We start from the raw sequence: 57671 nt of genomic DNA on the forward strand, positions 1-57671 counted from the left end.
CGCAATCCAGAATTACCAAAATGGGATATCCTTATTCAACCTGCTAGCGGGTAAATTCATTCCTAGAAATCTCCTAAAGTCTGGTCTCCAGCCAGCAGCGGTTGTTGCTCGGTGTCTACTCGCTCGGCTAGCCCCCGATGCACTTTGCCGACTGTCTTGTAAGGCGGCATCGATGCTTGACCAACGCCGCCGAAAGACTGGACTTTGGGACAAACTGACAAACGAGCTAATGCTGGCACTGACCAACACGGCATCCATCAAATCAAACATGGCGTCTTTGGCTTTGCCTAAAGACTGATACAGGCTCTGGCGAAATTGGCTCAGTGGCTCGAAGATCATAGGGTCAATGATGCTTTGCTTTTTCATTGACTCTACGGCAGTTGGTGCCTTGCGCTAGCTGCCTTCTTTACCTGGTTAGTTCAAAGTCCAGTTTCATTCGAGCGTTTGTTACTTTTGCTTGAGTGTTTGCTGCTTCTGTTCAAGCCGTTGTTACTTTCATTCGAGCGTTTGTTACTTCGGTTGAAGTAGTTGTTAGTAACGGTGAAGCTGTCGTTACTAACGGTAAAGCGTTTGTGAAGTGCGATCGCCCTGAAGCAAGCACCGCTACTCGGCACAAAGCCCTGTCAAATGGCGAAAGCAACCCCGCATAACCGCTATTGGGGCTGTTTTTGTGGACAGGGGTTGCCGTTCGCATCGACGAAATTACACTGTCCTGTGGTAAAAGCATTCGTCACTCTCGGATCGAACACAGGTGGAGCCGACGCACTGGAGACAGTTACAGCAGTCCCATTTGCAGGCATTTCTCCAGACGTTTTGCCACAGACTTGACTCACGTCGATCGTGCTACTGCCCTGAAATTGAATGTAGCAAACAGGCGCATTGGCATCCAACCGCAACGTTGATCCAGATGGAAGGGATGGCAATGGAAGTGCGATCGCGGCGTTTGCCAGAATGGATGTGCAGGCGATCGCGGCACCCATGCAGAAACAAGGCTTCGACATAGCAAGCACCAAATGGTTAGAAGGACAGCTTGAGCAACCCAATTTGCATGATTGCCTGCGTTGAAATGCCTACGCCGAGCAGCGTCATGACTAACGCACTCACTGCTGGCAACAGTCTAACCAGGCGCACTTGAGTCGGCATGCGCTCAAACAAATGACGGGCGCTCACCAGCATTAAGCCAAGTGCTGTCAGAGTTCCTGCTAGTCCCAGGCTAAAGACCAACACCATCAACAAGCCAAACCCAACACGACCCAAGGCGATCGCGCTTAGCAACATCACCAGTGCCGATGGACAGGGCACCATCCCACCTGATACCCCCAACGCCAAAAGGCTTCGCCAGGTCACAGGCGCACCATCGCTGCCTGGTGTCACATGAGAGTGAACATGTCCGTCGCCATGATCATGTGGATGCAACTGGTGATGCTCATGCGGCTGCGAGTGGTCAGTTCGATCGTGTGAATGGTCATGATGATTGTGCCTCTGCTCGGCATGAGTATGAGTGTGTGGCGCTGCCTGTGCATGGACATGAGCCACGGCATGTGTATGCTCTGAAGGCTCATGTGTATGGCTATGCGAGTGGTCGTCATGCTGGTGCGATCGCGCTGCCTTTGCGGCTACGCGATTCTGGCGCAAACGGCTGATGAGTTGACGCAACCCAATATCGACCACAATCAAGCCTGAAATAAAGCTGAGCCAGGGATACAGACGCTCTGGCAGAACGTACTGGGAGAAAAACAGCGTCCCTAACCCTAGCGCAAACACGCCAGCCGTATGGGTGATGGTTGTCGTCAAGCCTAAGAACACGGCATGTTGTGGCGTTGCATGAGCGCCTACCAAGTAAGCGCCAACGATCGTCTTCCCGTGTCCTGGTGACATGGCGTGCATCGCTCCCCATACAAAGCAACCTGCGATCGCCAGGGGAATACCCCCTGCGAAATACCAGAGTGCATGTTGCATCAAAGCAGCCTCTTTGCTGTCTGGGCTAAAGATCACGCTCTGCGTCTGTCCAGGAGCATGAATAGTAGTCAAACAGCGGGCAGTTGCTACTCCTGGCAAGAATAAATCATAGTGCAGCCTTAAGCCTTTTACAGGCCGCAACCAGGTGTACGTCAGGTTGAGCGTACTGTGCGTGCCAGCCGTTACTTGCTGATCCGGCGGCAGAACAGTAGTGTCCGATGATGCAACCGTAAGCGTGCCACGATCGCCCTTGCTATCCGTGAGGCGAATGCGATCGCTCAGGAAAGTGGTCAACTCTGTCTGATGAGTACGCACTTCAGCAGGAGACAGCGTTCCATCTCGATTGTCATCAGCCGATGCGATCAATCCCGTTGGAAACGTCAGCGTGATGTGGGTGGTGATGTCGCCAACCTCCACATTTGCCACTGCCAAATCTGCCCAATGTGCTTGACTCGGCGTTGCCAGCCCGATCGACAGCAGCAACGCACCCAAAAACGAAAAAATGCCTACCCTAATCAAACCCCATCGTCGCTTCATGACTGCTTCCTACAAGTGGTTTTGGCTATCAGCTATCAGCTATCAGCTATCAGCGTTAAATTCCAGGCTGACCGCTGACGGCTGACCGCTAATTCAACCCAAGCAACCCAACACCCAATCCAAGCGCCTTCTGTGCCTGTTCATCAAAGGTGGGATCGGTTTCTTGTGCCGCTTTGAACAATGCGTTTGCTTGAGTCGTGTTGCCGAGTGTCTGCGCGATCGTGCCTGCCCGCTTAAATAGCGCTGCATCTCGAATGCCCCAGCGAAGCGCTTCTTGCGTCGCCTGCTGTGCGTCTTGCCCGCGCCCCATGCGAGACAGTACCCAGGCAAGCGTATCCATCGTCTCGGCATCGCGCCGCACCTGGACTTCTTGCTGCATCAGGCTGAGGGCTTCAGTCAGATCTGGGGGACGCCCACGTTCCAGTAAGAGCCGTGCCAGTTCGCGTCGATGCCCGAAGGCTGTGAGATCCTGTCTCAAGCGCGCTTCTGCCCGATCGCGCCACTCGGTTGCACTCTGCGGATCGCCCTGTAGCTCTTTGACCCGCGCCATGCCTCTGAAAACGATGTGATCGTAGACTGTGGGCGATCGTTGCGAGGTGAGAAAGATCTTCGAATAGAGCTTTTCTGCAGCACGATAGTCCCCACGTCGGACTTCCAGTTCGGCCAGATTCAGGACTGCTGGGGGATATTGAGGCAACACGCGTAGCGCTTCACGGTAAAGCTTTTCTGCCATATCGAGCTGCCCGCGCTTGAAGTAGAGCCGACCCAACACCGTGCGTGCCCAGACAGAACTGCCTGTTTCTTCGGGTTCTTCTGCCACCAGTCCTTGTTGAAACGCTTGCATGGCCGCCTGATCCTTGCCTTGCGAAACATCGACTAACGCTCGTAGCGTTAGTGCTGCCAGATCGGGGTTTCGTGCTACCAGGCGATCGGCCGCTTGACTGGCATCCTTCACCTTGCCTATAGCCAGGTTTGTTGTCACCTGCACGGCTAGTGTATCTTCATTGGGAGTGGCTTTTTGCGACAGACGAAGGGCTTCCCGAAAATCATGTTTGGCGGTGGCAACTCTGGCAAGTGCCATCAGTGCACCATCGTTAGAAAAGGGCAGCTTCACCAATGATTCTTGAGCGGTTTGTTCTCCGAGTAAGTACCAACTGGTTTCCCCCGTTGCCCGTGCCATTTTGATATAGGCTTTGGCAAGCAGGGCACGGTTCATCCCACCCGATGGATCTTGACGGATACGATCCTGATAGAAGGCAATTTCTTGCTCTAGCGTTTGGGTGACGCTTCCAGGTGATGGTCGTTCAAAATTGTAGCGATAGGGTGCGTCAAGCTTGGCGCGATCAAGCTCTGTCCATACTTTTAACCCGATCGGGATGGTTAATAGCAAACCTGCGATCGGCAATATTACTAGCGGCAGCTTACGCAGGCGTTTGAGCGTTGCCTGCCCCACTCTGTTTGGACTGTACTCCATGCTGTTCCTCCCCAGTTTTTGGTCGATAACTTGTAGTGAGTAGGGGCGCAAGGTTTTGCGCCCCCACCGCCTAGAACTGAGTTGTTAGTTCGGCAATGCCAGGTAAGGGAAGGAAGGCACCAGTGGGTTGTGTCCCTGAGACGGATTGCCAGGAGTGCCATCGTAGGAAACGTTATCACTCGCGATCGCGCCGTTTGTCAGCACACTTAACGTAATGTCGATGACATCATCCTTAAATAGACGACCGCGAATGGGGCTGCCTTTGGCATTGAGAGCGTTGGCGTAACCACTTGCTCCTGTTGTATCGATGCGCATGACATCGGGCAAGAAGGCACCCAACAACGCATTCGCACGAGCATCCGTGTTCCCTACTGCCAGTAGAGTTTGTTTAGCCTCTGTGACAATGGGTGCCGCAATGCTGGCGGCTGGTTGTTGACCTGCCAGTGCAGCGGCAACGAAGTCAGGTCCAACGCTGTTATACGCATTAAGCAACGCATTGGTTCGTATCAACCCTTCGTTAATCGCGGGACGCGCGAGTTGTTCGACCTGAATGTATTTACCGTTGGCACCCGGAACCGAGATCGTTTCCCAAACGTCAAACACCTTCGCTTGGCTGCCACCTTGCAAGAACTTGATCGGTACGCGCACTGCGATCGCATTCACGTTATAGCCCTTCGCAAAATCGATCGCGGTATTGATTGGACGAAAGCCAACGGCAGGACCTGTTCCCGCTGCACCAGCCCGCACCCGGAAATACTGCTCAACGTCAAAGAAGAAGGGATCTTCCCGCAGACCCGCAAACACAGAGAGATTGGCATCGCCCAGCGCAACCTGATTGACGATCGGCGCGGTGCTGGGATCAGGGGCAAGCGGCGTTGTTTTGCCAACAACCGCAGTCTGCTTACTACCATCACGAATAGTAGTGAGCTTAATTTCTTGCTGGTTTTTGGCATCGGGAGCGCCAAATTCAAAGCGCAGCAGCACATCGGTCTGACCTGTCGGTGTAGCATCTTTGTCGGTAGCACGAGTCACCTTAAACTCATAGCGAGCGCGTGTGCTGAAGTAATACTGTTGGCGGGCGACCGACCGTGGGTTTGTGTTCATCACAAAGACCAGATCACTATCTGAGGCACCCGGATTCTGGTCTTGCTCACGAAACACGTACAAATCCGTCAGGTTCAAGTTGCGCCCTTTCGTATCCACTTCACCATCATCATGGTCAGACGATCGCACATACTGCGTTGCGACGCCTGCCGTGATAATCACGCCTAGCGCAATTAAACTCAGTCGTAGAGGTGCTGCGGTTAAAAAGCGTTTCCAGAGAGTGCGGTCAGCTTTGGGGGCGTTCTCAGTTTTGTCGTGGGGAGGACGGGGCTTGAGCATCATGGTGGTAGTTTCCTGAAGATAGTTTGTGTGCTGAGTCATCTAGGGGAATGTCTGGTGTAAAAGGGCTTAAGATGCAGCCAGTGAGCGATCGCATAACGCTACTGCCTCATGCCTTCACACCCGTGCAGAGAAATCAAACGATCGATCGTCGTTTCTGCTTAAGCGACTTTCTGACCTGGTAGCCAATGCCCAAAAGACCAGCGGCAATCAGACCCGCCGTTTCGCTTGGCTCTGGAACACCTGCCGCGTTGGTAGCAGTCACACCAGTAAAGCTAATCTGGTAGTCGCCACCTGATGTACCGTCACCCACGAACCCAGTGAGAGGCGACGCTGCCCCCGAACCTGTCGGCGCAAAAATACCGCTGACATCCGCATCACCAAAAATGCTGCCACCCACGCTGACGGGGCTGTAGCCAGAGCTGGCGATCGCGAGGAAATAGGTGCCGGATGCCGTGGGCGCAAAGCCACCCGATGTTAGCGATGCTTGAGCCGTACCAAAGCTGTCATCATTGCCGTACACACCCCGACCAGCCAAGTCAAACAAAAAGAGCTGCGGGTCAGGCAGCAAAGTAGTCGGTGATCCTAGCTGCTGGTCGATCGGCAGCTCAATCAACGTATTCGCGTTAATAGTGGTGGCAGAAAATGTCTGGCCACCCGCCAGCACGATGCGAAACAGGTTGATCACGTTCGGTGCTGAAAGGGTTCCGGTGATTGCCTCCAGGGGTTGTGAGCCACCTGGAATGACTTGAGCGGTGTCTAATGTTTGACCAGTATCACCAACCTGGCTAAACGTCACTGCCTGTGCATAACCAGAAGACAGCCCTACCGCAAAGACGGATACGGCGACTGCCTGCGCCAACTTGTTCATAAAATGCTTTCCCTTAGGCTGAGTGCGGTGAGATCTTGGAAATAAACGATCGATACTGTCAAAACTTGGCATCACAAAATGGCGCAGCATGAACCGGAGTTTGCACTCCGAAAATTCACGATGCCGTTTTTGCTAATGCTCAGGTTTTGACAACTTGGCTGACGCTCTCCCCCCTAAATACGACTCAGGGGAAGCGCTGGATTTAAATTGGATTTATTTGAATGATTTAAATGCCAGCGTTGCTTTTAAGTAGAAGTACGTAGATACATACCTGTGCGGAAACGGTATCAGATTTAACTCACGCCTTCACTCTTCCAAAAGACTTAAGTAAGCAAACGTCCATCAAACTAGACATGCTGATAGTTGACAGCCTGTCATAAGCTTCTGTCATTCTCGGCAGCTCTACGAACGCCCTCTAAAAACTCAGCGTTCAGGGTTCCACAGAAACAATTGTACCCAAGCTGACCTGATCAAACATTGCCGTCACATCTCGGTTTCGCATGCGCAGACAGCCGTGAGAAACGGCTTGACCCAACAGTTCTTCCTGGTTGGTGCCGTGAAAGCCAATCTGCGTTTTGCCATCCGTCCAGATGCCAATCCATCGGACACCCAGTGGGTTGTCTGGCCCCGGTTCAATCAGTTGACCCGTTCTAAAGCTCTTGAAAACAGGGTTTTTCTCCTTTGACAAGACTTGAAAAATGCCCGTTGGCGTTTCCCATCCCTGTTTGCCGATCGCCAGCGTGTACTTGGCTAACAGCCGATCGCCCTGATACAGATAAACACGCCGCTGACTGAGCTTAACAACTAGACGAACGGCGATCGCAGCGTTTTCTGGAGTTATCGCGTGTTCAAATGTAGGCAGCGGTGGCAGTATCGTGAGCATGAATGGCGACGATTGCGACTCTGAGGCAGCTTCTTGCCCCGTTGCTGGCTGGCTGCTGCCCAAGAGTAGCGTTAGAAGGCTCAAACCCAACACGAGTGATCGGATAGCACAATCGGGGAATTGACTAACGATATCTTGACCTGAATCCAATGCTGCCACTGTATTAGAGCTTGGTTGAACCGTAATCGTGCACTGTCAAGCCAGCGTCTTAAAAGTAGAGATCGTAGTTATTGCTACAAAAACCGCTGTGAGCTTCACTAACAATGCAGTCGACAAACATGTATAGGTAACTTCCAGACGTGTGGTTGATGATCTGTAAGGGTGTTGCATGTAACGTCCCTACCGATCTAACTCAACTTCACAAGTTTTTTCACTTCACAAGGATGTGTCATGTCGCTTTCAGAAATTCCTGCTTTGACCGAAAAGCTGCTGGCAGCTAAAAAAGCGAAAAGTCTCAGTTTTGCCGATCTGGAAACCGTCGTCGGACGCGATGAAGTTTGGCTTGCAGCGCTATTCTACCGTCAAGCGAGCGCTTCGGAAGACGAAGCTACCAAATTGCTCAACGCGTTGGGTCTCAGTACCGACCTGGTGCCCGAACTAACGGGCTATCCGTTGAAGGGGCTTGGTCCCATTGTGCCCACCGACCCGCTGATTTATCGCTTCTACGAAATTATTCAGGTCTACGGCTTTCCGATGAAAGAGATCATTCACGAAAAATTTGGCGATGGCATTATGAGCGCGATCGACTTCACCCTCGACATCGAAAAAGTAGAAGACCCGAAGGGCGATCGTGTCAAAGTAACGTTAGATGGCAAGTTCTTGTCGTATAAAAAGTGGTGATTTATTAGCGGTCAGCGATCAGCCATCAGCTATCAACTGTTGGAAGCGTTAGGGTCTAGCAACTGACCGCTGACTGCTGACTGCTTCATCCATGCAGCGACACCGAGTCATCTGGCAGATCCTGGTAATGCTCCCAATCAATATTGGGCATGCGATCGAACGCTTCATTTAAAGAAATTTCCCACTTTTTGCGAATTTGGGCTAAGTAGGGTGCGCCCAGACTTAGCTTCAGTTCGTAGCGCACTTTAAAGGTATCGGTTTCGTACATCACCACATTGATCGGAGGGCCAACCGAAATATTGGATTTCATGGTGGAATCGATCGACAGCAGCGCACACTTCGCAGCCGCTTCTAGGGGCGTGTTGAAATCAAGAATGCGATCGAGAATAGGCTTGCCATACTTTGCCTCACCGATTTGCAGAAACGGTGTTTCCTTAGAGGCTTGAATACAATTGCCCTGGCTATAGACCAGAAAGAGGGCAGGCTCTTCGCCGCAAATCTGCCCACCGACCAGAAACGTACACTTGAAATCGATGCCGTCTTTTTCCAGCCAGGGACGGTCTTGCTCTTGAATCACGCGCGCTTTAGTGCCAACGTAACGAGCAACCTCATACATGGTGGGCAAGGTATGCAGGTTGTTTTCTTCCTTAGCAACTAAGTCTCGCCGCAACAGAGTCAACGCGCCTTGCGTGATCGATAGATTGCCAGCGGTACAGATGAGAATGACCCGCTCTCCTGGGTTGGAGAAATCAAACAGTTTTTGATGCGTGGAGATGTAATCGACGCCAGCATTTGTGCGAGAGTCCGCAGCCATGACTAAGCCAGAGTTGGAAAGGATGCCGAGGCAGTACGTCATGCAATCAATCGAGGTGGGGTTCTTTTAGATTTTAAGGGTTGGTTAAAAATTAACTCATCGTTTTTAGATTAGGGTTAGCAGCCAATCTCTAGCAGTCCGTGTTCAGGCGTCGCTAAGCAGGAGGCAGAAACTTATGCATGGCTGGCAGCCGATCGCTATTTGAGTAACCTTAAACTGCTATTAAACTTCTGCCTCTAAGGGTAGATGCTTTTTTTGTGCCGTGTTAGCTGAGAACTAACGTTGATCCCGTCCTCTCCAAATTGATGCTCCAAAGGCACCTATGGATGGTAGATTTAGCGGAGTATCTGCAAGCAAGATTTAGCAAGATGAAAGTCCTTGTTATTGGTGGTGACGGCTATTGTGGTTGGGCAACGGCGTTGTACCTTTCCAAGCGTGGCTATGAGGTTGGGATTTTAGACAGCTTTGTGCGGCGGCATTGGGATCTGGAGCTGTGTGTCGAAACACTCACTCCGATCGCGCCCATTCAGCAGCGGTTGCAGCGCTGGCACGACCTCACAGGTAAAACCATTGACCTCTTCGTGGGTGACATCACCAATTATGCCTTTTTGGACAAAGTGCTTCACCAGTTTGAGCCAGGGGCGATCGTCCACTTTGGCGAACAGCGATCGGCTCCGTTCTCGATGATCGATCGCGAACATGCGGTGCTCACGCAGGTAAACAACGTTGTTGGTACGCTGAACCTGCTCTACGCCATGAAAGAGAGCTTCCCCGACTGCCATTTGGTGAAGCTGGGGACGATGGGCGAATACGGCACGCCGAATATTGACATCGAAGAAGGCTACATCACGATCGAGCACAACGGTCGTAAAGATACCCTGCCGTATCCCAAACAACCGGGCAGCATGTATCACTTGAGCAAGGTGCATGACTCTCACAACATCCACTTTGCTTGCAAAATCTGGGGTCTTCGGGCAACGGATTTGAATCAGGGTGTCGTCTACGGGGTGCTGACTGACGAGACGGGCATGGACGAATTGCTCATCAACCGTCTCGATTACGACGGGGTGTTTGGTACAGCGCTGAACCGTTTTTGCATCCAGGCGGCGGTGGGACATCCACTGACGGTGTATGGCAAAGGTGGTCAAACGCGAGGCTTTTTGGATATTCGAGACACCGTGCGTTGCGTCGAGTTGGCGATCGCTACACCGGCAAATCCTGGTGAATTCCGCGTCTTCAACCAGTTCACAGAGCTGTTCAGCGTGGGTGATTTGGCAGACATGGTGGCCAAAGCTGGTAGCGCGATCGGTCTCAAGGTCGAAGTCCAGCACACAGAGAATCCACGGATTGAGCGCGAGGAGCACTATTTCAACGCTAAAAATACGAATCTGCTGGATCTAGGGCTACAACCGCATTATCTTTCCAGTTCCTTGCTTGATTCGCTCCTGAATTTCGCCACTAAGTATAAAGACCGCGTGGATGAGTCTCAGATTCTACCAAAGGTGAAATGGCGTCGCTAAGCAGTGGGAATAGGTTATGAGCCGTCGCATTCTCACGCTCTTGGTTTTAGTCGTCCTGCCGGGTGCAGTTTTGACAGCGATCAGTACCTATTACCTGTTTCCTGAATGGGTTGTTTTGGACAAGAGTTACCAAAACTACCAGAAGTTGGCTCAAGTGCCCACGTCATCTGTGCGTGACCTCAATGTGGCGCAAGCTGCCGAAAATCGGCATCGGCTGAACTGCTTCGCCGAAGGTGTCGGTGTTTTATTGGGTGGAGTCATCGTGGCGATCGGCATTCATGGCATCTGCACACTGCCACAGCAGCGTTAGTCAGGTGGCGGCTGTAATCAAGTGGCCTTGTGTCAGATAACGTCTTGTCGGATAGCGTCTTGTCAGAGAGCGATCGTGTCTTCATCAACCTTCACACTCACCCTTTTGGTTTGGCATCCTTATGCGAATTGCCCTCTTTACCGAAACCTTTCTGCCTAAAGTAGACGGCATTGTCACACGGCTGCGCTACACGGTCGAACAACTACAGCGACAGGGCGATCAGGTGCTGGTCATCTCGCCAGATGGTGGGTTAACAGAGTACAAAGGGGCGCAAATTCACGGCGTCTCTGGCTTCCCGCTGCCGCTCTATCCAGAGTTGAAGTTAGCCTTACCGCGTCCGTCGATCGGCTATGCGGTCGAGCGCTTCAAACCCGACTTAATCCATGTGGTTAACCCAGCGGTTTTAGGATTGGCAGGTCTGTTTTACAGCAAGACCTTCAATCTTCCCTTGTTAGCCTCTTATCACACCCATCTGCCAGAGTATCTACAGCACTATGGCTTAGGCATGTTAGAAGGGCTGCTGTGGGAGCTACTGAAGGCTGGGCATAACCAGGCGCGATTGAATCTGTGCACCTCAACCGCTATGAAACAGGCGTTGACAGAGCATGGCATCGAGCGCGTGAATGTCTGGCAACGTGGCGTGGATACCGAGACCTTTCAGCCATATCTGGCGAATGCTGAGATGCGATCGCATCTCAGCCAGGGGCATCCTGAAAGCCCTCTATTACTTTATGTCGGTCGCCTGTCGCCCGAGAAAGAAATCGATCGCATTAAGCCGGTACTGGAATCGATCCCCGGCGCACGTCTGGCATTAGTGGGCGATGGTCCCCATCGGCAGACATTGGAGGAGTATTTTACAGGTACGAACACTCATTTTGTCGGTTACTTACAGGGACGAGAACTAGCGGCTGCGTTCGCCTCGTCCGACGCGTTTGTGTTTCCGTCTCGTACCGAAACGTTGGGCTTAGTGCTATTGGAAGCGATGGCAGCGGGTTGCCCGGTTGTCGCAGCACGCTCTGGTGGTATCCCCGATATTGTGCAAGATGGCGTGAATGGCTACTTATTTGATCCGCTTGATGAGAGGGGCGCGATCGCAGCTACCCAACGCCTGCTGGCAAACTCCGAAGAGCGTGAAATGCTTCGTCGCCATGCTCGCCGCGAAGCCGAACGCTGGAGCTGGGAAGCGGCAACTCGCCAACTGCGTAGCTACTATCAGTCTGTGATGATGGCTTAGGGACTTGCGGATAAAGCTCCCAGCATGGGGGAATGGCACTGCAGTACCCTACCAAAATTCGTGACCTAATGGTACTTTCTTGCTGCTCTTGGCCTTTAGAGGTGAGGAGAACAGCAGCAATGGAGGTTAGAACAACCAATCTCTATTGTTTAAGTGTCGGTCTCACCAATTCCAAGCTGACGCTTGCTTTGCTTGAGTTCTTTCCAAAGCGACTTAATTGCCTGATAAGACTCTGCTGGAGACATCTTCCCGCCGGTTTCGAGGCAGCAAATATAGCTCACTCGTTGTGAAAATTCTTGTAGGTTGGCGTTGAACACCAAGTTTTCTGGTTTGACTGCACCGCGATAGCGCGATCGGGGATACAAAAAATCAGTTTTATCCATCACAATGCTCCTTATTTCAAACCTGCGTTAGCGGCAATGGCGCTAACGCGAACTGCGAATGTTTATGTTAACCCAGCATTAACCTGTTGTTAATCTCTGCTGTCAATCTTTAAAGGATCACTGCAGTTGAGGTCAAGCATGCGGATATAAGGTGCGGGGACGTTGTCTTCGCTAAGAGTGCCCCGTTAGCCTGCGTCCCAATCAGTAAAACTAGCTGCAGATTTGATATAAATCTGCATTAGCCTTTTGTTTGAAGTGGATGAGCACCGTTTAATCAGCACCCTCGATCGGAGCAAAGCCCTGACGCTGAATATTTTCGGTGACCACACGGGGTTCCAGGAATTGGAGCAGGTAATCAGGCCCGCCTGCCTTGGAGCCAACGCCGGAGAGCTTGAAGCCACCAAAGGGTTGACGAGCGACGATCGCGCCTGTAATACCTCGGTTAATGTACAGATTGCCCACTTCAAAGTCGGCGCGTGCTTGCTCAATGTGTGATGGAGTGCGGGAATAGAGCCCACCCGTGAGGGCAAATTGAGTGCCGTTTGCCAGCTCCAAGGCTTCCACAAAACTCTGTGCTCGCATGACTGCCAGGACAGGGCCAAAGATTTCTTCGCGGGCGATCGTTGCGGTCGGTGGCACGTCGTGGAAAATGACGGGGCCCACGAAGTAGCCGCCTTCAAGTGAAGGCATTTCTAACGCGAGTTCACATTCCTGTCGTCCTTTTTCGATGTACTCCAGGATGCGATCGCGAGCAGCAGCATCAATGACCGGACCGACGCGAGTACTGGGGTGATCGGCGCGTCCCAGATTGAGCGATCGGGTTGCCTCTACCAAGCGCTGTAAGAACAGATCGTAGATTGGCTCCAGCACGATGACTCGTGAACAGGCAGAGCATTTCTGACCGCTATAGCCAAAGGCAGACTGCACTACGCCCTGCACGGCCTGATCGAGATCTGCACTTTCATCCACGATGATGGCGTTCTTGCCGCCCATCTCTGCCACAACGCGCTTCAGGTGCTTCTGCCCCGGTTGCAGGATGGCTGCATCCGCATAGATGCGACAGCCTACTTCTTGAGAACCCGTGAAGGTAATCATGTTGGTCTGTGGGTGCTTGACCAGATGTGCTCCTACGGTGGCACCTTTACCGGGAACGTATTGGAACACGCCTTGTGGAATACCAGCTTCGACCAGAATCTCAGTTAACTTAGCGATGATCACGCTCGACGTTTCGGCAGGTTTCAGCAACACACAGTTGCCAGCCACCAGTGCCGCCACTGCCATCCCAGTTGGAATCGCCAATGGGAAGTTCCAGGGGGAAATAACCACTACAATGCCCAGCGCCTGATAGTGATAATGGTTAGTCTCACCAGGGAAATCGTAGGCCACACCCGCATCTAAACGTTCCATTTCGTCAGCGTAGTAGCGGCAGAAGTCGATCGCTTCTGACACCTCACCATTCGCCTCATTCAGTGGCTTGCCCGTCTCAAAGACCATCCAGGCAGCGAGTTCATCCCGTCGCTGGGTCATTAGATTAGCAGCAGTGTGCAGAATGCTTGCCCGTTCGGTTGCGGGTGTTTTCTGCCAACCCAGCGAGGCTGCTTTGGCAGCCTGAATCGCGCGATCGGCTTGCTCAACATTAATCAGTCCAACCTGTCCTACGATTTCACTGAAGTTTGATGGATTCAAGGAATCGATGTGCGCATCAGTCGCTACGTAAACGCCATCAATCAGCGGTTGATAGCGTTTACCCAGTCGTTGACGGACCCATTGGATCGACTGGAGGGCACGATCGCGCTGCTCGGCATCGGCATAGTCCGCATCCGGAGCGTTAATAAAGGTTGCACCGCTGACCGCTGACCGCTGACCGCTGACCGCCAAATCAGAGTTTGCAATGACTGGCGGCGCAAGGAGTTCTTCGATCGGGCGTTCTTCCAGGTTTTGGCGCAGGAAGGAACTGTTGGCGGTGTTCTCCAGCAGACGGCGAATGAGGTAAGACATACCGGGAATGAGTTCACCATAGGGGCAGTAGACTCGTACGCGGTAGCCTTTATCGACGATCGCTTTTGCCAGCTTGTCTGCCATGCCGTAGAGCACCTGAAGCTCGAAGCGACGGGGCGGAATTTGGAGGGTTTCGGCGATCGCGATTGCATATGCCTGAGAGCGCACATTGTGACTGCCGATCGCGCCGTAGAGATGCTCGTGATTCTCTAGCAGCAGGCGCGTCATGGTTTCAAAATTAGCGTCCGTAGAGGCTTTGTCGTTGAAAACAGGCTGCTGCCAGTCTTTTTGAGCGGCTTTGATGGTTTCTTGATCCCAGTAAGCACCTTTCACCAGTCGAACCGTCAGCGGTGTTCCTCGCTGTTTTGCCCAGGCGATTAACTCGGTCAAATCGCGCCCACTGTCGCGCAGGTAAGCTTGCAGCGTGATACCGACGTCGGTACGGGTGCGAAACTCATCTTCCAGCAGCAGATCTTTCAGGATTGCCAGCGTCGAGTCTTTGTAGGCGTACTGCTCCATGTCAAAGTGAACGGCGGCACCGAGTTCCTTGGCGCGACGCAGCAGCAGGCGAATGGAGTGGCTCACCCGTTCTCGACTGCCATCAACATCTAATGGGTCAAACTGGGAATAGAACGCTGTGAGCTTAACGGAAACTTGCGCTTTGGGCAAGGCTTCACCGTCTGCCTGATCAATCAGCGGCACGTTCGACCAGCTTTTGGCAGCATTGGTAAGCTGCGCCATCAGTTCCAGGTAGCGATCGAAATAGGACTGTGCCTCAGCTTCGGTAATGACCGCTTCGCCCAGAAGATCGACGGTGAAGGTCATTTTGTCCTTGCGCAGACGCTCGATCGTCTTCAGTACCTGCTGTATGGTTTCACCGGCGATGTACTTGTGTGCCAGCGTTTCAACCGCTGTAGAAATGGTGGTTGCAGCCAACTGCCCAGGCACAGAATCTGGGTTGGCGAAGTTGAGCATTCCTTTCAGCGCGGAGGGTAGCTCCACCGTTGCGTCGCCCAGATATTCCTGCATGTGGCGGGCAATTTCGGCTTTACTGCGCAATGAGGGCAGGCAGTCGATGAACCGAAACAGCTGTACCCGCAAGCCAGGATTGCCCATCGTCCAGGCCAGTAATTTGTCATCCCAGCGCATCTGGTCGCGCATTTGGGCGAAAAAGGAGCGGTTTTCGCGGGTCGCGCTGAGAAGTTGGCGGGCGATCGCTTGGGTTTGGGTTTCGTAGAGATTGGCAGACACTTGTGCGACCACAGCAGTTTGACTCCTGTCAACGGTAGGCGATCGATCCGTGCGACCGGATGCTGCAAACGGTCTAGCGGCGGGAGGATTCAACCTGTAGGACCTATCTATTCTAACGTCGATCGCCCCTGCTCAAGCGGGATGTGCCCTTGGATTAAGCGGTTGCTGGCATCCTACAACACCCGGAACAACGCTCTGGAGTGATGCGTGTGCAACCATTGGGTGGCTGTTGCCGCTGGCATGGGGTGGCTAAACAGATAGCCCTGCATTTCTTCGCATTGGCACGATCGCAGGTAATCCAATTGCGCGGCCGTTTCAACCCCTTCAGCAATGACGTGCAGGTTCAGCCCACGTCCCAAGGCAAGCACTGCATTGACGATCGCGGCATCATGTGGGTCGCTCGTCACTTCATGTACAAAAGACTGATCGATTTTGATGGTGTTCAGCGGAAAGCGCTTCAGGTAGCCGAGCGACGAATAGCCAGTGCCAAAGTCATCCAGAGAAATATGGACACCCAATGCTTGCAACTCTTTAAGCATTGACGTGGTGGCTGCTACGTTTTGCATCGCGATGGTTTCGGTAATTTCCAATTCCAGGTAGCAAGGGTCGAGTTGAGTCTGCGCTAGCAGTTGAGCCACCGTTTCCACCAGGTGAGGTTGCTGAAATTGTCGCGCCGAAAGATTCACCCCCATCCGCAGTGGTGGGAGCCCAGCCCCTTGCCAAGCTTTGTTTTGTGCGCAAGCTGTACGTAACACCCATTCGCCAATTGGTACAATCAAACCGTTTTCTTCGGCTAAGGGAATGAACGTAGACGGTGCGATCGACCCTAATTCTGGATGCTGCCAGCGAATCAACGCTTCCATCGCCGTCACGGCTCCGGTGTTAACGTTGATCTGGGGCTGGTAGTACAGTACAAACTCATCGCGCTCTAAGGCGTGGTGCAGGCTACTTTCAAGCGCTAGTAACGCCGATGCCTGAGAGTTAATAGCAGGCGTATACATCTGGTAACCGTTCCGACCTTGTTCTTTCACACGGTATAGGGCAGCATCGGCATGTTTTAGTAAGGTCTGAGCGTCTTCGCCATCGTGCGGATACAGAGCAATGCCAATGCTGCAGCTGATATGGAGTTCGTGTGTTTCCAGATCGAAGCCTGGTTTGAGCGCCTCGCCCAGTCGTTGAGCGGCTTTTGCCGCATCTTCAGCACTGCCGATTTGTGGCAGCAGGAGCGTAAATTCATCGCCTCCCCAGCGGGCGATCGTGTCACCTTCTCGAAGACAATGCGCGAGCCGTAGAGCAACTCCTTGCAAAAGCTGGTCGCCGATCGCGTGTCCCAACGTATCGTTAATTGTTTTAAACCGATCCAGGTCAAGGAACATCACCGCCAGAGCGGTATCTGTACGAGACGCATTGGCCAGTGCCAGGGGGAGTCGATCGTTGAACAGCATCCGGTTGGGCAAGCCAGTTAAGAGGTCATGAAACGCTTGATAGCGAATGGTGGTCTCTGCTTGCTGTCGTTTCAGCGCACCGCCAATGCTGGCAGCCATCGCTACTAGAATCGATTCTTCATTGCTGGACCAACTGCGTTGGGTGCGGCAGTCGTCAAAGCCAATGAAGCCCCAGAACTGACCATCAATGAGAATGGGTACCAGCAAAACGGACAGAATCTCATCCAACTGCAGCAGGTCTTGCTGTATCGCCGAGAACTCATCAACGCTGCCACTGATCGACTGCCCCCTTGAGAGCGCCTCATACCAATCAAGCAGGCCAGCCGCACGATAGGATTGGTTCTGCCAGTGCGGTTGCTGAAGGGTTGGCAGAATGGAGTCTCGCACCCATTCGTAGCGAACGCTCATCGCCAACTCACCCGTTTCGGGATGGGGATGATTTTCGAGGATGTAGACGCGATCGACCCCAGCAGCCTCTCCCAAGGTTTGCAGCACGTTGGCGATCGCCACCTCATAGTTGGTGTCAGTCAACAAATAGGTCATGGCAGTGGCAACGCCTTGCAGCAAGCTGTCTCGCTGGTGCAGTTCAGCTTCCGCCTGTTTGCGTTGGGTGATGTCTTCGACGGTGCCCTCATAACCAACCAGTTGACCTGTCTGGTCGCGGATCGCGCGGGCATTTTCTGAAATCCAAATAATGCTGCCATCACGGCGGTACACTTGTGACTCAAAATCTAAAACGGCATCTTGTGCTTGTAGCAACTGGCTAAATTCATCCCGTCGCTGTGCATCGACGTAGAGCTGCTGGCGGATATCGGTGAGGCCAGTGATGAGAGCGTGCGGCGAGTCGTAGCCATAAAGCTTCGCCAGCATTGAGTTAGCAGTCAGGTAATGCCCTTCAGGGGTGGTTTGAAAGATCCCCTCAACCGCATTTTCAAAAATGCTGCGATACTTTTCCTCAGCTTGCTTAAGGGCTGCTTCCGCCTGTTTACGTTCGCTGACATCCCGACAAACACACAGCAAGCCATCCTTCAAGAGCGTCACAGACAGTTCTTCAGCAAAGGTGCTACCGTCTCGCCGTTGGGCAATCGCATCGCCTTGCCAGCGCCCATACTGCTGCAAGGCTGGGACGATTTCAGACTCGTAGCGCTGCACCGCAGTAGAGCCATGCAAAAGCCGCCAGTTTTTGCCAATCAAGGCAGCTGTGTGGTCGTAGCCAAAGAGTTGTGCATGAGCCTGGTTGAGGTACACAAAGGCTCCGCTCACATCCAGCAAAGCAATCCCTTCAGTGGAGGCTTCGATCGCTGCCAGTTGAGTCTGGATCAGGCTTTCTCTTTGACGCTGCTCAGTAATGTCTTCGATCGTGCCCAGCACACCAATGACCATACCATCAGCATCATGAATTGGAATTTTATTGATCTGTGACCAATGCTGCTGTTGATTAGCGAACGTGATTGCTTCAACAAGGCCCAAAAGCGGGGTGCCAGAGGCGACCACTTGACAGTCTTGCTGCTGAAAATGATTGACTAGCGTGCGATCGTAGGGCAATTCATCATCAGTTTTGCCAAGAATGTTGTCAACCGAGCCAATCGCCACGCTGTCGGCAAAGTGTCTGTTGCATCCCAAATAAACCGAGTGGGTATCCTTCCAAAAGATCGCGAGGGGCAAATTATCGAGCAACAGTCTCAGGAAAGCTTCATTTTCACGTAAGGCTTTTTCAGCTTGCTTTAGCTCGGTAATGTCGGTAATAAAGCCTTCAATGCCGAGCACTTCGCCCCTTGCGCCATAAAGTCCGTGCCCTTTCTCCCACAGCCATTTTTCCTGACCCGCTTTCGTGTAAATCCGGTATTCAACCTCATACGGTTCGTGACCGGCGATCGCGCGATCGATCGTACGCAACAGTAACGGCAAATCACAGGGGTGACAGATGTCGTTATACGTGATCTGCCGTTTCCTTCCAGCCAGTTCTTCACTGCTATAGCCAGTGATGGACAGGCAACCATCACTGAGATAAAGCATCGTCCAGGCAGGATCATTGCCGCCTGTAAAGACAATTCCTGGCAGCGAGTTAATTAACGTGGATAACCGTCGCTGGCTCTGTTCACACGCGGCTTCGGCTTGCTGGTACTGCAGCATACGACCGAGCTGTGCCGCTGTACGAGACACAACCCGCACAGCCTCTTCGTCTTCCGGACGCGATGCCGGTAGAAAAAAGACGATGGTAGCGATGAATGTTTCATCAGCGAACACAGGTACCGCCAGCGCTGCCTGTAGTTGGGCCGCCTGGGCAAGCTGAGCCCGCAAAAACTCATGGTCAGGCGATCGCGTCACATCGGGAATCCACTCCGGCTGCTTGTACAGCCACACACGACCTGGGAGCCCCTCTCCAGGCGCAAAGACAGCCTGTTCGCTAGCCGCCCTAAAGGTTTGCAGGTTGGCTGCACTGCTATACCAGGCAGCACTGCATTCCAGCTGAGTTTGCGACGTGTTGGGCACCCAGGCTTCGGCGAAGATCCAGCCCAGGCTCTGGCAAATGTGCTGCAGCGCCACGCTTAGCACCCGATCAATCTCCTGCGTGCCCGCGATCGCCAGCATAATCCCCTGTAAGAGATCCGCTTCTGCCTGCTGCTCAGCGCCAGCCACACTCTGACCGGCAGCAGCGTTAACCGTTGGTTCAAAATTTGATGAAAACGTGGGCATCAGTAGTTTAAAAGCATAGATTCAGCAATGGCTGCGTCGAGACGTGTGGGTAGAAACAACTGGCCGAACCACTTGCTTGGCTAGATTGATTTGACGAGAAATAATACACCCTAATCTGATGGCTGTAAGCATCGCTACACGCTCACCAGAACATTCAATGGTCGAAACCGCCGTATGCTTTATTCGTCACAGTTTAATCCTTAATTTTAACTTTAGGTAAGCTTAAGGTTTAGCAGCACGGGACACAAAGTAGGATTCCCATCATTAACATGGGCTATCAGACGAGTGCTTGAACGTAAGCTTCAAGGACAAAGGAGCCAAAACGGCTAATCCACCACTGCCCGATCGATACTTGCCGCTGCTGCCGCTGGCTTCTCAAGCTTATCTGTTGCCTGTAGTACTCCTGTAAGTAGGCATCGTGCTGTACGATGTCTAGACAAAACCGGGGTCTAAATAAGACCTGATCACGTCAATCGATGCTGTTCTAGACAACGTTCCCACTCAACCCGAAAGGAGTAGTTAGCATGTACATCGAGGAAATCATCGCGAGCGAAGTGCTGGACTCACGCGGTAATCCTACCGTTGAAGCACGCGTTGTGCTGGAGGATGGCACCGAGGGATCGGCGATCGTACCCTCAGGCGCCTCGACGGGTGAGAAAGAAGCGGTAGAACTACGTGATGGCGACCCGAAGCGTTATGGCGGTAAAGGCGTCCTTCAGGCAGTTGAAAATGCCAATCACAAACTAGCGCCTGAACTCGTGGGCATGAATGTCACCGAGCAGCGCGCGATCGACCTTGCCATGATTGAACTAGACGGCACACCCAACAAAGCCGCAATGGGCGCAAATGCCATTCTCGCCATCTCGCTGGCGGTAGCTAGAGCGGCCGCAAACTATCAGCAACTGCCGCTCTACCGTTACCTGGGTGGTATCAATGCGTCGCTGCTGCCCGTGCCCTGTATGAACGTCATCAACGGCGGTAGCCATGCTGATAATACGGTGGACTTTCAGGAGTTTATGATTGCGCCCCATAATGCGCCGTCGTTTACAGAGGCGATTCGGATGGGGATGGAAACGTTTCACGCCCTCAAGTCAATCCTTAACAAGAAGGGCTTGAGTACAGGTGTAGGTGATGAAGGTGGGTTTGCCCCCAACCTGAAGTCAAACGTCGAAGCGGTCGAAGTGATTTTAGAAGCTATTGAGAAAGCCGGCTATAAACCTGGTGATGATATTTCCATCTGTCTTGATCCTGCTACGAGCGAAATGTGGAAAGACGGTAAGTACGTTTTCTTCAAGTCTGACCAATCCACCAAAACATCGGAAGAAATGGTTGATCTGTGGGCATCCTGGGCACGGCAGTACCCGATCGCCTCTCTAGAAGACGGTATGGGCGAAAACGATTGGCAAGGCTGGAAGCTATTAACAGACACGATCGGCGATACGGTTGAACTGGTTGGTGATGACCTGTTCTGCACCAACACCAAAATTCTTGCTGAAGGCATTGAGGCCGGTGTGGCGAACTCGGTGTTAATCAAAGTGAACCAGATTGGTACTTTGACAGAAACGCTGGACACGATCGAACTCGCAGGCAAGAACAACTACAAGTATTTTGTGTCTCATCGCTCCGGCGAGTCAGAAGATACAACGATCGCTGATCTGGCGGTTGCCACCAGTGCCGGACAAATCAAAACAGGTTCCGGTTGCCGGGGTGAACGCGTGGCTAAGTTTAACCAACTGCTGCGTATTGAACGTCAACTGGGTAAATCAGCACGGTTTGCAGGCAAAGCGGCGTTTAAATAAGCTGTGGTTCAAAGCGGTTGTCTTCTCCTGTCGGGACATTATATATAGCGTCCCGACAGAAAAATGCTTTTTATACCATCGCTGAGCGGAGCAGGTTAGAATCCTAGCGAAATTGATCGCTAAGCTCATGCCATTCATCTTTCGTACGATCGCTGCTATCGGTACCGTTATGCTGCTGGGTGAAACCGTTTCGGCGCGATCGGGGACGTTTCGGTTACCAACGCCTTCCGACCTAGTACAGCAGCACCCTGATCGATCGCTCCCTCAGCAGCAGAGGGGAGAGCCACCGTTCTCCCTACCAACTCAACGGCTCAGTCAAGTTGGCAATAGCCCTAACCTTTCGCTTCTGGCCAAAGTCATTGTGGGGTTTCTCAAGGGTGATGACTACCAAACCCAATCTAAAATGCATGTGAATGCTGTCATTGGCACTTCGACAGTGACGGCAGATGCTCAAATTCAGACAACGTCTCAATTCCCTAACAAGTTTCGGACGGAGATCTCGTTTGCCAAACCAGGAGAACCAACTCAAGTTAAAACACTGATTGTTTCGGACGGAACACGTGTGTGGGTGTATCGCGTCGATTTAAAACAGTACGCCGTTTTCACTTACGAAAAATTTGACCAACTAGAAGATAGCTACTGGATTGGTTTTGCCACTACAATGTTTGCGCAAACGCCGCCAGAGGCGAAAGCGGCTGTGGCAAAAAGTACCCTATCTGATCCTGACCTATTGCAAACCATGGGTTTGGAATTGAACGCTTTGAAGGGAGGCCCTCGCACCGTTGAGAGCGAGAATTTCTATGCCTACGAGTACAAAGATACGCAACAAGGCTTCCTTTTAAGTGCGTTTGTCGAGCCGGAGTCCGCCATACTCAAGCGGTTGCAGATTACTGGAAAGTACGAAGACTCGGATATTACAATGGTCGAGCGCCTTTTGAGCCGCACCGCGATCGCGCCAGTCAATATCAAGACGTTTACCTTTACACCTCCAAAGGGCACTAAGAAGGTGAAAACGCTGGCGCTTGGTCCGCTGTAGCTACCCGGTTTTCTGACTGCTGTTGGGTTCAACTTTGTGATGTTCAAGCTTGTCGAACGGGGTTTGCTCATGATCGTCGGTGCAAGAAAACCTCATTTTGATCCCGTTTGGATTTGCCACAGGCTGGCGTAGATACCCTGCTGCTGCAAGAGCCTGTCGTGCTGTCCGCGCTCGGCAATCTTGCCCTGTGCCATCACATAGATACAGTTGGCATTGCGAACGGTAGATAAGCGGTGGGCGATCGCGATCGTCGTGCGCCCGACCGTAATGCGTTCCAGCGATCGCTGAATAGCAGCTTCCGTCTCGTTATCAACCGCAGAGGTTGCTTCGTCCAAAATCAAGATCGGTGGATCTTTGAGAATGGCACGGGCGATCGCCAGGCGCTGCCGTTGTCCACCCGATAGCTTTTGCCCCCGTTCACCCACGATCGTGTCGTAACCCTGGGGTAGCTGTTGGATGAACTCATGCGCCTCGGCAATTTCCGCTGCCGCAATGATCTCGTCTGACGTAGCCTCAAAGCTCCCATAGGCAATGTTTTCTGCCACCGTGCCATGAAACAAGAAGACATCCTGATTGACCCAGCCGATCGCTCGTCGCAAAGCGGGTAAAGCTAAATCCCGCAGATCAACCCCATCCAACGTGATGGTGCCTGATTGCACTTCATAAAGTCGCAGCAGCAGTTTCACAAGGGTACTTTTGCCCGATCCCGTTGCACCCACGATCGCAGTGGTTTCGCCAGCTGGAATATGTAACGAAAGCCGTTCGATCACTGGCTCACGATCGGCATAGGCAAAGGTGACGTCGTGAAGATGGATATCGCCCTGAATAGAGGAGTTTTGAGTGATGAGTGATGAGTTTTGATTTGAAGACGTTGTTTGGTTGTTAGTTGTCCGTAAAGGACCAGTTACTGATGCCTGATCGCTGACCGCTGACCGCTGACCGCTGATCGCTGACCGCTGACCGCTCTCCCCCAACGCCAAATGCCCAGAGTGAATCGCGATCGGTGTATCTAGTAAATCCATCACCCGCTTCGTCGAGGCCATTGCCCGTTGATAGAGGTCAAAGGTTTCGCCCAGCCGCGTCAAGGGCCACAATAGCGATTGGGTCAGGAAGATCAACACGCTATAGCTGCCCACAGAAAGTGAACCCGCGATCGCCAACTTGCCGCCGTAAAGTAGCGTTGCTAAAAAGCCCACCAGCACCAACATGCGGATGAGTGGAATAAAAGCTGCACTGAGAGTGATCGCGCGTCGGTTGCTCTGGCGATAGGCTTCACTGTCACGGGCAATGCGTTCTGTTTCGTACGCTTCAGTGGCAAAGCTTTTGATGGTTGTGATGCCGCTCAGATTGTTCGACAGCCGACCGTTTAGCAAGCCCACTTTCTCGCGCATGTCGGCATAGCGGGGCGCGAGTCGGCGTTGAAAAATGACTGAACCCCAAACGATAAACGGCATGGGGAGCATTGCCATCCATGCCACGCTGGGAGCCAGAATAAAAAAGACGCTACTGATAATAATGGCAGTGGTGCTGACTTGCAGAAGGTCATTTGCCCCACCGTTGAGAAACCGTTCTAGCTGATTAATATCATCATTGAGAATCGACAGTAGTTCACCCGTACTGCGTTCTTCAAAGTAGGCCAGCTCTAATTCCTGTAGATGGGCATAAGCATCTAACCGCAAGTTGTGCTGGATATTTTGCGCCAAATTACGCCACAGACGATCGTACGCATACTGAAAGGCAGACTCCAAACCCCAAATGCTAAACGTCAAGAGCGACAGGATCACCAACTGAGTAAACAGGTTCTGAATACCTAAACGACCAAACACCGATCGCTGCTGCTGCACGACAATGTCGATCGCCGTGCCAATCAGCGCCGAAGGAGTCAGGTCAAACACTTTGTTCAGAATCGAACAGGCGATCGCCCAACGCACTTGCCTGTGATAGTTCTGGCCGTAGTCCAGCAAGCGTTTAAGTGGGTGAGCCTTTGGGGAGTGATCGGCCTGAGTTGGCGGGAGCGATCGCGGACGAGAACTTGATTTTGCTTGCTTTGAAGACAAACGGGAGGTGAACCGAGCCAAAACAGACCTCGCAGCAGAAGGGTGGATGCAGATAAGCTGCCAACCACTCTAGCTAACTTTGCACGTCAGTGAGCGCCACACCAATCGGGACAGGTCGTATCACTCTGCCAACCGTGGGGATGAAACCCACAAATCAGGGTTGTTCTCGCTTCGCGGCTGTAGCCATAGGCCATCCCGTGATAATTTGCACAACCCACACAGGCTTTAGGGCGCGATGGGGTTACCTCATTAAAACCCAACTGCGATCGCAGGATGTGGCGTTTACTCTCCTGACGTTGCCATCTCGCATGCTCGGCCTTCCTGAAGAAGTAGTGCATCTTCCCATAGGGGAAATGGGCAGAGTCCATGAGCGTGCTGATGAATGGATATCCTACAGACTACCCATAATTAAGACAGGATTCCCTCACCCGTCCGCCTGAGATCGAAAAGATCTATCTAGAGCCCCAACTGCCATACCTTCACCTTGCTATCCGAACTGCCGCTCACAAGAACGCGTCCATCATGAGCAAGGGCGACCGCATTCACAGCGCTAATGTGTTCGGTCAAGGTGCCGATCAGATTACCGGTTTCCAGATTCCAGAGTTTGATTGTGGTATCGCTACTGCCGCTTACCAGGAGTTTGCCATCGCTGCTCAGGGCGATCGCGTTCACCGAATCCATATGTCCAGACAGAGTACGCACCACAGTAGCGGTAGCCAGATCCCACACCTTGATGGTTTTGTCCTTGCTACCGCTGACGAGCGTCTTGCCATCGGGTGCAATCACCACTGCGTTGACTGAATTAAAGTGCCCGTTCGGCAAAGTGCGGACTGGCTCATTTGTTTTCAGGCTCCACAGCTTAATCTGGTTATCCAATCCACCGCTGACCAGAAATTGACCGTTGGGGCTGAGAGCCACCGATCGCACCATGCCAGCTAAACCTGAAAAGGAACGCAAGGCCTCACCGGTTGCTAATTTCCACAGCCGCACCGTACGGTCTTCACTGCCGCTAGCCAGCAGTTGCCCATCAGTACTAATGACAACCGAATTCACATCTCTGGTGTGCCCAGTCAGGGTTCGTAGCAGTTTGCCATCGGCTAGTTGCCAGAGGCGGATGGTATCATCATCGCTGCCACTGACCAGGGTTTGCCCATCGGGGCTAATGCTCAGGCAGTTGATGGGTTTGTGATGTCCCGTTAGCGTACGCAATAATATGCCAGTTGAGCGTTCCCAGAGTTTAATACTGTCATCCAAACCACCGCTGGCGATCGTCTGCGCATCAGGGCTAATCGCGACGGCTGTCACCCAGCGGGAATGTCCGGTTAGAGTATGGATGCAGTGCCACTTCTGCGCACCTGAGACGGGCTGCCTGGAAAGCGGTGCCCTGGAGGCTGGTGCACCCGATAGACCGGGCTGATTCGATACACGTGGCTGACTAAGGTTCGGTTGGTTCGCGTTCGGTTGGTTCGCGTTCGGTTGACTGTTTAATTGCTTACCTGTTGGCGGCTGAGAGGGCCACGCTACAGCAGGCGGTTGGGCAGCGGTATTTCTGCTGGCTGCGATCGGGGGGCGTGATAACGCGGTTCGCAAATCTTTCATCACAGCATCCGCAGAGGGGTAACGTTCGCTGACCAAATCTTTCAGCATTTTGTCTAAGATTTGCGCGATCGGTTCGCTCATGGTTCGCCCCTTTTCACCCAGGCGTTCTCGCCAGAGCCAGCGTCCTTCTAGTGGATCGTAGAGGTCCTCTGGTTTGATCTGCGTCATCAGAAAAAGACAGGTCGCCCCCAAACTATAGATATCGCTGGAGGGATACGCTTTGCCGCTGCGCAACTGCTCGATCGGCGCATAACCTTCAGTGCCAATTTTTGTACCCGGTTGAGCAGCCGTTTCTGCCGACAGCAGCTTGGCAACGCCAAAATCAATCAGCACTAGCTTATTGTCAAACTTGCGACGAATAATATTGGATGGGGTAATGTCCCGATGGATGACTTGATGATCGTGGACGAATTTGAGAATGGGCAGGATGCCTGCCAGCACTTCACGGATGCGTTGCTCGATAAACACGCCGTTTTGTGCCATTTCTTGCAGTAGCGTATTGCCTTCAATAAATTGCTGCACCAGGTAAAGGCGTTTATCGTGTTCAAAATACGCTAACAGCGCTGGGATTTGGGGATGTTCGCCCAGTTCATAAAGCCGCACTGCCTCTTGCTCAAAGAGCTGGACTGCTTTTTCAAGCGACTTTGTGCCCTGTAGCTGGGGTGAAAACTGCTTGATGACGCACTTTGCTTTGAGCCGATCGTCGTCTACTGCCAGGTACGTTTTGCCAAACCCCCCTTGCCCGATCGGTCGCATGACGCGGTAACGTCCTCTCAACAGCGGGATTAGCTTAATACCACAGCTAAGGCAGAATTCAGCATCATCGGCGTTTTTGGGATGCTGGCAGTCTGGGTTGAGGCAGCAGGTCATACTTATGCACCAGGAACTTGTACTCTATTCTCTCTGATTAGCGCGTTCTACACTACGGCTATGCCACGATCGCCAGGACTCCATGACACGATCGCCCTAAAAGTTTATCAACTGCTTTTACCACATGAGCCCGATCGTCATGTCATGGCTTTGTGCCACTCTGGTCTACCAAAAGAAACTGACATGCACTGAACGGTTTGAGTCTATCTGCCGTCTAAGCTACGGACGCTAAGCTTTTGGGAGCATCAATGAGCGACAGCTGACTGCAGGCAATCTACCGAGAGGAGGTTCTGAGGGTCTATTCGCCGTTTTAAGCTGGCACTATAACCTTGACGGTTCGTTGGTTTGGCAACTGCAGGTTACTATGCCTGATACTCAACCCGCTGTTGTATGGGTGCGCTGTGTTTGCAGCCAACACAGTCTTTCAGCTATACAGTCTTTCAGCTATACAGTTCAATTACGAACCTGTCACGCCTCATCATGAATTTTCCCTTGCCAAAGCATGTTCTGATTAAGTTGTTTCCTGCAGCGCTTTTACTCGGTTTGGCAGCGGGCTACCACCTGCAACCGGAACCACAAGAGCTGTCCAAAGGAGTCACACCTCAGAGCCTAGCATCGCCATCGGCTCAATCGATGAGTGCGTCTGCCCATCAACCCGCACAGACAGATTTTGTTGGAGCATTGAGCGATCAAGGGCAACGGCGAACGTACTATCTGCATACGCCACCGTCATACCAACCGGGTCAGTCGTTGCCTCTCGTTCTGGCCTTCCATGAGTCAGAAGGGCAGGGTAAAGATATGGCAGCACATACAGGATTGAATCAACTGGCGAATCAGAAGGGTTTTCTGGTGGTCTACCCGGATGGTCTGAACGCTAAATGGAATGTTTCGGAACAGGCCGCAACGAAAGAAGATAATGCGGCCTTTGTGCAAGCGCTGATTGCCCATTTGGGACAGATTCGCGTGATCGATCGCCAACGCATCTACGCAACGGGACTTTCGAATGGTGGCATCCTGGTGCAAAAGCTAGCATGTGAAAATCCCGGTCAAATTGCTGCCTTTGCCACAGTCGCAGCATTATTACCAGAACAGTTTCAAGCAAAATGTCAGTCCCAAACGCCTGTTTCAATGCTGATGATCAACGGCACGGCTGATGCTGTCGTACCCTGGCAAGGTGGCGCACCACCCGCTGTCCATGTCGGTCGCAATCTATCGATCCCGTCGATCCCTGATGTCTTTAGCTTTTGGCAAAAGCACAATGGCTGTTCGGCACCCGTAACGGTACAGCAACGTGCTGATAAACGCGTCACGACTTCTTCGTATACCCACTGTCAGTCTGGCTCAGACGTGACGTTGATGGCGCTGAATGGGGCAAGTCACATCTGGCCTGGTGGTGGTTATGGACAATCATCGTTTTTGGATACCAGTCAAACAATCTGGTCTTTTTTTGAACGCCACACGCTAGCAACCGCAGCGTTACAGCCAAACGCTACAAAGGGTCAAAGCTTGTCTGCGTCGCAGTAGCTGCGCGCTAAGCAGCATTAAACCGCTGACAAACGTTGTTTCGATCGCGATTGAACCTCTTTTCACAGTCGGCAGTCTAACGTTCTACGCCCAAAATGCTTGTTTCCCTTTGCGATCGCAGCTAACGCAAAACTCCCTAGTCCTATTCACTTGAGTAATGTATGACTACGCAGAAATTTTTTGCCCGCACTGTTGCCATGGTGGCTACAACCGTCCTTGTCACAGGCGCTGCCAGCATTTCCAAGAGTTGGGCAGAACCGCAACCTGGCCCGAAACAATTGGTGGATCAAGTCTGGCAGATTCTCGATCGCAACTACGTTGATGGCAGCTTCAACCAGCAGGACTGGAAAGCAGTGCGGCAAGACTATGTCGGTCGTTCTTACAGTTCTAAAAAGCAGGCGTATGTGGCGATTCAGCAAATGGTCGCTAAACTCGGCGATCGCTACACCGAGTTCTTTGAGCCCCAAGCCTACAACGCACTGAATACTGAAATTAGCGGCAATTTGTCAGGGGTTGGTCTTGAACTAGCTGCGAACGGAAAAACCAAAGCTTTGACCGTTGTTGCCCCGATTGAAAAATCACCTGCCGCCTCTGCGGGCATCTTACCTGCCGATGTGATCACCAAAATCAATGGACGATCGACGCAGGGTATGAACATCAACGATGCCGTCAAGCAAATTAAAGGTGTAGCAGGTACTCAGGTGGTGCTAACGATCCTCCGTGGCAAGCAAAATCTGACGTTCAAGCTGACTAGAGCCAACATTACGATTAATCCAGTGTCATCCCGCACAGAGATGACTGAATTTGGCAAGATTGGCTATATCCGTTTACCAGAGTTTACTCAAACGGCTCCGGCTGAGATGAATCGAGCCATCCTTGCCCTAGAAAAGCAACAGGTCAAGGGTTACGTTCTCGATCTGCGCTCTGATCCCGGTGGGCTACTGGATGCGAGTCTGAAAATTGCCAGTATGTGGATGGAGCAAACCCCGATCGTGTCTCTGGTCAATCGGCAAGCCGTCAAAGAACGCTATGAAACAGACGGGCGATCGCTGACAAACAAGCCTCTAGTCGTGTTAGTAGACGGTGGTTCTGCTAGCGCCAGTGAGATTCTGGCAGGTGCTCTTCAGGATAACGGTCGTGCCACCCTGGTTGGAACACGCACGTTTGGGAAAGGGTTAGTGCAGGCTGTACAGCCGTTAGGCGATGGCTCTGCGATTAAACTGACGATCGCCAAATACTACACACCCAAAGGCCGCGATATCAACCACATTGGCATTACGCCTGATATCGTTGTCGGGCTGACCGATGACCAGAAAAAAAACTTAGTGCAAAAGCGCCAGGTTGCAACAGCCGCTGATCCTCAGTACGCCAAAGCGCTGTCCAGCTTGGGGCAATTATTGCGAGCAAAGGCAGCCACACCTCGACAGCCAGGTAAGACGTTGGAAACCCTCGTACGATGAGCGCGGCTGGGATGAAAGAGGTTGAAAAGCCAAGTCGTTGGAGTCTTATTCCTGCCTTTCTAGTCGGTCTCCGTGTTGCGATCGCGCCCTTATTACTATGGGATGCGCTCGATCGCAACACAGGTACCTGGTTCATCGCTGGCTACAGCCTTGCCGTGCTGTCAGATACATTTGATGGCATCATTGCTCGTCGTCTAGGCGTCAGTACGGTGCAGCTACGTCAAGCTGACAGTTGGGCAGACATTTGCCTCTATCTTTGCGTGGCGGTGAGTGCGTGGTTGGTCTATCCCACGATCCTTTCTGACTTTGCCGTACCGTTGTTGCTGGCGATCGTGGCGCAACTAATCTTGTTTGCTATCAGCTTGATTAAATTTGGCAAGTTTCCGAGCTTTCATACCTTGACTGCAAAAGCTTGGGGACTCACTTTATTGATTGCAACCATTGGCTTATTTGGGTTTGGCTACGCACAGACACTTTGGCTTGCCATTGCTTTTTGCCTCATAAACAGTGTGGAAGAGATGGCTATGACGATCATTCTGCCGATATGGCAGCACGATGTCTTGAGCCTTATTCACGCCCTAAAACTGCGCGACAAGCTGCGTCAAGACGTTACATAGCCCCATACTTCTACGTTAGTGACGGTTAAAACGACAACGGTGTGTCACGAAGGCAAGGGTGCTGGTGAAGTCGCTTTTAACTCTATTTCTGCAACACTACGACGAGTGGCCTCCACAAAACGACTCACGCGGATCGGGTCGATCGGCTGCTCACGTCGACCATGCCGCTTGAGCGACGTCGAGGCGATCACGCCATCAGCCGCTTGCATCAACGTCGGGATGTTTTCCCAGTCTGCACCACTACCAATAAAGACAGGCGTACCGCGTGCGGCGGCCGTTGCCAGCTCCAGATCTTCTAACGTCGGTGGACTACCCGTTGCCCAACCGGACAGAATGACCGCATCGGCTAAACCGCGCTCGATCGTGTCCTGCACGGCCACCGTAAGATTGGGTGAACTTAGGGGACGAGCATGCTTGACCAACACATCGGCAAAAATTTTGACTTCGCTACCCAGTTCTCGCCGATAGCGGAGCAGTTCGTGCGCTTTGCCTTCAATCAACCCTTGATCGGTTGCCATCACGCCAGTCAGGACATTTACCCGAATAAATTGTGTTTCGGTACAGGTGGCGATCGCCAGCGCACTACGTGCATCATTGCGTAAAACGTTAATACCGATCGGCAACATCACCATTTGCTGTAACCGCTGCACAATTAAGCTCATGGCGCTCACGACAGCCGGATCGACCTGATCTTTAGGAAAGGGTGCATCAAAAAAGTTTTCGACAATAATGCCGTCCACACCACCCGATGCAAGTGCCGTTGCCTCTTGCTCAGCGCGATCGATAACAGCCTTCAAACTGCCTCCCCAGAGAGCTGAGGTTGGCAGCGGCAGTAGATGAACGACACCAATAATTGGATTGGGCGTCTTGAAAATTTGAGTTAAGTCCACGTGCGTAAAGGATTCGGACTCGTCTGAAAGGGACTAGTTGTTAGAATCATAACTTTTTAGTGTCCCTGTATTGCTTGTAAAGGTGAATCGGTTTAAACCTGGCATTAGGTTCTCCATCTGGACTCACCATCCGCTACGATTGATGAGCATTACAAGTATGAGTATTTATGAGTACTTTGCCTTCACTGAAGACGCTTTGACAACACCATCATGTCCATCAAGGGTTTTAGGCGTTTGCGTAAAGTATCGTAATATTTCTGTTTTTGCGCTATGGTAGTTAGTGTTGACATCTGGGCGATTGCAATGAATAGTAGCTGTATATGCTGCTATTGAGTTTGAGGCGAAGGGTTAATCCGTCGCATGAGCGATCGCTACAGCTTACCGACTGACACAACCCTTTCCAACTCCACCAGAAATAGGATTTCATGGGCAACAAGCCAACGATTGCCGTTACACATTTGGGCTGCGAGAAAAATCGAATTGATACAGAGCACATGTTGGGGCTCCTGGTTCAGGCTGGCTATGACGTTGATGCTAACGAAGAATTAGCTGATTACGTCATTATCAACACCTGTAGCTTTATACAAGCAGCTCGTGAGGAGTCTGTGCGTACGCTGGTTGAACTGGCAGAAGCTGACAAAAAGATTGTGATCACGGGCTGCATGGCTCAGCATTTTCAAGAGCAGCTCTTGGAGGAGCTGCCAGAAGCCGTAGCCCTCGTTGGTACAGGTGATTACCATAAGATTGTGAATGTCATTGAGCGCGCTGAGTCTGGTGAACGCGTGCAGGAAGTCTCTCAAGAGCCGACCTACATCGCTGATGAAACGACACCTCGCTATCGCACCACGACTGAAGGCGTCGCTTATCTCAGAATTGCAGAAGGCTGCGACTATCGCTGTGCCTTTTGTATCATTCCTCATCTAAGAGGAAAGCAACGATCGCGCCCGATCGAGTCCATCGTGGCTGAAGCCGAACGATTGGTCTCTGAAGGGGTGCGGGAAATTATTTTGATTTCCCAAATCACCACCAACTATGGTCTGGATATCTACGGCGAGCCTCGGTTGGCAGAGCTTCTGCGGGCACTGGGCAACGTTGATATTCCCTGGATTCGGATGCACTACGCTTACCCAACCGGATTGGCTCCGAGCGTCATTGCTGCCATTCAGGAGACACCGAATGTCTTGCCCTACCTGGATTTACCCCTCCAGCACTCTCATCCAGAGGTGTTGCGATCAATGAATCGTCCGTGGCAAGGGCGAGTCAATGATGGCGTGATCGATCGCATTAAGGCAGCGCTCCCTAACGCGGTACTGCGAACCACTTTCATCGTGGGATTCCCCGGTGAAACGGATGAGCACTTCCAGCATCTGCTGGAGTTTGTTCAGCGTCACGAGTTTGATCATGTGGGTGTGTTTACTTTTTCGGCTGAAGAAGGTACACCCGCTTACAACTTGCCTCATCAGCTACCTCAGTCTGTAATGGACGATCGTCGGGATGCCCTCATGACCCTCCAGCAGCCTATTTCACTCAAACGAAACCGGGCGGAAGTGGGCAAGGTAGTAGATGTCCTGATCGAGCAGGAAAACCCCGAAACGGGTGAACTGATTGGTCGGTCTGCTCGTTTCTCGCCCGAAGTGGATGGTCTGGTCTACGTGCGGGGCAACGCGGCACTGGGTACATTGGTGCCCGTGGCGATCGCCGATGCCGATGTGTATGACCTGTATGGTCACGTGGCAACAATGGCTGATGTGATCCCCAGACAGCCACTGGCTGTTCCTTGAGTTTTCAACCTGAAGGATGAATGCACCTGGCATTGCCTGATCATGTCCTGTTTTTTGCCGTTAACTCTTTGCGCTTACTCACTCTCATACTCTCATAGGAGATTCAATGACCCTTTCGTTCAATAGTCTTGGTCTTTCTGAAGCACGCATTCGTCACCTTGAAGCCATGGAATTTACGGTTCCAACGGCGATTCAAGCACAGGCGATCCCTCATCTGCTTTGCGGACGCGATGTTGTAGGACAAGCCCAAACAGGCACTGGTAAAACAGCCGCGTTTGCGTTGCCAATCCTGGATCGGATTGATGTCAAACTACCAGCCGTGCAGGCACTCATTCTCACACCCACACGAGAGTTGGCAATGCAAGTTGGTCAAGCGATTCGTGGGTTCATCGACGATCGTCGTCTGAAGGTCGTCACTATCTATGGTGGTCAAGCGATTGATCAGCAAATTTCTCGGCTTGAACGCGGTGCTCAAATTGTTGTGGGTACGCCTGGACGGGTGTTAGACCTGCTCAGCCGTGGCGATTTGAAACTAGATCAGCTGAGCTGGATGGTGCTCGACGAAGCCGATGAAATGCTCAATATGGGCTTCATCCAGGATGTCGAGAAAATTCTCAACCAGGCACCGATCGAACGTCAAACAGCGTTCTTCTCTGCCACGATGGAGCCATCCGTGCGTAAGCTGGTCACTAAGTTCTTGCGCTCGCCGATCACGGTTACTATCGAGCAGCCCAAGACCGCACCGACCCGTATTAATCAAGTTGCTTACATGATCCCCCGCGGCTGGACAAAGGCACGCGCCCTTCAGCCCATTCTGGAACTGGAAGATCCGGAAGCAGCCTTGATTTTCGTCCGCACCCGTAAAGCTGCAGCAGAGCTTACAAGTCAACTGCAAGCCGCTGGTCATAGCGTGGATGAATATCATGGTGACCTGAGCCAGAGTCAGCGTGAGCGTCTCTTGCTACGGTTCCGTCAGCGCCAGGTGCGCTGGGTTGTCGCCACTGATATTGCCGCTCGCGGTATTCATGTGGATGACTTGACGCACGTGATCAACTACGACTTGCCCGACAGCGTTGAAAACTACGTTCACCGCATTGGTCGTACCGGACGGGCGGGTAAAGAAGGGACAGCGATTTCTCTAGTGCATTCACTCGATCGCCGGAAGCTACGTGACATCGAATATCACATGCGTCAGCGTTTGGAAATCGTCTCCATTCCGACCCGCGCTCAAATTGAAGCCCGTCAGATCGATAAGCTCCAGGGTCAAATTCGTGAAGCCCTGGTTGGCGAGCGCATGGCATCCTTCCTGCCGATCGTGGCGCAACTGTCGGAAGAGTACGAGCCACATGCAATTGCGGCGGCAGCGTTGCAAATGGCATACGACCAAACTCGTCCAACCTGGATGCGTTCCAACCAAGACCACGTTGACGAACCACCGGCTTATAGCGGTGGTGGCAATGGCGGTGGCGGCAATGGTGGTGGGTCGTCCAAGCCCAAGCCGGTCAAACGCGGCAAGAGCGTTGGCAGTGCTGGAAATCAAGTGTCACCTTCACTCGATCGCTAACAGCAGGCATTCAAATGATCAAAGGGTATGGCTCGCAAGAGCCATTGACCTAGAATAAGTCTGAATGAATCTCGTGTGTTGTAGGGTGGGCATTGCCTGCCCTATTTTTTCGCCCTGTTTTTCATTGTTGTCCTTGAAGCGTTTTTGCCGTGCTTTCAACTGACCTGCTTGCTTTTTATCGTCAAGTCAGCCAGCAACCGTTGACGGTGGTTGATGTGGAGACCACTGGACATCGTGCGATCGCCTGCCGGGTGATTGAGGTATCCGTCTTACAGGCGACGTTAACAGATGGCATTCTGCATCAGCAGACTCACCTCGTTAACCCTCAGGTGCCGGTGCCAACCATGATTACTCGCTTCACAGGGATTGATCAGGCAATGGTTGACCAGGCACCCTTAGCAGAAGCGGTTTGGCAGCAGTACCTACCGTTATTAAATGTTGGTGTGTTGACGGCACACAATCTAGCGTTTGACTATGCCTTTTTGCGTGCAGAGTTTGACCAGTTAGGGATGGTGTTTGCGCGATCGTCTATGGAGCAGCTCTGCACGGTGATTTTGGCGCGACTCATGCTGCCCGATTTGCCATCGCGGAGTCTACCGGATTTAGTCAAGCATTTTCAGTTTCCGGTCAGTCATTCGCATCGCGCTGAAGCGGATACGATCGCCTGCTGGTTACTCGCAAAACGCCTTTTAACCGAAGTCCAAAATGAGCCAGATGACGCCTTGCTAGAGCGGTTTGCCAAACAATGGTTACCGTTAGGCGATGCGGCGGCGATTCTAGGCTGTTCGGGCAAACAGGCGCGATCGCGCCTTGAGAAAGCGGGTGTTTGCCCTCGTTTCGTCGGTCGCCACAAAACACCTATGTATCAACGTGGCAGCGTTGAGCATGCCTTTTTGGAACAGGCTGAACCAACTCAACTATCCTGTCTGTAAGCGTTTTTTGAGGAGTTGTAATAACAATTTCAAACGATCGCACGGCAGAGGAATGTCATTGCCGGAAGTGGGTAAAAAGGCTCTAAAGCCTGATCTGAGAAGATTAGAGCCTTAGAGACCAACAAACGCTCCCTTGACTATGGCAAATCGAGCCGCCATCCTCAAGCAAAAGCTCCAAAGCAAATTAGCCGAACTCTATCAATTGCGTTGGCAACAGCCATACGTCAGATAAATAGGAATATGCAAGACAAACAGGAGCAAACAGGCTAGGTTAAAGGCTGATGCCGCTACCCCTAGTTCTTCTATACAGGGTTTGAGATAAGCTCTAACCAGGGTGATGAGCAGCATGCGCCACACACGGCAGAGATGCTGCTTATAGCAAGTAGTGAATCTGCCAAACGCTTGAGGATTGCTGAGGTATTTATGCAAGCAATTTCAGGAATCGGTAGTCTGCTGCTGGTCTCAACACTGCTGGCCGCAGTGTGGCCTTGTCAAGCACAGGTGAATGGAGCGATCGATGGCACAAAGACGATCGTGAACCAGGCTGGCAACACGTTCACCATCACGGGTGGCACTATCGCAGGAAGCAACCTGTTCCAAAGTTTTCAGCAGTTTGGACTCACCCAGGAACAGACGGCTAACTTCCTTGCCAGTCCTGGCATTCAGAACATTCTGGCGCGGGTGACGGGGGGCGACGCTTCGGTGATTAACGGGCTGCTTCAGGTATCGGGCAGTACTGCCAATTTGTACCTGATGAACTCAGCCGGTATAGTCTTTGGTGCCAAGGCACGGTTGGATGTAGCCGGTTCCTTTATAGCCACAACCGCTAACGGCATTGGTTTTGGCGACAAGTGGTTGAATGCCGCTGGTACGAATGATTACGCTACGCTGCTGGGGCAACCTGACCGCTTTGCTTTCACGGTGTTGCAACCAGGGGCGATCGTCAATGCTGGTATTCTTGCCGTCGGTGCCAACCAAGGCCTGCTACTGCTCGGTGGCACTGTCGTCAATACCGGACAACTCATCGCCTCAAGCGGACAGATTACGATCGCGACGGTTTCAGGTCAGAGTCTGGTGCGCCTGAGCCAACCCGGTAGCTTGCTAAGTTTTGAGCTTGCGCCCCTGCCATCCAGAGCCCCGCGCCCGGCTCCAGGGGAAATGACTGCCGCAACCCCTCAACCCAATGCTTGGACATTGCCGATCGCCTCTCTACCCGCTTTACTCACTGGGGGCATCGGTGTCAATGCCACAGGCTTTACAGTCAACCAGGCGGGTGTTGTAGCGCTCACTGGATCAGGATTGGCGATCGAGCCTGGCGATGTCGTTGCCGGTCACTTGACTGCTGGCACGGCGACGCTGGCGGCGACTCACAATCTCACACTGGTCGAAAGTCAACTGCAAACCACAGGTGATTTGAGTTTGCTGGCAACCAATACTGTGCGACTGCGTGATAGTGCTGCAAACCCCACGATCCTTCAAGCAGGCAAGACGCTGCTCATCCGGGGCAACCAGGGCGTTGATCTCTTTGCCTTAAACCATCCGGCTAGCGGACTGTTCTCTGGTGGCGATACCGTACTGCGCTCTGCCAACCCGATACGGAGCGATGTGCATTACGTTGTGGGGGGCAATCTCAAATTCGAGGATCTAAACGGCAAAGCAGGCACCCTCTTCAGCCTCAACGACCCAGTCATCTTGGCGGCAGGGGATGTGACAATGGGAGACTACACCGGCGCTTCGCTGCATATTCTGGCAGGGGGTAGTGTGACGTTGGGGGCGATCGTCATTGATAACGTCGATACCACCGCTAACACGATTAACCCTGCCAACCCGAATCCAGCGCTGGCTAGCCTTGCCAGCCTTACCCGTGCCGATGGTAGCCCACTGTACGTCAACGTCACGCCGACGCTGGATAGTGCTGGGAACGTGCAGCGCCTGCCTCAAGCCAGTCATCAGTTGGTAATTAATGGCAGTACCAGACCAACCCTGGATGTGAGGGCAGGCATTAATTGGGCCGCACTGGGGGGCGTACCGGGGCAAAGCTTCTTCCCGAATCCGTTTCCACCCGGTACAGCGACGACTGGGCCTACACTGACGGCTCCACCCAGTAGTGCCGATCTTACAATCGCTAGCATTTCGATCGCCAATGTGTTTGATACCATCAACGGGATTGGTAGAAGCAATACGGTGCTACTGACGAACCAATATGTCCCCAATCTGGCCTTAGCAGGTGGTGCCATCCGTGTGTGGGGACAGAGCTTTCTCCTGCCGACGGGTGAACCAGACCCCAAAGGCATCACAGCGGCAGGTATTTACTTAAACAATGCCCCCGGCGTGGTGGTGATCGACTCCCGCTCCAGCATTACCAGTGGGAACATTATTGCCCGTCCCAGTTCCATTGACCTGCGGGCAGTAGGCAATATCACAACGGGAGATCTGGCGGCCTCGGCTCCGTCTCAGACCAGCCAGGATTCGGTTGTCCTGGTTTCCAAAACGGGGAATATCGTTGTGAACACGATCGATGCCGGGAGCAATGGCATTGATGTCCAGGCTGGCGGGCTCTTTCAGGCGATCGCCGCCGTCAACAACGTGCTGGACGGGCAGGAATTTTTTAGTATCAATGTCCTGCCCCAACCGGGTACAGATCTGCGGGCCTTCCTGGATCAAAAAGGGATTACGGTTGCGCCCAACACGTCCATCCCCATTAGCTTCCCGCAACAGCCGATCGTGAGTCTGATTGCTCGTCCGCAAAGCCCGACCCAAACTGGGAAAGCTGCTGGCTCCTTAAATGCTCCCATCACCATTACCTATGGTGGGGGGACTCGGTTAATCCTGGATCAAACGATTCCAGTCTTTCACGGGCTTGACCCAGCCAATCCTGGTATTCCAACCGTCGGACGTATCATCATTCGGGGCAATAATGAGGCCTTCTATGCTGGATCGGTTGTCACACCGTTTCTGCCCATCACCAGCGATGCCTTTCTCAGCCGCAATAATGTCACGAATACCTACGAACCTGTCACTGCTGCAACGAATGTGCAGTTCGGGCTCTACCGTAACCATCGCTTTGCACCCCTGAGTTTTGGCTCAGTCAATTTTCCGAACACGGCTAGTGGCGTAACGGCGGCGATCGTCATTGGCGGCGGAAATGATAATGCCTTCTACGGTGCGACCCAGAACCAGATCTTTCCCCCGGTTGTGCCACTCGCCCCTGGAGAAAACGCCCCAAATGCCGCTACCAATGGCTTACAGCTTGGTACAGCCGTCCTGGTTACAGAACAACGGGTGGATAATCCATCTCAGAATGGGGGGTGTCGTCCAGCCAGCAATCTTGCGTTGGACACTGGCAGTGCCACCGCCCAGCCAGCAGGACGGGCAGCGTCCAGTCCCGCTAGCAATCCCTGCGTCTCTGCTAGAGCTGATGATGCACTCATTCTGCAAATTCTGGACAGTGCACCCAAGCAAACCAAAGCCTTAGAAGCCAGCGATCGCGCCAGGCACACCAACCCTATACCGAGCCAAGCAACACCGCAAAAGGCAAGACTGCCAAAGGCTTTGAAGCTCGCGCCCAACGTTTTGATACCAGCTACGACATGGCGAGAGTAATCTGATGCCGCCAATGCAATGCCTGCCCCCACTGGTGCTTCTACTAGTACTGCAAACAGCGTTGATCAGTCGAGCCCAGTCTTTACCCGTAACGGTCTTGACTCAGCCAATCGCCAATCGTGTCCTTTCGGCGGAACCCGATCGCACGGCTGCTGAATGGCAACAACAGGGCAGTCAACACTATCAGGCAGGACAGCTTGAGGCCGCGGTCAAAGCCTGGCAGCAGGCACGCACGCTATATCAGCAGCAACACGACCCAAGCGGGGAAGCGTCGACGCTCACCAGTCTGGGTGCTGTCTATGTACAGCTCGAACGGTATCGTGAGGCGATCGCGTCCCTTGAGGCGTTTCTACCCCTTGCACCACAGGTCAGTCGCCGTATGGAAGCACAGGCATTAAGTAATTTGGGCCTTGCCTATGTGGCGCTAGGCAACTATGCCGGGGCGATTGAATCCCAGCGGCGAGCGGGTAAACTCATGCAAACGAGCGGCGATCGTCGGGGCTTGGGGCAGGTATTGGTGAACCTGGGTAATGCGTTTAAAGCCGTGGGAGATTATGACAAGGCCACGATCGCCTATCAGCAAAGCCTCAAAATGGCGCGGCAGACGAACGATCTGGTGAGTGAAGGCACGGCACTGGGAAATCTGGGCAGCGTTTACAGTAATTTGGGGCAGTATGACGACGCGATCGCGGCACAGCAGCGCAGTCTAGAGCTTGCTAAAGCGACTGGCAATCGTGAAGGGCAGGCAAGCACACTCCTGAATTTAGGGACGGTTTACCATGTGCGGGGCGATCGCCAGAGGGCCATCAGCTATTACAACGACAGTTTGGCGATCGCGCGGCAAATGAACAACCGCAAGCGAACGGTAGAAGCACTTGGCAGTCTGGGCTTAGTTTATGAAGACTTAAAGGACTATACCAAGTCAATTGCCTACTACGAGCAAAGTTTGACGATCGTCCAGACACTCGACGACCCACAGTTAGCCGGACTAACGCTCAACAATTTGGGCCACGCTCTCTTTAGTGCTGGCAGTTTGACAGAAGCAGAAACACGCTTGCGAGAGGCGATCGCAAAGCTGGATGCCCTCCGCCCTGGGTTAAGCGACACGTACAAAGCCTCCATCTTTGACACCCAAATCTATACCTACAACCTGCTTCAGCAAATCTTGCTGGCTGCCCACAAGCCCGAAGCAGCACTGGAAATGACTGAACACGGGCGGGCACGGGCGTTTGTAGAATTGCTGGCAAGGAGGGGGCAAGCGGGGCAGGGGAGCAGAGGGACAGGGGAGCGAAACGGGCAGGAACCCGACACCCAACTCCCGACTCCCGACTCCCAACTAGCCGTGCAGCCCATTTCGATCGCCGCCATTAAAGCCGTCGCGCAACAGCAACAGGCCACATTAGTCGAGTATGCGATCGTACCGGATGATGACTTCAAGGCGCAGGGCAAGCAGCGTGCCAGAGAGTCTGAGCTACTTATCTGGGTAGTACAGCCAACAGGCAAGGTGGCTTTTCGGCGGGTTGATCTCAAACCTTTATGGCAAACCGGGTCAACGCTGGTGGATGTAGTTCGCCTTGCTCGTTGCCTGTCACCGCAAGTGAGCTGTGACGAACTTGCCCAGAAAATTCGCCCATCGGGAAGTAGCGCCGCGCAACCATCCGGTTCCAGTCAACTTCAGATTATGCCAACCTCATCCTCGCCCGGCGAGCAAGTGGGCAAGCGCCGCGTTCGCAAACAGCCCGGACTACGGAAACTGCATCAGCTTCTCATAGAACCGATCGCCGATCTGCTACCCCTCAGCCTCAACGCTCGCGTGATCTTTATCCCTCAAGAATCTCTCTTTCTGGTGCCCTTCGCCGCGCTTCAGGCTGCTGACGGTAGCTATTTAATCGAACATCACACCATCCTCACGGCACCCGCTATTCAAGTCCTGGAGCTTACCCGACAGCAACAGGCGAGAGGCAGAGAGCGGCACGGTCAATCCCCGCACGCTTCTCTCCTCAACCCTCTCTCCTCTCTGATCATCGGCAATCCCACCATGCCATTTGTCTCGACTGAACCGGGACAACCGCCAGAACAACTGCCACCCTTGCCGGGGGCTGAAAAAGAAGCGATCGCGATCGCCCAACTGCTAGGCACAAGAGCCATTACACGTAAGCAGGCAACTAAAGTCAGTCTGCTCAAAAAACTGACAGCCGCGCGGTTAGTGCATTTTGCTACACACGGGCTCTTAGAGTATGGCAGTCAAAATGCCTCCCTTAAGGGGCTAGGGATACCGGGCGCGATCGCCCTCGCACCATCCCAAGGCGATGATGGCTTACTCACGACCAGCGACGTACTCAATCTGCACTTGACGGCTGAACTCGTCACGCTTAGCGCCTGTGATACTGGGCAGGGCAGAATTACCGGCGATGGAGTGATTGGACTATCGCGTGCCTTTATTTCGGCAGGCGTTCCCAGCGTGATTGTTTCCCTGTGGGCAGTCTCTGATGCCGCGACGGCTAAACTCATGACGACCTTCTACCATGCCCTCCAACAGCAACCGGACAAAGCCCAGGCACTCCGACAGGCCATGCTCATCACAATGAAAGACTATCCTTACCCGCTTGACTGGGCAGCCTTTACGCTCATTGGCGAAGCCGAGTAAACGGTGTGAAAGACTTGATTTGATGGATGAGTCAACGTTGCATTGCACACTTCAACAGTTGCAATAGGGTTCATAAAGCACGATCGCCGTTGGAGGAATCAGCTACACTGCCCAAGGTGTGACCAAGCGGTACCTTTTTTCTTGGAAATCACCTAAAGATTGTTGTCCCAGCAACTCAAATCGCCAGCGCGTTGAGTAAAGCGGAGGTTTTCTCGATAATCCACAGGGCAGTCAATGACAGTGGGAACATCCTGCTCTAGCGCTTCTTTGAGAATTGGAATCAGATCCAAACAGGATTCTACACGGTAGCCTTTCAAACCCATACTTTCAGCAAACTTCACAAAATCGGGATTGCCAAATTTGATAAAGGCCGCGCTACCAAACTGGTTTTGCTGTTTCCATTCGATTAAGCCATAGCCACCATCATTGAAAATCAGCGTGACGAACGGCGTACCGATCCGCAGCGCCGTTTCCAGTTCCTGACAGTTCATCATGAAGCCGCCATCACCTGTGACGGCAACAACGCGCTGTTCGGGATGCACCAGCTTAGCCGCGATCGCGCCTGGAATAGCAATGCCCATCGCCGCAAAACCGTTAGAAATAATGCAGGTATTGGGGCGTTCGCAATGATAGTGCCGTGCCATCCACATTTTGTGAGCACCCACATCTGAGATCACAATGTCTTCTGGTCCCATCACCTGGCGGAGGTCATAAATAATTTTTTGCGGCTTGATGGGAAAACCGTCATCCTTTGCATACTGCACATAGTCGTTACGAATATCGGTGCGTAGCTCCAAGGCATAGGGGTCTGGTTTGTTGGCACGATCAGCACGATACAGAATTTCTCTCAGAGAATCAGAAATATCACCTACCACTTCGGCAACAGGAATATAGCTGCTGTCCACTTCAGCGGGCATAGCCCCAACATGGATAATCGGAATCGTACCCTCGGGATTCCATTTTTTGGGTGAGTATTCGATCAGGTCGTACCCCACACAAATGATGAGATCGGCGCGATCGAACCCGCAGCTGATATAGTCGCGTTGCTGCAAACCAACCGCCCAAAGTGCCAGCGGATGGGTATAACGAATCACGCCTTTGCCCATGAAACTATTAGCGACCGGAATATTCAACCGCGTGGCAAATTCAGTCAGCACTTCACTCGCGTTGGCTCGAATGGCACCATTGCCGACCAGGATCAACGGGTTTTCTGCGTGAGAAATAAAAGCGGCTGCTTTTTCAATGCTCTGAAACGACGCATAGGTTTTTTCTTTGTTATCTTTCACCAGAGGTTTACCAGGCGCAGGCATTGCCGCAATGTTTTCGGGCAAGTCGATATGAACCGCTCCTGGCTTTTCTGCCTGCGAAATCTTAAAGGCTTTCCGGACAATCTCAGGCGTGTTGCTGGGGCGGACAATCTGGGTGTTCCACTTCGTGACTGGCGCAAACATAGCGACCAGATCAAGATATTGATGCGATTCAATGTGCATCCGATCAGTACCCACTTGACCGGTAATTGCAACTAGCGGTGCGCGATCGAGATTGGCATCTGCGACACCCGTCATCAAGTTCGTTGCCCCTGGCCCCAAGGTGGAAAGACACACGCCTGGTTTGCCAGTGAGTCGCCCGTAGACATCAGCCATAAACGCGGCCCCTTGTTCATGGCGCGTGGTAATAAACTGAATCGACGAGTGTTTCAGCGCCTCAAGGACGTGCAGATTTTCTTCGCCCGGTAGCCCAAAGATGTAGCGAACGCCTTCATTCTCCAAACAGCGCACTAGCAGTTCGGCAGTATTCATCTCGCCCATGCTCTTTACCCCTTTCACAAAAACTAAGTATTCCCGTTGTGTCGTTCGCTCTCAATCAAGCAGTGGGTTGTGTCCAGTTCTTAACAAGAAGGAACATAGCGCTTCCTGCCACCCTCTTCCTGTCTTAGCACGTTCCGGACGATCACTCTTCAATTTCGTTACAAAGAACACAGCCGCAAAAAGGAAAGTGTTGGGAAGCGTTGACAGGTACCGTCTGAAACCAATCAAGGCTAAAAGCGAAAGCGTGTTATGACTTTCCTTCCTCATCCTTGATCTTTCATGTTTCCTGTCTACTGCACCCAGACAGTCTTGATGTTAACGAACTCATGAATCCCCTGAACGCCCAATTCACGCCCAAAGCCCGATCGCTTAATGCCCCCAAACGGTAAACGTGGATCAGACTTGACCATGCTGTTGATAAAGACCGATCCTGCTTCCAGTTCATGGGCTAAACGATCTTGTTCGGCTTGATCAGTAGTCCAAGCACTAGCTCCCAAACCAAACGGGGTGCTGTTGGCAAGTCGAATTGCATCGTCTATGTTCGCCACCCGAAACAGCATTGCCACAGGGCCAAATAGTTCTTCCTGAGCCGTAGAGCTATCGATCGGAACCTGAGTGAGGATCGTTGGCGGATAAAAATTGCCAGTACCGTCAAGGGGTTTGCCACCGATAAGCACCTGCGCGCCTTGCTGAATCGCGGTTTGTACCTGTTGTTCTAAATCTTGCAGAATGCCGGGTGTCGCTAACGGCCCAATATCGGTATCAGTCAGCATGGGATCGCCGACTTTGAGCGTTTGGTACTTCTCCAGCAGTCGTTTTTCAAACTCGTCGTAAATGGCATCTGCCACAATAAAGCGCTTGGCAGCAATGCAAGATTGGCCATTATTAATCATGCGTGCGGTGACAGCCGTGGCGATCGCAGTCTCCAGATCCGCACTGGGCAGCACAATAAATGGATCGCTGCCGCCCAATTCCAACACTACTTTTTTGATTTGCTTACCCGCTGTTGCTGCCAGACTGGCGCCTGCAGATTCGCTGCCTGTCAGCGTAGCAGCCTTAACACGATCGTCCGTCACCACCGCTGCCACCTGATCTGACCCAATGAGCAAGGTCTGAAACGCACCCTCTGGAAAGCCTGCTCGCTGAAGTATAGACTCGATCGCCAAGGCTGACTGAGGCACATTCGACGCATGTTTGAGCAAGCCCACATTGCCTGCCATGAGTGCTGGAGCCGCAAAGCGAAAGACCTGCCAGAACGGAAAATTCCAAGGCATCACCGCTAAAACAGCACCAATCGGCTGATAGCTCACAAAGCTTTTGCTCGCATCTGTTGGCACTGAGACATCCGCAAGGAACGCGGCAGCATGGTCAGCGTAGAAGCGGCAAACAGTAGCGCATTTCTCCACTTCGCCGATCGCGGCTTTCAAGGGTTTGCCCATCTCTAGCGTCATGATTTTGCCAAACGCTGCTTTTTCCAACTCTAGAATGACAGCGGCAGCCGTTAACCACTGCGATCGCCGCTTCAATGTAGTGTTTCTATACGCTTCAAACGTCTGCTGCGCCAGCGCTAACTTGTGCTCAATCTCGATCGCGGTCAGCGCGTCAAACGTTTTGATGGTCTCTCCTGTGGTGGGATTAATTGTGGCAATACCCATAGCTGTTCTCCGTTGACTCCTGACGTCTGGCTCCTGGTTTTCACCCATACTGCTGCAAGTCGTTCACCACAACTACTGATAAGACTCAGCAGCGTATAAGGACAGGATAAATACTGTCGCTTTGTCGCTCTAGACACATTAATTAACTCGTTGCCCCTTTCCCAGCATATCTACAGTTCCTGGGTTGAAGACAATCCAGACAAAATGGCTTTAAAACTTAAACTAAAATTAAGCTTTGGCCTTAGAATTGAAGCAAGCTTACCGTTCATGCCTTCGCCCTGTCCTTTGTTAAGCGTGATTGCTGCCTTATCTCATCGATCGCTCTAACGTTGCTACAGTCTCTCCGCGCTACAGTCTCTCCGTCAAATGTAACTGCTGCTGCGTTTGGTGTTATCCCTGACGAAGAGCCACCGCACTCCTCGCACTTGGAACGCATAGATTTTTATCTTCACAACCTGCAATCGTTAATGGTGAGCAACCATCGTCTGCTTGCAGTGGATGATGACGAAGACAGTTTGTTGCTGTTAGCGCAAACGCTGGCACGCCCGGATCGATCGCTGGCAACGGCTCAAAATGGCAAAACGGCGTTGAGGTTAGCGCAAACCTGGCAACCTAGTATGATTTTGCTCGATATTGTGCTACCTGATCTAAGTGGCTTTGATGTAGTGCAGCAGCTGAAGCAGAATGCGGCAACGGCTAACATTCCCATCATTGCTGTGACGGCTTTAGCAAGAGCGGACGATCGACAGAAGCTTTTGCAAGCTGGCTGTCACGAGTGTGTGAGCAAACCCTATCTCCTAGAAGACCTGGAACTGGCCGTCGATCGCTGCCTTGATCTGTCAACTTTAGCCTGCGCGTAGAATCTTTCTGAAAAGAATAGTGTTGCAAGTTAATGTGCTGTTACAAGCTCAGCTACGCGTCATCGCTTCCTGCTTACGCCCTGTCTGTGACCACCCGTGAACCCTTCAGCACCACTGTGGGAAAGCTTTTATGCCGTTGGCGACCCTTTCTCCTGAACGTTAAAGGCGGTTTTGCGATCCCCTAGCTCCTGCCCTCCTCACAGCAAACTGGATCGGTTGGTCACTAGAAGCCTTAGACTGAATGATGCAGTAAATTGTGCATTCAACCCCAACCGAGCGACCCGTGCGAAAAATAGTTATTGCTGGCAACTGGAAAATGTATAAAACCCAAGCAGAAGCAATGGAGTTTCTCCAGGGTTTTATGCCTCATCTCAACGACGTTGCAGACGATCGGGAAGTCGTGCTCTGCGTCCCCTTCACCGCTTTAGTAAGCCTGTCGCAGTCTTTGCACGGCAGCTTGATTCGCCTGGGTGCACAAAATGTTCATTGGGAAACGTCTGGAGCGTACACTGGAGAAGTGGCTGCGCCAATGCTAACGGAGATTGGCGTACGTTATGTCATTGTGGGGCATAGTGAACGGCGGCAGTACTTTGGCGAAACGGATGAGACTGTTAACTTACGCTTAAAAGCGGCACAAGCTGCCGGGTTGACACCGATTCTCTGCGTCGGTGAAACCAAGCAGCAGCGAGATATTGGCGAAACAGAATCGGTGATTTTTAGCCAGCTTGAAAACGGTCTTACGGGCATTGATCAAACGAACCTGGTTGTTGCGTACGAGCCGATCTGGGCGATCGGCACTGGTGATACCTGCGAATCATCCGAAGCCAACCGAGTGATTGGGCTCATTCGGGCACAGCTGACTAATCCTGATGTGCCAATTCAGTATGGCGGCTCAGTCAAACCCGATAATGTAGACGAAATTTTGCAGCAGCCCGAAATTGATGGGGCGCTGGTCGGTGGAGCCAGTCTGCAACCAGACAGCTTTGCTCGGATTGTCAATTTTTCAGGGGGTCAGTAGTTTCACTCCTTTTAGCGGCTGTAAAGAAAGCAGGCAGGCTCTGTAGCGATCGGTTGCCAGAAAGCAGAAGCCAAAGGAAGACTGATTGCTGAGTGGGTGGTGACTTAGGAATATAGATTAAATAAGGTCGCATACCTGGCGTAGGGGCATGGCAATGCGATGCCCATGCAGGATGCCAAATTTACAGATTATTCTAATTCACGCTCCCTAGAGAGTCTCTGAGGAGTAGTCATAGGAGCGAAACATGTGGTCAGTCGGCGCTCGAAACTCGCAAACAATGGTTGTCCGAATGCTTTGCCCTTATAGGTTGGGGATGCAAGCGGAACCTTTTAAGACTGCCCCTTCATCGGTGGATAGTACAATTTTCGCAGTGTCCCAACCTGACTGGTGCGATTAGTTTCTTTGCTGTGTAATTAATTTCGTGCAACTACTGAGCTGTCTGCTGGAGCCTTGCTTCCGCTTTGCGGTGGCTGATAGCTTCTGCAAATCTACGCGGTTATTTTTGAACAAGCCCTTAGCCTTTTGTAGGGCTTATAAAGCTTTAGTAAACCTGGCGCACTCGTTCTGGGTTATCGCTTTACGTATCTGTAATTGAAACGTGTAGTCGTTCAAAGCCTTCATGAAGATAGCCAGTAGACCTCAAAAACATCAGGAAATTGACCTACAAGTGATGTAGGTTAACCTAGCATCTGATTCAGGTCACCAATTGCACCCTGATCTTGTTCTTATACTGTCTGCGAACTGCAGAAACAAGATGTCTCTGCTACCAACTTATTCGCTAATCATCCAAGGCGGACAAGTGTCGATAGCGATCGCACGCTGAAGGCTGTCATGAAACGATGCAGAACACAGCGGCTGATGAAGAGAACGTAATGGAACTCTTTGCGATGTTCTTTAGTCCTTCATGGCGGGAACACTATTAACAAGCAGCTGACTGAAGCCCACTCTTACCCGGAGCAACTGAGACGAGCACTATGCCAGCATCTTCTTTTTACGCTGAAGCAGAATACGACGAGCAGCTACATGTCCAGGGTTTTCGACCAGGTGATCCCGACGAGGAAAGCACGGCAGATGATCTTGTGAGCATAGAGATGGAGTACGCTGACGCGGCTACTCTCCAGCGCAATGCTAGTCGCCGTACAACCGATCTGGTTCGTCTATACCTCCAGGAAATTGGTCGCGTTCGTTTACTCGGTCGCGACGAGGAAGTTTCGGAAGCTCAACGCGTCCAGCGCTACATGCGTTTGCTAGAGCTGCGAACAGAGGCCGCCGAAACAGCGGGTGGCCCCATTCAACTCTACGTGCAACTAGTTGATGCACACGATCGCCTTGCTTCCCACATGGGGCATCGTCCCTCTCTAGAACGATGGGCGCTTGAGGGTGGCGTTACTGTTGCAGACCTAAAACCTGCCTTGGCAGAAGGAAAGCGGCACTGGGCTGAAATCGCTAGCCTGACGGTTGACGAGCTGGAAGACATACAGTCCGAAGGCGTCAAAGCAAAAGAGCATATGATCAAGGCGAACCTGCGCCTCGTTGTGTCGGTTGCTAAAAAATATCAGAACCGTGGTCTGGAACTGCTCGATCTGATTCAAGAAGGCACATTGGGGCTAGAACGCGCTGTCGAAAAATTTGACCCCACCAAAGGCTATCGGTTTAGTACCTATGCGTACTGGTGGATTCGTCAAGGCATTACACGGGCGATCGCGACCCAGAGTCGCACCATTCGCCTGCCCGTTCACATCACCGAAAAGCTGAACAAGATCAAGAAAGCTCAGCGCAAAATCTCTCAGGAAAAAGGGCGGACTGCTTCCATTGAAGATATTGCTCTAGAGCTGGAAATGACTGCTCCTCAAGTACGTGAAGTGCTGCTGCGCGTACCTCGCTCGGTTTCTTTGGAAACCAAAGTGGGTAAAGAGAAGGATACGGAGCTAGGCGATCTTCTAGAAACTGATGATGTTTCGCCTGAAGACACCCTGATGCGCGAGGCACTCCGCCGTGATCTACAGCAACTCCTGGCAGACTTGACCACTCGTGAGCGAGATGTTATCCAGATGCGTTTTGGCTTGGGCGATGGGCATCCCTACTCGCTGGCCGAAATTGGTCGTGCCCTTGATCTCTCACGTGAGCGGGTACGGCAGATCGAAGCCAAGGCTTTGCAAAAGCTACGCCAACCCAAGCGTCGCAATCGTGTACGCGATTACCTAGAGTCTCTGAGCTAGAGCACTGGTCAAGCAACCGGGTTTCTTCCAGCTGCGCCACCAAGGCTTAATGTGCCGAGGACAGAAACTGGGTTTCTTGGCTTAAATGACTGGTATCTTAAATTACAGCCCTTGATCTCTATGTAGAGGTTAAGGGCTTTTGCTTTTGGCAAGGTCTTCCGCCAGAACCGCTATCGCCACACAATTCTCCATAGCACAAATTCTCAATAAAGTGCGCTACTTGAAAATCAGCGCGCTATTGTGTATCATTCTCATTAATGCAAAGTTATTGAGAAGAAGGCTATGGCAGTTTCTTACACAGTCACTTCACTGAAAGCAGAACTGAATGAAAAGGGCTGGCGGCTTACCCCTCAACGGGAAACAATTCTGCAGGTCTTTCAGAATCTGCAGAAGGGCAATCACCTAAGCGCCGAAGATCTTTATAATCTCTTGCAAAATGACGGGGAAGCAATTAGCCTTTCCACCATTTATCGGACGCTCAAATTAATGGCGCGGATGGGCATTTTGCGAGAGTTAGAATTGGCTGAAGGGCATAAGCACTACGAACTTAACCAGCCCTCGTATCACCATCATCACTTAATTTGCGTACGCTGCAACAAAACGATCGAGTTTAAGAGCGATTCCATTCTTAAAGTCGGTGTCAAAACGGCACAAAAGGAAGGCTATCACCTATTAGATTGCCAACTTACCATTCATGCCGTTTGCCCCGTTTGTCAGCGATCGCTCCTGCCTATTTAAGTTGGAGCAAGAGCTAGCTCTAGCTAGAGACCGATTCTGAATCTAAAAATAGCGCACCTGAGCATCTAACTTATTTGCTCGGAGCAGTGATGCTCTCGCCTCAGCAATGCCCTTTTCAGCAAACGCTCCTGCCCAAACATAGCGACCCAGGTTAGAAGAGGTATACACTGCCCCAGGCTCAAATCGCCGCACCTGCCAGAGTATAGAGCTACTGCTTGCTGGAACGACGACGACAAAGCGGTTGTTAACGCCAGCAACTGGGCGGTTACTGCTTGGAGGGATGTAACCACCGTTGTCATAAGATGGATAGCCTGGATCAACGGGTGGCGTATATCCTGCATTGACACCGCTAGCAAGAGCATTCCGCGTTGCTGAACCAACAATGCCATCGGCGGCAAGGCGATTGGACGCTTGAAATTGACGCACAGCACGGTCAGTTGCTGGACCAAAGACGCCATCAACAGCGACATCGTAACCCAGATTTCTCAACTGCTGTTGGAGCGCACTAACTTGAGAGCCTCTGCTGCCGAGCCGTAATCCACCGCTATAGCTGATGTTTTGATAGTAGTTGCCGCTGTTGCTCGATACTGTTTGATTTCTGAGTGCTCGTTGCGTTGCAGATCCTGCGATGCCATCGACGGCCAATCCGCGTGCCGCTTGAAAACGACGAACTGAGGCTTCTGTAATAGAACTGTAAATACCAGTTGAACTGCGATCGAAGTAGCCTGCTGATCGTAATCTGTCTTGCAAGGTCGTAACGGAGGGACCCCGATCGCCCACTTGAAGTGCTGATGCGTGTCCAGCAACCGCCAGGATCGCTACGGGAACCAACAGCTGCAGCATCAGTAAGCTAGCTTGGCTAGACAATTGCTTTACATTCAACTGCTCAACATCCAACGTCAATTCGCTTGCCTCAGGATCGTCGTACGCGCAAGCAGTGTGCAAATAAGCAAAGGTTTCCATAAATCTCCCGAAAATTGTGATTGGCTGGCTTACAAACCGAGAATAGAAATTGATCCTAACCAAAATATTAGCTTTATTAATCGCCAAAGGGAAGGATCGGCAGCAAGATACGTTTCTGTTTGCTACCTATCTTTGAGGTTGCGGGAGAGTCGCAACTGCCATGACATACTTTGGGCTTCAAACTATTGCTTGAAATGTCGTTGCCATGAGCGTGTGGGTTGCTAGCAGCAGACATTTCTTCTGAGGCCTTACTGACAGCTTCCTGAGCCTGGTGGCACTTATAACACCATGTAGTCGTTGCCTCAAGCTGACTGCTTATAAAGCGTTTATGCTCGATGGGAATGCTTCTAGTGAACCTTGAAGCGTTCTCAAGGAACGACCTGATGGTGAGAAAAGTCACTCACAGAGACGGACGATCGAGGCTTGGAGTCGTTGCGTTGCAAAGCCATTCCTTTAGCTTCGAGCAACGCCTAGCCCTTCGCACCCGACTCCGTTCGTGTCTGATCGTCGCAACATCGAATGGCTCGAGCCTAACCGAGCCTGCTTTTAAAGCAACTTCGCTTTTAAGGAGCCTTTAAAATCTGTCTAACGGTAGAGCCACACTCTTGAAGGTAAATGTGCTCTTTATTTTGTGTTAGCCTGAGAAAGAAGAACTATTTTCGGCTGTGTAATTCGTGATTGCAAGCGTCTCTCCGAATCTATACCTCTGCAACCTTTGATTCTGGAGAAAATTCATGTCTGTTTACGTCGGCAATCTGTCTTACGAGGTTACGCAGGAAGATTTAACTCGTGCCTTTACAGAGTATGGTACGGTCAAGCGCATTCAATTACCAACTGACCGTGAAACGGGTCGTTTGAGAGGCTTCGCCTTTGTTGAGATGGATACTGAAGTTGAGGAAACTGCTGCGATCGAGGCACTCGATGGCGCTGAGTGGATGGGTCGCGATCTTAAGGTCAACAAGGCAAAACCCCGCGAAGAGAGAGGCTCGTCTGGTGGTGGTAGCTGGGGCAACAAAGGGGGCGCTTCCAAACGCTATTAGTCGTTCTCACTCTAAGGTCGTAAACGGTAGGTTGTAGTCGATCATTGCAACAAGCCGTCGCTGACCATTAAGAGTCTGCAGCAGGCTAAGGACTTAACTCTAGCGTCTAGAGGGCATATCAAGCGATTGCCCTCTGCTTGACAGCTGTTTTGTAGAGATAGTGTCGCTAATTTATTGAGGGATTTATATGGCGCAAATTATTCCCGGTGAAAACGAAGGGATCGAATCAGCGCTGCGCCGATTCAAGCGCGAGGTTTCAAAAGCAGGGATTTTTCCTGATATGAGAAAACATCGCCATTTTGAAACGCCGATCGAAAAGGAAAAGCGCAAAGCGATCGCAAAGCATAAACAGCGTCGCCGTAAGTTTCGCTATTAGTTGCAAATCATTTTTCAAGAACGATTCACCTAGTAGTCATAGTAGTAACGAACTATAAGGAAGCAATGGTATATAATCCGTCACTTCAAGAAGAACCCCGGAATCAGAAAACACGGCTGATTCCTCCCAATCAAGTAGAACCGCTGCTTAGCTGGCTAGAGCAGAATGGACGGCTGATCTCGCGTGGTATTGATGCCGATCATGACAACGCGGTTGCAGATGAGTTGATTGACGAAATCGTTGATACAGGCGCATACAGCGATGATGACGACGATGATGTCGAAGATTTAGATGATGATTAGTGCCGCTTTTTTGAGTCTGTGCAAAGCGCTAGGCGCAGAAGAGGCGCTAAGCTAATACGAACAGGACGCAACAATTTGACACAATGAACCCACTTCCGGCATGTCGGAGGTGGGTTCATTGTATAAGGGGCAGTGTCGGTAGAAGGATCAGGTTGATCTTTATCCCAAAAAAGTTATAGAAAACTGCTGTTCAGAGGCTCGAACTACAGGTAGCCTAAGCATGAGAGTGACGAGATGACAAAATGATCGGTGTTTGACCACGCGATCGTTAACAGAATCGAGGCAACATGCAGCCACAGACGGGATGTTGCAACAACACTTATCAATCAAGCCCATTACCGCCCATGCTGAGACGTTCTTACTCTCTAACGGCACTTTTGGCTGCACTGGCAACACTCATAACTGTACTGGCGCAGGGGCAACCGCGTCCTGCTTTGACAAACCCGGCAACACCGAAAAGTTTCAGCGAGCGACTGTCCGACTCCACTGTGCCCATTTGTTATATCCAGTTGGAAAATGGCCAATTAAGAGATCTCCGAGGTTTGTGTGGTAAAAGATTAAACAGTCCAGTCCGACCTGGAAGCCTTCAAAGACCGAACATACAATCTGATGTCGATGCAGAGGTCGATGAATCGGCTCCAAGGGCTACTCCCAAGCCTCAGCCAGCGTCCTCGCAGACAAACCCCACCAGCCCTTCACCACAGCCCACTGCTAGCCCTTCACCACAGCCCACTGCTAGCCCTGGCAACGTCCAGAGATTGCCTGCTAATCCTTCGACGATCGCTCCTAGTACACCGCATCCACTAGAGATTCGAGAAGATCGTGATTAAGGGACGATCGTAGCGAAATTAGCACGATTTAAGTGCTCCCGTTAATGCTTCCATAGCATTCGCTTAACGCATTGCTGATAGTGTGTTGAACTGTTCAGGCATTTCAAAGTGGCAACTGTAATGAGCAGTAAAATCTGGCATGGGTTCAGTCAACGCACGTGGGTACAAAGCATCGCCTGCGCGTTTATAACAGCCCTTCATCAAGCGTATCAATTCTGGAGCCGTCATGCATTCAGGCGTTTATTAGCTGTTGTCTTCAGCGCGTTTTTTCTCGTTGTCACAACCCATGCAGTGATCGCTCAAGGTTCAAGTGTGCCTAGACCCAAGGTTATTCTCATTTCATTAGACGGGGCAACGCCCGGTTTAATGAATGAATATTTAAAAACGGGTGTACTTGACTCCAACACAGGCTTAGGCTTACTCAAGCGTCGTGGTGTTGTCGCGCAGCGCAATGTCACGTGTAATCCATCCCTGACAGCGGCCTGCCACGTTAGCATCGGCACAGGTTCCACAACGGTCAAAACCGATGTTGTGGCCAACAGTTTTCACCTAATTGCCAGCCCCTTTACCCGTAACGTCAGTGGCTTTGCTGCCCCCATTGGCGGCTACACCGTAAAACCCGTTGGCCCAGCAGCACAGCCACTCGCAGAACCAATTTGGGTGGGGTTGAGACAACATGGTAAAAAAGTGGTTGCAGCGACGTTTCCTGGTGCGGATGGTGCTGAGATTACCTTGGCTGGCGCAGGTACGCCTGTGCTTCAAGCAGCGACCGATCGCACCGTTGATTACACTATTCCCTTTGGAGCATTCGCGGGGCAGGGTGCCAAAGGCTTTAGCTTAACAGCAACGGATTTTACGCCTGCACCCGGTCAAACAATCGGCCAACTGGAAGCGGCTGGCAAAAAGTCTTATAGCCCCATCTTGCAAAAAACGACCCCTCTGGATACCTTTGCTATCGGCACTGTGAACTACACCATCCAGGTGGCGGCGTTGGATACCACGAATGATGGGAGCGGTAATTACGATACGCTGGTCTTTTTTGATGCCTCTACAGGCATTCAGCCAGGTCCGTTTAGCTTGCCTGCAACGGGGCCTGCGTATGTTAAAGCAAGCGATCGCGCCTCGGCTCTCTTTTATTTAGAAGGCAGCGCCACTAAAGCAGGCACCGGGTTTTACGTCAGCACGCTGGCGCCAGATTTGACCACTGTGAGAATTGCCCGCTACTCTGCCAACGCGATTCCTCGCAATACGCCTGTATTGGCAGATGTCGATGACATCAATAATAATGTTGGCTTCTGGGCACCCCAAGCTGATTTCCGCATTCCTGAGCGTCTCAGCCCTGGTTTTACGACATTTCCCGATGCTGACCTGGAAGCCATTTACGAAGATCAGGTACGCACCTTTGTGGCTTATCAGACCCGTGTGGTCTTGCGTGCAATCGCCAAAAACCCTGATGCTGATTTGGTACTTGCCTATATTGAACAACCCGATGGTTCAGAGCACCAGTTCCTGGCGATCGACCCACGTCAAGCGACTAACTCAACCAATCCAAACACGATCGGCGCTGGACAGGATCAGGCGAAACTGGCACGCTACAAAACCTATGTTCAAGCGGCGTATCGCATTGCCAATCGTTCTGTGCAGCAAATCATTGACACAGTCGGTACAACTCGCAAAGGCACGCCCAAGAGCAATATCATTGTCGTTTCTGACCACGGCTTTGCTCCCTTTCATACAGCTGTTGATTTCAACGCCCTGCTGAGAAAGAACGGCATTGATTCCACTAAGGTTCGTGCGATTACTTCTGGGCCTGCCGCCAACATTTACATCAATCTCAAAGGGCGCGAGCCTGATGGCATCGTAACTACAGAGGAATATATTGTGCTTCAGAAGCAGGTCGTCAAAATTCTGGAGGACTTTGTTGAGACCAACCCAAACTATACGAAGCGTGAAAGCAAGCCAATCTTTGACAAAATTCACGCTCGTCCCCTACCAAGTGATGTGAACGATCCATCTTTTGGTTTGGGCACCAGCCAGTTTATTGGTCAAGATTCAGGTGATGTCTTTGCCACTCTCACTGAGGGTTACAATTTTGATGGCACCCAAGCACCTGTTGTGCCACGTTTAGGCGATGCACCAGAAACAACCCCCGTGCTTTCCGTGCCTAACTTCTATGGCGCACATGGCTACGATCCAAAACAGCTCAACATGAGTGCCATCTTCTTTGCAGCAGGGCCCAACATTCGTCGCGGGGATCTACAACAGGTACGCAATATTGATGTTGTGCCAACGATTAACAAACTATTAGGTGTAGAGTCTGCTTCAACGGTACAGGGAAAAGCTCTAAGCATTGACTCTTGAGTCGTTCTAAAGCCCTGCGATCGAGGTTGTTAATCCTCGCTGTAGAGACATGCTGTAGGTCTCTACAGCAAGGATTTCTATAAATGATTACTTACGCAGAAGAGATGCTCCAGCCTCCTTAAAAAGGGGGAACAATTAAAGCCCCTTTTTTAAGGGGGATTAAGGGGGATCAGCATCGGTTGATAAATTGACCAATGCATCGAAAGCCTTGTCATGATGTAACAGCCCGCTCGTGATTAGAAATCTGAGTTAACGCTGCAACTCGTTGAAACGGGTTAAAAACTTGTTCTGGCTTTCAGTGCCTTTAGTGGACTTTAACCCTATTTAGACCGTGATTTTCAATCACATGTGGGTAACGCGATGAGCGAGGACGATTCAACTATTCTCTAGGCAGAATCGATCGCGTTGATTCCACTGTGATTTGTGAGGGTGTTCGCCCGACTACTGTTTGCGCGATCGCCTTCTCCTAAAATCAAACATGATTGCCAAACGCAACGACTGCATCTTGAATCTACAGACCCATGCTGATCACCCAACAGCCTATCCTTAAGCGCTTCTGGTATCCTGTCATGCCAATCGCCTCTCTCCAAGAGGCTCCCCAGGCGTTTACGCTGCTGGGGCAACCACTGGTGCTATGGCTAGATGGCGACGGCAAGCCAGCGGCAACAGAAGATCGCTGCTGTCATCGATCGGCACAACTCTCCAAGGGACAGGTCATCGACGGCAATATCCGCTGTCCCTATCACGGGTGGTCGTTTGATGGCACGGGTGCCTGCGTCAAGGTGCCTCAACTCACCACTGATCATATTCCCCGTACCTATAAAGTCAGCGGCTATCAGTGTAAGGAACGCTACGGCTACGTGTGGGTCTGCATGGGCGAGCCTCTGCATGGCCTTCCCGATATTCCTGAAGCGACTGATACAGGGTTTCGGCAGATTCACGAGTTCTACGAAACCTGGCATGCCAGCGGCTTGCGGATTATGGAAAACTCCTTTGACAGCGCCCACGGAAACTTCGTGCATGCGCGATCGTGGGGCGACATGAGCAACCCTGTGCCACCACCGATCGACGAAATTACTGACACTGAAACAGGCTTTTTAATGAAGCATTGGGTCGAAGTCTTGAACCCCGACCTGCAAAAGCAAAATCTGGGCATTGCCGACGAGAAAACCATTCGCACGAACGAACGTCGCTGGTTTATGCCCTTTGCCCGGACGCTCAAAATTCAGTATCCCAATGGCTTGATTCACCTCATCTTTTCTGCTGCTACGCCGATCGACGACAAAACCTCCCAACTCATCCAATTCTGCTTCCGCAACGATACTGAAGCCGATGCGAAAGCGGCAGATGTCATTGCCTTCGATCGCACCGTCACCCAAGAAGATCGTGAAATCCTGGAAACGACTGACTACGACGCGCCACTCGACATTTGCCAAGAGCAACACATGGCATCCGATAAACCTGGTATTCTAATGCGACATAAGCTCGCTGCCTTGCTGAAAGCGCACGGCGAAGTTGAGCAA

General features: G+C 52.0%; 42 protein-coding genes (1 of these 42 running past the window's edge). 24 read left to right on the forward strand and 18 right to left on the reverse strand.

Going from position 1 to position 57671, the window contains the following annotated elements; translation table 11 throughout:
- Positions 1-12: 12 nt before the first annotated feature.
- The 7 genes from C7B82_RS05875 to C7B82_RS05905 form a co-directional block, all read right to left on the reverse strand.
- Positions 13-366, reverse strand: coding sequence for a hypothetical protein (locus C7B82_RS05875; RefSeq protein ID WP_219904067.1), 354 nt, complete (start codon positions 364-366; stop codon positions 13-15).
- Between the two features lie 287 nt (positions 367-653).
- Positions 654-1001, reverse strand: a complete 348-nt coding sequence (locus C7B82_RS05880) for a hypothetical protein (RefSeq protein WP_106255377.1) — start codon at positions 999-1001, stop codon at positions 654-656.
- 16 nt (positions 1002-1017) lie between these two features.
- Entirely contained in the window at positions 1018-2496 is a 1479-nt protein-coding gene (locus C7B82_RS05885) for a nickel/cobalt transporter (RefSeq protein WP_106255378.1), read from the reverse strand.
- Positions 2497-2584: 88 nt separating this feature from the next.
- On the reverse strand, positions 2585-3970 hold the full coding sequence (locus C7B82_RS05890) for a tetratricopeptide repeat protein (protein WP_106255379.1): 1386 nt from the start codon (positions 3968-3970) through the stop codon (positions 2585-2587).
- An 84-nt stretch (positions 3971-4054) separates the two neighbouring features.
- Positions 4055-5395, reverse strand: a complete 1341-nt coding sequence (locus tag C7B82_RS05895) for a DUF4331 domain-containing protein (protein WP_245939754.1) — start codon at positions 5393-5395, stop codon at positions 4055-4057.
- Positions 5396-5489: 94 nt separating this feature from the next.
- On the reverse strand, positions 5490-6224 hold the full coding sequence (locus C7B82_RS05900) for a hypothetical protein (RefSeq protein ID WP_106255380.1): 735 nt from the start codon (positions 6222-6224) through the stop codon (positions 5490-5492).
- Between the two features lie 430 nt (positions 6225-6654).
- Positions 6655-7266, reverse strand: coding sequence for a L,D-transpeptidase (locus tag C7B82_RS05905; protein ID WP_245939755.1), 612 nt, complete (start codon positions 7264-7266; stop codon positions 6655-6657).
- Positions 7267-7497: 231 nt separating this feature from the next.
- Here C7B82_RS05905 and cynS point away from each other — a divergent pair, with 231 nt between their 5' ends.
- Positions 7498-7947 (forward strand): cyanase, encoded by a 450-nt coding sequence (gene cynS / locus C7B82_RS05910; RefSeq protein WP_106255381.1) that lies wholly within the window; start codon positions 7498-7500, stop codon positions 7945-7947.
- A gap of 85 nt (positions 7948-8032) precedes the next feature.
- Here the strand turns inward: cynS and C7B82_RS05915 are convergent, their stop codons facing one another.
- Entirely contained in the window at positions 8033-8803 is a 771-nt protein-coding gene (locus tag C7B82_RS05915; RefSeq protein WP_106255382.1) for a proteasome-type protease, read from the reverse strand.
- Between the two features lie 326 nt (positions 8804-9129).
- Here C7B82_RS05915 and C7B82_RS05920 point away from each other — a divergent pair, with 326 nt between their 5' ends.
- The 3 genes from C7B82_RS05920 to C7B82_RS05930 all read left to right on the forward strand — a co-directional run bounded on the left by C7B82_RS05920 (position 9130) and on the right by C7B82_RS05930 (position 11825).
- On the forward strand, positions 9130-10281 hold the full coding sequence (locus tag C7B82_RS05920) for an NAD-dependent epimerase/dehydratase family protein (protein WP_106255383.1): 1152 nt from the start codon (positions 9130-9132) through the stop codon (positions 10279-10281).
- Positions 10282-10297: 16 nt separating this feature from the next.
- Positions 10298-10591, forward strand: a complete 294-nt coding sequence (locus tag C7B82_RS05925; protein ID WP_106255384.1) for a hypothetical protein — start codon at positions 10298-10300, stop codon at positions 10589-10591.
- A gap of 121 nt (positions 10592-10712) precedes the next feature.
- Positions 10713-11825 (forward strand): glycosyltransferase family 4 protein, encoded by a 1113-nt coding sequence (locus tag C7B82_RS05930; RefSeq protein WP_106255385.1) that lies wholly within the window; start codon positions 10713-10715, stop codon positions 11823-11825.
- Positions 11826-11974: 149 nt separating this feature from the next.
- On the opposite strand, the gene C7B82_RS05935 is transcribed toward C7B82_RS05930, so the two are convergent.
- The 3 genes from C7B82_RS05935 to C7B82_RS05945 form a co-directional block, all read right to left on the reverse strand.
- Positions 11975-12208, reverse strand: coding sequence for a DUF7219 family protein (locus tag C7B82_RS05935; RefSeq protein ID WP_106255386.1), 234 nt, complete (start codon positions 12206-12208; stop codon positions 11975-11977).
- Positions 12209-12478: 270 nt separating this feature from the next.
- Entirely contained in the window at positions 12479-15550 is a 3072-nt protein-coding gene (gene pruA, locus C7B82_RS05940; RefSeq protein WP_339375081.1) for an L-glutamate gamma-semialdehyde dehydrogenase, read from the reverse strand.
- Positions 15551-15630: 80 nt separating this feature from the next.
- Positions 15631-19599 (reverse strand): EAL domain-containing protein, encoded by a 3969-nt coding sequence (locus tag C7B82_RS05945; protein ID WP_106255388.1) that lies wholly within the window; start codon positions 19597-19599, stop codon positions 15631-15633.
- Between the two features lie 524 nt (positions 19600-20123).
- On the opposite strand from C7B82_RS05945, the gene eno reads away from it, so the two are divergent.
- The gene (eno, locus tag C7B82_RS05950; RefSeq protein WP_106255389.1) at positions 20124-21398 is read left to right on the forward strand and encodes a phosphopyruvate hydratase; all 1275 of its coding nucleotides are present in this window, start codon (positions 20124-20126) and stop codon (positions 21396-21398) included.
- Between the two features lie 127 nt (positions 21399-21525).
- On the forward strand, positions 21526-22434 hold the full coding sequence (locus tag C7B82_RS05955; protein WP_106255390.1) for a hypothetical protein: 909 nt from the start codon (positions 21526-21528) through the stop codon (positions 22432-22434).
- Positions 22435-22526: 92 nt separating this feature from the next.
- Here C7B82_RS05955 and C7B82_RS05960 read toward each other — a convergent pair whose 3' ends face one another.
- The 3 genes from C7B82_RS05960 to C7B82_RS05970 form a co-directional block, all read right to left on the reverse strand.
- Complete coding sequence (locus C7B82_RS05960; RefSeq protein ID WP_106255391.1) at positions 22527-24491, reverse strand: ABC transporter ATP-binding protein; 1965 nt, start codon at positions 24489-24491, stop codon at positions 22527-22529.
- Positions 24492-24577: 86 nt separating this feature from the next.
- Entirely contained in the window at positions 24578-24859 is a 282-nt protein-coding gene (locus tag C7B82_RS05965) for a hypothetical protein (RefSeq protein ID WP_219904070.1), read from the reverse strand.
- Positions 24860-24947: 88 nt separating this feature from the next.
- Positions 24948-26960 carry a serine/threonine-protein kinase gene (locus C7B82_RS05970; protein WP_106255392.1) on the reverse strand — a complete coding sequence of 671 codons (2013 nt, stop codon included), beginning with the start codon at positions 26958-26960 and terminating at the stop codon, positions 24948-24950.
- A gap of 492 nt (positions 26961-27452) precedes the next feature.
- On the opposite strand from C7B82_RS05970, the gene C7B82_RS05975 reads away from it, so the two are divergent.
- The 3 genes from C7B82_RS05975 (at position 27453) to C7B82_RS05985 (ending at position 30561) form a co-directional block, all read left to right on the forward strand.
- A complete protein-coding gene (locus C7B82_RS05975) occupies positions 27453-28484 on the forward strand; it encodes an extracellular catalytic domain type 1 short-chain-length polyhydroxyalkanoate depolymerase (protein WP_181357365.1) in 1032 nt (343 codons plus the stop codon).
- A gap of 161 nt (positions 28485-28645) precedes the next feature.
- Complete coding sequence (locus tag C7B82_RS05980) at positions 28646-29944, forward strand: S41 family peptidase (RefSeq protein WP_106255394.1); 1299 nt, start codon at positions 28646-28648, stop codon at positions 29942-29944.
- 11 nt (positions 29945-29955) lie between these two features.
- Entirely contained in the window at positions 29956-30561 is a 606-nt protein-coding gene (locus C7B82_RS05985) for a CDP-alcohol phosphatidyltransferase family protein (protein WP_106255427.1), read from the forward strand.
- 44 nt (positions 30562-30605) lie between these two features.
- On the opposite strand, the gene btpA is transcribed toward C7B82_RS05985, so the two are convergent.
- Positions 30606-31451: a photosystem I biogenesis protein BtpA gene (btpA, locus tag C7B82_RS05990; protein WP_106255395.1), complete on the reverse strand. Its 846-nt coding sequence runs from the start codon at positions 31449-31451 to the stop codon at positions 30606-30608.
- A gap of 425 nt (positions 31452-31876) precedes the next feature.
- Between btpA and rimO the strand changes: the two genes are divergently transcribed.
- The 5 genes from rimO to C7B82_RS06015 all read left to right on the forward strand — a co-directional run bounded on the left by rimO (position 31877) and on the right by C7B82_RS06015 (position 41978).
- Positions 31877-33232: a 30S ribosomal protein S12 methylthiotransferase RimO gene (gene rimO, locus C7B82_RS05995; RefSeq protein WP_106255396.1), complete on the forward strand. Its 1356-nt coding sequence runs from the start codon at positions 31877-31879 to the stop codon at positions 33230-33232.
- Between the two features lie 106 nt (positions 33233-33338).
- The gene (locus tag C7B82_RS06000; protein ID WP_106255397.1) at positions 33339-34796 is read left to right on the forward strand and encodes a DEAD/DEAH box helicase; all 1458 of its coding nucleotides are present in this window, start codon (positions 33339-33341) and stop codon (positions 34794-34796) included.
- A 149-nt stretch (positions 34797-34945) separates the two neighbouring features.
- Positions 34946-35728: a 3'-5' exonuclease gene (locus tag C7B82_RS06005; protein ID WP_106255398.1), complete on the forward strand. Its 783-nt coding sequence runs from the start codon at positions 34946-34948 to the stop codon at positions 35726-35728.
- A gap of 423 nt (positions 35729-36151) precedes the next feature.
- Positions 36152-39331, forward strand: coding sequence for a filamentous hemagglutinin N-terminal domain-containing protein (locus tag C7B82_RS06010; RefSeq protein ID WP_181357366.1), 3180 nt, complete (start codon positions 36152-36154; stop codon positions 39329-39331).
- Positions 39332-39335: 4 nt separating this feature from the next.
- Complete coding sequence (locus C7B82_RS06015) at positions 39336-41978, forward strand: CHAT domain-containing protein (protein WP_106255400.1); 2643 nt, start codon at positions 39336-39338, stop codon at positions 41976-41978.
- Between the two features lie 152 nt (positions 41979-42130).
- On the opposite strand, the gene C7B82_RS06020 is transcribed toward C7B82_RS06015, so the two are convergent.
- A complete protein-coding gene (locus C7B82_RS06020; RefSeq protein WP_425443600.1) occupies positions 42131-43786 on the reverse strand; it encodes an acetolactate synthase large subunit in 1656 nt (551 codons plus the stop codon).
- A 290-nt stretch (positions 43787-44076) separates the two neighbouring features.
- A complete protein-coding gene (locus C7B82_RS06025) occupies positions 44077-45441 on the reverse strand; it encodes an NAD-dependent succinate-semialdehyde dehydrogenase (protein WP_106255401.1) in 1365 nt (454 codons plus the stop codon).
- Positions 45442-45866: 425 nt separating this feature from the next.
- On the opposite strand from C7B82_RS06025, the gene C7B82_RS06030 reads away from it, so the two are divergent.
- From C7B82_RS06030 to C7B82_RS06045, 4 genes are all read left to right on the forward strand, one after another.
- On the forward strand, positions 45867-46301 hold the full coding sequence (locus C7B82_RS06030; RefSeq protein WP_245939756.1) for a response regulator: 435 nt from the start codon (positions 45867-45869) through the stop codon (positions 46299-46301).
- A 283-nt stretch (positions 46302-46584) separates the two neighbouring features.
- Positions 46585-47319, forward strand: coding sequence for a triose-phosphate isomerase (tpiA, locus tag C7B82_RS06035; protein WP_106255403.1), 735 nt, complete (start codon positions 46585-46587; stop codon positions 47317-47319).
- Between the two features lie 974 nt (positions 47320-48293).
- Positions 48294-49538, forward strand: coding sequence for an RNA polymerase sigma factor SigC (gene sigC / locus C7B82_RS06040; RefSeq protein ID WP_106255404.1), 1245 nt, complete (start codon positions 48294-48296; stop codon positions 49536-49538).
- Positions 49539-49820: 282 nt separating this feature from the next.
- Complete coding sequence (locus tag C7B82_RS06045; protein ID WP_106255405.1) at positions 49821-50276, forward strand: Fur family transcriptional regulator; 456 nt, start codon at positions 49821-49823, stop codon at positions 50274-50276.
- Positions 50277-50318: 42 nt separating this feature from the next.
- Here the strand turns inward: C7B82_RS06045 and C7B82_RS06050 are convergent, their stop codons facing one another.
- Complete coding sequence (locus C7B82_RS06050; protein WP_106255406.1) at positions 50319-51239, reverse strand: peptidoglycan-binding domain-containing protein; 921 nt, start codon at positions 51237-51239, stop codon at positions 50319-50321.
- Between the two features lie 734 nt (positions 51240-51973).
- Between C7B82_RS06050 and C7B82_RS06055 the strand changes: the two genes are divergently transcribed.
- From C7B82_RS06055 to C7B82_RS06075, 6 genes are all read left to right on the forward strand, one after another.
- Positions 51974-52279: an RNA recognition motif domain-containing protein gene (locus tag C7B82_RS06055; protein ID WP_106255407.1), complete on the forward strand. Its 306-nt coding sequence runs from the start codon at positions 51974-51976 to the stop codon at positions 52277-52279.
- A gap of 187 nt (positions 52280-52466) precedes the next feature.
- The gene (rpsU, locus tag C7B82_RS06060) at positions 52467-52655 is read left to right on the forward strand and encodes a 30S ribosomal protein S21 (protein WP_106255408.1); all 189 of its coding nucleotides are present in this window, start codon (positions 52467-52469) and stop codon (positions 52653-52655) included.
- A gap of 65 nt (positions 52656-52720) precedes the next feature.
- Entirely contained in the window at positions 52721-52957 is a 237-nt protein-coding gene (locus tag C7B82_RS06065) for a DUF3134 family protein (RefSeq protein WP_106255409.1), read from the forward strand.
- 344 nt (positions 52958-53301) lie between these two features.
- Positions 53302-53787: a hypothetical protein gene (locus tag C7B82_RS31345; protein WP_146141065.1), complete on the forward strand. Its 486-nt coding sequence runs from the start codon at positions 53302-53304 to the stop codon at positions 53785-53787.
- Positions 53788-53907: 120 nt separating this feature from the next.
- Entirely contained in the window at positions 53908-56148 is a 2241-nt protein-coding gene (locus C7B82_RS06070; RefSeq protein ID WP_106255410.1) for an alkaline phosphatase family protein, read from the forward strand.
- Positions 56149-56669: 521 nt separating this feature from the next.
- Positions 56670-57671, forward strand: the 5' portion of a protein-coding gene (locus C7B82_RS06075; RefSeq protein ID WP_106255411.1) for an aromatic ring-hydroxylating dioxygenase subunit alpha. 15 nt of this gene lie beyond the right edge of the window; only the first 1002 of its 1017 coding nucleotides appear in the window; the start codon lies at positions 56670-56672; its stop codon lies off the right edge, out of view.

It is taken from the genome of Stenomitos frigidus ULC18, from assembly GCF_003003795.1.
In the GTDB taxonomy this organism is placed as follows: domain Bacteria; phylum Cyanobacteriota; class Cyanobacteriia; order Leptolyngbyales; family Leptolyngbyaceae; genus Stenomitos; species Stenomitos frigidus_A.

What these genes read in the sequence shown, in the direction of transcription:
- C7B82_RS05890 (WP_106255379.1), bottom strand. Translation starts at nt 3,970, where the DNA reads ATGGAGTACAGTCCAAACAGAGTGGGGCAGGCAACGCTCAAACGCCTG.
- C7B82_RS06045 (WP_106255405.1), top strand. Translation starts at nt 49,821, where the DNA reads ATGGCAGTTTCTTACACAGTCACTTCACTGAAAGCAGAACTGAATGAA.
- C7B82_RS05980 (WP_106255394.1), top strand. Translation starts at nt 28,646, where the DNA reads ATGACTACGCAGAAATTTTTTGCCCGCACTGTTGCCATGGTGGCTACA.
- C7B82_RS05900 (WP_106255380.1), bottom strand. Translation starts at nt 6,224, where the DNA reads ATGAACAAGTTGGCGCAGGCAGTCGCCGTATCCGTCTTTGCGGTAGGG.
- C7B82_RS05875 (WP_219904067.1), bottom strand. Translation starts at nt 366, where the DNA reads ATGAAAAAGCAAAGCATCATTGACCCTATGATCTTCGAGCCACTGAGC.
- C7B82_RS06000 (WP_106255397.1), top strand. Translation starts at nt 33,339, where the DNA reads ATGACCCTTTCGTTCAATAGTCTTGGTCTTTCTGAAGCACGCATTCGT.
- C7B82_RS05985 (WP_106255427.1), top strand. Translation starts at nt 29,956, where the DNA reads ATGAAAGAGGTTGAAAAGCCAAGTCGTTGGAGTCTTATTCCTGCCTTT.
- sigC (WP_106255404.1), top strand. Translation starts at nt 48,294, where the DNA reads ATGCCAGCATCTTCTTTTTACGCTGAAGCAGAATACGACGAGCAGCTA.
- C7B82_RS06070 (WP_106255410.1), top strand. Translation starts at nt 53,908, where the DNA reads ATGAGCAGTAAAATCTGGCATGGGTTCAGTCAACGCACGTGGGTACAA.
- rimO (WP_106255396.1), top strand. Translation starts at nt 31,877, where the DNA reads ATGGGCAACAAGCCAACGATTGCCGTTACACATTTGGGCTGCGAGAAA.
- C7B82_RS05945 (WP_106255388.1), bottom strand. Translation starts at nt 19,599, where the DNA reads ATGCCCACGTTTTCATCAAATTTTGAACCAACGGTTAACGCTGCTGCC.
- C7B82_RS05955 (WP_106255390.1), top strand. Translation starts at nt 21,526, where the DNA reads ATGCCATTCATCTTTCGTACGATCGCTGCTATCGGTACCGTTATGCTG.
- C7B82_RS05880 (WP_106255377.1), bottom strand. Translation starts at nt 1,001, where the DNA reads ATGTCGAAGCCTTGTTTCTGCATGGGTGCCGCGATCGCCTGCACATCC.
- C7B82_RS06055 (WP_106255407.1), top strand. Translation starts at nt 51,974, where the DNA reads ATGTCTGTTTACGTCGGCAATCTGTCTTACGAGGTTACGCAGGAAGAT.
- C7B82_RS31345 (WP_146141065.1), top strand. Translation starts at nt 53,302, where the DNA reads ATGCTGAGACGTTCTTACTCTCTAACGGCACTTTTGGCTGCACTGGCA.
- C7B82_RS05970 (WP_106255392.1), bottom strand. Translation starts at nt 26,960, where the DNA reads ATGACCTGCTGCCTCAACCCAGACTGCCAGCATCCCAAAAACGCCGAT.
- C7B82_RS06020 (WP_425443600.1), bottom strand. Translation starts at nt 43,786, where the DNA reads ATGGGCGAGATGAATACTGCCGAACTGCTAGTGCGCTGTTTGGAGAAT.
- C7B82_RS06025 (WP_106255401.1), bottom strand. Translation starts at nt 45,441, where the DNA reads ATGGGTATTGCCACAATTAATCCCACCACAGGAGAGACCATCAAAACG.
- C7B82_RS05920 (WP_106255383.1), top strand. Translation starts at nt 9,130, where the DNA reads ATGAAAGTCCTTGTTATTGGTGGTGACGGCTATTGTGGTTGGGCAACG.
- C7B82_RS05885 (WP_106255378.1), bottom strand. Translation starts at nt 2,496, where the DNA reads ATGAAGCGACGATGGGGTTTGATTAGGGTAGGCATTTTTTCGTTTTTG.
- C7B82_RS06010 (WP_181357366.1), top strand. Translation starts at nt 36,152, where the DNA reads ATGCAAGCAATTTCAGGAATCGGTAGTCTGCTGCTGGTCTCAACACTG.
- C7B82_RS05930 (WP_106255385.1), top strand. Translation starts at nt 10,713, where the DNA reads ATGCGAATTGCCCTCTTTACCGAAACCTTTCTGCCTAAAGTAGACGGC.
- C7B82_RS06050 (WP_106255406.1), bottom strand. Translation starts at nt 51,239, where the DNA reads ATGGAAACCTTTGCTTATTTGCACACTGCTTGCGCGTACGACGATCCT.
- rpsU (WP_106255408.1), top strand. Translation starts at nt 52,467, where the DNA reads ATGGCGCAAATTATTCCCGGTGAAAACGAAGGGATCGAATCAGCGCTG.
- cynS (WP_106255381.1), top strand. Translation starts at nt 7,498, where the DNA reads ATGTCGCTTTCAGAAATTCCTGCTTTGACCGAAAAGCTGCTGGCAGCT.
- C7B82_RS05895 (WP_245939754.1), bottom strand. Translation starts at nt 5,395, where the DNA reads ATGACTCAGCACACAAACTATCTTCAGGAAACTACCACCATGATGCTC.
- C7B82_RS05925 (WP_106255384.1), top strand. Translation starts at nt 10,298, where the DNA reads ATGAGCCGTCGCATTCTCACGCTCTTGGTTTTAGTCGTCCTGCCGGGT.
- C7B82_RS05915 (WP_106255382.1), bottom strand. Translation starts at nt 8,803, where the DNA reads ATGACGTACTGCCTCGGCATCCTTTCCAACTCTGGCTTAGTCATGGCT.
- C7B82_RS05935 (WP_106255386.1), bottom strand. Translation starts at nt 12,208, where the DNA reads ATGGATAAAACTGATTTTTTGTATCCCCGATCGCGCTATCGCGGTGCA.
- C7B82_RS05965 (WP_219904070.1), bottom strand. Translation starts at nt 24,859, where the DNA reads ATGGACTCTGCCCATTTCCCCTATGGGAAGATGCACTACTTCTTCAGG.
- eno (WP_106255389.1), top strand. Translation starts at nt 20,124, where the DNA reads ATGTACATCGAGGAAATCATCGCGAGCGAAGTGCTGGACTCACGCGGT.
- C7B82_RS06015 (WP_106255400.1), top strand. Translation starts at nt 39,336, where the DNA reads ATGCCGCCAATGCAATGCCTGCCCCCACTGGTGCTTCTACTAGTACTG.
- C7B82_RS06065 (WP_106255409.1), top strand. Translation starts at nt 52,721, where the DNA reads ATGGTATATAATCCGTCACTTCAAGAAGAACCCCGGAATCAGAAAACA.